Source organism: Chitinophaga ginsengisegetis (assembly GCF_900168065.1).
In the GTDB taxonomy this organism is placed as follows: Bacteria; Bacteroidota; Bacteroidia; order Chitinophagales; family Chitinophagaceae; genus Chitinophaga; species Chitinophaga ginsengisegetis.
This window is the reverse complement of record NZ_FUZZ01000001.1, coordinates 230,685-288,355: the sequence shown is the minus strand read 5'-3', so window position 1 is coordinate 288,355 and position 57,671 is coordinate 230,685. Positions and strand designations below refer to the sequence as shown.

The window sequence follows — 57,671 nt, the reverse complement described above, 5'->3', positions numbered from 1 at the left end:
ACAGCAGAAGACCTCGAGCCGGTTGTTGCGGCATTGCAGGATAGTATCTTACTGGCACATCCGGTGGCCGACAGCAGCCTCAATGGACTGTTGGAACACTTCCGTACAGCCAGTGCAGCCAGAAAATATATGGCGGGCGTTTTTGCGCTGAAGAAAGAAGTAGGAGAAGGCCTGCAGGCTAAATCCATTATCTCAGACGAACGGGTGGCGGGAGGAAAAATCAACGGGCAACTGGAAGAGGAGAGCAACAAAATCAGGAACATTAAAGAACTGTTGCCATTGAGCGGTCTGCAACGCCTGTTATTAAGTGCCAAACAACTCGACATCGGTAACATTGCGGCTTCCGGAAGTAAAGGTGGGGTACAGGACTTGTTTATGTCCGGTATACAAACCAGTTTCCTGAACAACAATAAATTCCTGATGCTGGGTGCCGGAAAGCGTATCGATGGCGGAACAATAAAAGACCTTGCTTTTAATTCATCGCTTGATCCGGGGGCTTATAGCATGCAGTTCCTGCAAATGGGCGCCGGTGATATTACGCAGCCACACAGCCATGCAGGGGTCGTGAACGCCAATACCAAAAGCGATTCCCGCCGCCAGTATACTACCCTGAATTTACCTAGAAATACTTTTGTAGGCGCTTTTTCGGAAGATATCAGCCTGGGTAGTTATGGCCGTATCGCCGCACAATTGTCAAAGTCCAATAACCAGTTTAAAAATTCGGCAGTAGGTAATGACCCGATGCTGGCCAGTAAGGCTGCTGCATTATCGCTGTTCAACGATTTCTGGGAAACCTTGTCTGTGGGGCTCGACTACAACGGGCAGGTAAGCGAGTGGAATATGAACCAGCGTGCCTATGTCAGCTATTCTGGCCTGGGATATAATAACCCGGCTTCTCCCGGAGCAGGAAGAGGAACGATACGTTACGGATTAAAACTGAAAAGAAACTGGTATAAAAATAAACTGGTGCTGGGAGTAAGATCCGATTTCCAGGATATCAGCTCTTCGGCCTTGACTTCCAGCAAATGGAAAAACAGGCAGTTTGCTATTGATGGTCGCTGGAAACTGAATAAGAAGATCGCCTTTGATGCGCGTTTTAACCAGTCGGCCATGAAAAGCACCGGTGAAAAGGCAGCATCCTTTCAGTATATGACCCGGCAGTTATCGCTCGCTTCACAGGTGCAGGGAAAAATGGCCGCGCTTCCATACAACAGCAATATTATGCTGGGATATCAGCAGATCGATATTTTGCCACAACACAGCACCTTACTGAATATTAATATTAACCACAACCTGGTGATCAGCTCACATGTCCTTTCGTTAAACCTGTTTTACAATAAAGATATTAAGGGTGAAGCGGTATATGCCAACCTCCTTACGGTTGAAACGGGATGGACCTACCAGGTGTGGAAGAAAATAAGCTGTAGCAGCGGTATGACCTACCTGGATAATAAGGCGGTGGTGCAGCAACTCGGTTTCAGGCAAACTGCCGGCACCAGTGTGTTGCCCCGGTTAAATGTGAATATGTATGTTGACTGCCGTAAAAACCTGTTGAATACGCCACAGAACTATCTGTTCGGCAACTTCAGAAGTGAACTGGCTATTTCTTACCAATTGAATTAAGTACCTATGTTAAAGTTTTATCAGGGAGTGATTTTTTTGATGCTGTTTTGTACTGTTCAAGTCCGTGCCCAGGTATCCTTTGTTTTTATCCCGGAACTGCATGGCCGCACATTGGATGGCCTGTTGCAGGTGAAGCTGGCGAATACCGGCAGCCAGTCGCAACTGGTAAGTCTTACCGTAAAAGTATCTGCTGCCGATGCTGGCAATATTGTCAGTATAAAAACACCTGCCTTTCAGTTAATGCCTGGCACGAACTCCTTACCGGGTGGATTGATTGCCAGATCTGCCATCCGCTTTGCGGAAAATAAGGTGGCCACTATCTGTCGCCAGTCCGGCTACTTTATGGAAGGGGATTACGAATACTGTTTTGAACTGAATGCCGGTGATCAGTCGCACCAGGGCGAAACCCTGGGCGACCAGTGCTTCGATTATTACCTCCAGCCGTTTTCTCCCTTGCTGCTATTGAACCCGGCAGAAGAAGACAAGATCTGTAACAAGCGACCCCCCTTTTTCTGGCAACCACTATTGCCGGCTGTTCCGGGTGTACAATACCGGCTTGTACTCACAGAAGTGAAACCCGGACAGGCAAAGGTAGAAGCACTTAATTACAATATGCCTTTGATTAACCAGCTGGGCATTAATTCCCCCATGCTTTTCTATCCTTCTCTGGCAAAAGATCTTATGCAGGGAAAAACGTACGTGTGGCAGGTAAGCGCCTACAAAAATGATATGCTGCTGGTGAACTCCGAGATATGGGAGTTTACTGTGTTCTGTGAAGAGGAAACCGCGGCAGTAGTGCCGGAAAGCTTCAGGGATATTACGGATCTGACAAAAGGTAATTTTTATGTGGCCCGCGGAAAAGTGCTGTTTGCGGTAGAAAATGTGTACGACAAAGCCCCGCTGAATTATAAGATCCGTTGTATCACCAGGCCCGAACTGGAAATGCGTAAACTACCAGCGATCAAACTGAATCGGGGAAATAACCATGTGGTCATACCCCTGGCAGAGAACAGGTCATTCGTGGATGGCTACTATTACCTGCTGGAGTTGAAGCTGCCTGACGGGGAAGAAAAACAATTAAGATTTCTTTATAAAAGTGAAACGGAATAGCGATGAAATACTTAATAATATCCGTGATGATAGGGTTGTTAATGTCTGCCTGTCATTCAGGAAAGAAAGAAATAAAAGCTTTTTATGCCAACAATGGCCAGGCGCTGGTTCAGGAACAGGATGCAGGAGGTATCGGGGTAAGGGCCAGTTACCTCCCGGTGCAGTGGGAACGGATGCTGGGAAGGGAAAATCCGGATGCAGCAGGGGAAATGACATTTAAGTTAAACATTGCCCTACCAGCTTCCTCCCGGGAAGAAAGCCGGAAAATGCAGGCGGTAAGCGTGGATACCCTGTTTTGGCTGGTAGTGGGAAGTGATACGCTGGCGGCACAGTTTACGCAGCGAATTTCGAATGGAAGTACCTCTTCAGCGGAATACCTGACCACGTTCAAAAGGGCCGTGCCGGCAGGAACAGCTGTATTGTATTTCGTGATGAATGATTGGATGTATACGCATCATAAGTTGGTGTTTCCCTTCCAGGTTACACATATCAATAGTATTGACTCATTAAGCAGCAGGTTATGATTCCAGGAAACATAATATTCAGAAAGTCCATTGCAGTTTTTTTTCTAGGCTTGCTTGCCTTCCAGATATTGGTACCCTGCGCTGCGTGGGCACTTACAACCGGTCCTTCTCAACCGGAAAGCAAACAGTTTGCGGAAGCAGGTACCAGTGAAACGGTCGACATGTTTACCGGTGCGTTTAAATACAATATTCCGATAATGGATATTGATGGTTATCCCATCAATTTAAATTACCAGTCCGGTGTAGGAATGGATGATGAGGCCAGCTGGGTAGGACTGGGCTGGAATCTCAATGTGGGCGCCATTAGCCGGAGCCTGAGAGGTATTCCGGATGATATGAACGGAGATAAGGTAATCACGGAACATTATACGGCGCCTAAAACAACGACCGGTGGGCGGGGAACTGTTAAAGCGGAGTTCTTTGGCGGGGCGAAACTGATTGGCCTGAAAGGCTCTTTGTCGCTCGGTATCTTCAGTGATACGTATACCGGTATAGGAGCGGAGTTCGGCATAAATGCCGGTATCTCTCTTACACGCGGGAGTGGTGCCTTAACACCCGGACTGGGCGTGGGCCTGATGTCCAATACCAGTAACGGTGTGGATGTATCGCCTAATATCACGCTGGCTTTATATGATAAGTCGAATGAAAATAAGACCACAAACGTAGGGCTGTCGGCCAATCTAGGTTATAACACCCGCCAGGGGCTGAAAAGCCTCACACTGAACGGGTCTTTTGGTGTAACCACGAGAGATTGGGATAATCAAGCGGGTTCTTCTAGTTTCGATGTAGGTGGCATCGGATTCACTTATAACACACCACCTTTTTATCCGCATATCGGGGTGCCCTATAGGTCTACCAACCGTAGCTACAGTATAGATGTAGGACCATCCGGCGCCGGTGCTTTTGCGGGTGTAGGACTTACCGGCTACCGGTATAAACGCGAAATACTGAACAGGATTAATACTAATCCGGCATACGGATACCTGTATGCTAACCAGGGTAAAGATGTGCCCAACGCAGTAATGGATTTCATGCGGGAGAAAGATAATGCAGTAATTCCCAACATGCCAAACATTGCGATTCCTATCGCTACGGCCGATATTTTTTCCTATTCCAGCCAGCTGGGAAGCGGGCAATTCCGCCTGCATCGCGGCGGTTCAGGAACGGTGTTTGACCCTGCTGTCAATGACGCGAATAACACCACTACCCTTGGAGTAGACCTGGGTTTTGGATTATACTTTCATGGTGGGGTCACGTTTTATAAGCAGGATGTATCCAACAAAACCGGGAAGTGGAAAAACAATAACCAATTCAATGAAGTAGCTGATTATAAGAACACCGATAATACCCTCGAAGAGCATGCCTATTTTAAGCAGATGGATGAGAAGAATGTGGGGAGCAATGACTATGAGACATTGATCAGAGGCGAAGACGTAGTGCATGTGTCTTTGGATGGACCCGGCAGCAAAAGTGAACTGAAAGACGGATATAATAATACTTATCCCATATCCGCACCTAACCGGCTGACAAAGAAAACAAGACAGGTAAGACGTAATGCCATTTCCTATCTCACCGCCTCAGAAACCTACAAGGGTGGCGTGATAAGAATGAAAGAAGATTACCGGGAGAACAAAGTAACTGGTTTTACACCCGCGCTACCTTCCGCAGTAACAGAGTCAAGATATGGTACTCATCTTTCTGAATTTACGATTACGGGAGACGATGGGAAAAGAATGGTATACAGCCTGCCCGTTTATAACAAGGTACAGGAGGAGTATTCATTTGCTACAGATCCGAATGCGGCGAAGGATGAGGACAGAAACCTGGTAGGATTTTCGCTGAAACCAGATGGAGGAATCCAGCATAATTACGGCATTGACAAATATTTTCATAAGGAAACGCAACCTGCGTATGCGTCGGCTTTCCTGTTGTCTGCGATATTGTCGCCCGATTATGTAGATGTAACAGGCGACGGTATTTCAGATGATGACATGGGTACTGCCATTAAGTTTAACTATACAAAAGTAAACGGTAATTACAAGTGGCGCTCTCCGATGAAGCCGAATAGGGCGCTGTATAACAAAGCATTGAATGCGGATCAGGATGATGATAAAAGTAGCATTGTATATGGGGAGAAGGAAATATGGTTGTTAAACTCCATCGAAACAAAAAACAAGGTCATGTTTTTCCTGTTGGACAGCAGGAATGATGCGTTAGGTGTTACCGGTATCACCGGCGCTATAGACAATACCGTCAATGGCAGACAGCGTTGTTTGAAGGAAGTCCGCCTGTATTCGAAGAAAGATCTTACGACACCCATAAAAACAGCGGTATTCAACTATGAATACTCGCTCTGTCAGAAAGTACCCAACCAGGCTGTTGCCGATAGTGGTAAACTTACCTTAACGGGTTTGCACTTTACCTATGGTGCTTCTACCAAAGGGAAACATTTTCCCTATACTTTCAAATATACGGGCAAGAATCCCGATTATGAGTATCTCTCTACCGACCGGTGGGGTAATTATAAAGCGGCCAAATCCGGTTTGAATAATTTAAATAATGACCGCTTCCCTTATAGTACACAGGATAAGGCGATCGCTGATCAGAATGCCAGTGCCTGGAATTTGACGGACATCAGTTTGCCAACAGGCGGAGAAATTCACGTAGATTATGAATCCGGCGATTACGCTTATGTACAGGATAAGCAGGCGATGCAGATGGTGGAACTGACGCAGTTGGTAGATAAAGACGGTAACCCGGAGCCGGACTTCTTTTTTGCCCGTGGATTTATGATCAATATTAAAGAAAGCCTGAACGGAGCCTCCGCAGAAGAGAAAAAAAATGATTTTATCAGGCGTTACCTGAATGGCGAAAGGGATTTTTACGCCAAGCTATTTGTGAATTTGACGGATAAACCCGACAATGGCACGGCTGAAAGTAGTTGCGATTATGTTCCGTGTTATGGAAAGGTGAAAGATGTGATAGAAAAATCCGGTGGAAATGTAGCGGTCATATTCGACACCATGGGCGAAGGGAATGTGACTTCGAATCCTTTCATTTTTGCCGCCTGGCAGAAAATGAGATTAGAGTATCCCAAGTATGCTTATCCTGGCTACAAGAACAGGATATCCGACGATATGCCTATACAGGCAGCATTAGGCGCCCTTGTGAACTCCATCAGTAACCTCAGTGAAATTACAGGTAACTTTTATAAAAGAGCGGAGCGGAAGAGGTTTGCACGAAGCGTGGATCTGAAAAAGAGTTTTGGACGTATTGCAAAGGTGGATGGAATAAAACTGGGCGGTGCAGCCCGGGTGAAGCGTGTCAGAATATCGGATATCTGGAACACGATCAGTGGAGAGCCTTTAACAGGGGCTACCTACGGTCAGGAATATACGTATACCACTACCTGGAATGGAAAAACAATCAGCAGTGGTGTGGCAAGCTATGAGCCGGGAGTAGGGGGCGATGAAAATCCCCTGCGTTTACCGGTACCTTATACCGAAGATGTAAAAGGTGGTCTCAATAACTATTACTACCTGGAGAAACCCTTTGGAGAAACCTTGTTCCCGGCACCGGTAGTGGGTTATAGCAAAGTGGTGGTAAAAGATCTGAATGCGGAGGGTGTGGTGGAAGCCGCACCTAAGACGGGATGGGTACAACATGAGTTCTATACTTCAAAGGATTTCCCGGTACAGGTAAGCTATGATCAAAGTCCGGACGCCTATAATTATGATTCCAAAGGTTGGTTTAGTTTTATTGGTTCCAATGTAGCACATGAACTGGTGTTATCCCAGGGGTATGTGGTGAAACTGAACGACATGCATGGCAAGCCAAAAGCAGAAAGAGTATTTAACCAGTCGGGCGCAGAGATTGCCAACACCAGTTACTACTTCAATGCAAAGCCACTGGGGGTAGGCACGCAAACGCTCGTGAATAACGTGGATGTAGTGAACGAAAAAGGAGAGATTACGCAGAACCAGGTTATCGGTAGAGAGATAGAAATGATGGTGGACATGCGGGAAGAAGAAACCAGTAACACAGGCCGGACCATCCGCGCGGGTTTTGACATGATACCCGGCTTCCCGATACCGTGGGTGATTCCACACTGGCCCATGAGTCAGAACGATGAGTACCGGTTGTTCCGTTCTGCATCGGTATTAAAAACCGTGCAATATTCCGGGGTACTGGACCGGGTCGTGAAAACCATTAATGGATCTACTGTTACCACCAAAAATACCTTGTACGATGCTATTACCGGCGATCCGGTAGTCACCACTACCAATAACGAATTTGATGATCCCGTATACCAGGTAAATATGCCGGCATACTGGATGAATAGCGGCATGTCTGGCGCTTATAAAAATAACAATGCCCTTATCCGGAATTTCGAGACAGATTTCAAAGGGAAAATTCTATCCACGTTTACCAGCTTTGTGACTACAGGAGATGAATTGATTGATCTGAAGGAGCAGAATTCAATTTACTGGGTGGTAAAAACACTGACCAAAGGAGACCAGGACCCATCCTATAAGCTTATCAACAAGGACGGGATTGTGGCGAAGAATTTTAAAAGCGACGTAAAGTTAGCCCGCTCCGGATACCGGAACCAACTGACGGCCCCCGGAGCTTCCGTGGTGTGTTTGAAAAACCCGGTACAAAATGGAGCTTTCCGCTTTACAACAGATACGGACGACGAACTGGCTTCCCTGGGTGTGCTGGATGCGAGCGTAACGCTATACGATCAATCCTGGGGCGCCCGGCTTAAAATGGAGGGCATTCCAGATCCGTATGTCTATGAGCGCCCCGACAGAGGCGTGTATATCAGAAATCCTAATGCAAACGACCGCATGTGGCCCTATTATGCGCTGTACAAAGATAGCCAGGATGGGAATGACGGAACGAGCTTTTACGCTCAGAATGGTGCGGAATATGGTAACAGAAAAGGATATTTCTGGGGAGGGAATGGTAACACCGGAAGATTAACGGCCATTGGGATGTATCCCAGGTATAAGAATCCAAATGGTAATGATTTGTGGTATGCTTACAACACTGATATAACACTGGAACCAGCTGCCAGCTATTCTCTGGGTCTGGGTGGTAATGATGAGGTGTATGTATATATCGATGGTGTGGAAGTGAGAAAGCTCACGGAAGAGAAGCTAAGCAATCATAGAAAATGGCATGTTTTTGAATTAGCGAACATGCTCCCCGGTAAACATAATTTCGAGGTCATGGGTCGTAATTCCATGGGTCAGGAAGCCGGTTTTGCTGCGGAGATCTATAATAAATCGGCTTATGAATTATATAACACCGGTAATTATACAAATATTATCGCTTATTCATCAGAAGATCTGATACATTATCCCGCCGATGTAGTGGAACGTCAGGGGGAGTTAGGTACGCTGATAAGTAAAGAGGATTATGTCACACCTATCATTTTTCAGATGAATCCTTTCTTGTATGGATTCCTCGGAAACTGGCGCCCAATAGAGCAGAAAGCTTTCCTGGTGAACAGGATCGGGCAGCAGCTGTCTATCCCTGATATCAGGAAGGGTGGAGTTTATCAGAACTTTACTCCTTACTGGTATTTCTCAGTGACCGATAATTTGTGGAAGCCCACTTATGTGAATAATGAAAAATGGGTCAGCACCGGTACTGCCACTCTTTTTGACGCCCAGGGAAATGGCCTGGAATCAAAAGATCCATTGGGGATTTTCAAAAGCGCACTGTTTAGTTTTAATAATACACTTACTGCTGCAGTGGCTTCCAATGCGATGCAGCGGGAAATATTTTATGATGGATTTGAGGATTATGCATATCGGGTGAAGGCCATTCCGGAAAATAGTAATCCGAAAGACAGCTTCAACATGTTCGTGATGATCCGCGACAAGGGACAGTATACAGACTGGCTGGATAACAAAATCGCTCACACCGGTAAATACAGCCTGAAACTAAACAGCCCACTGGTATTATACACGCGGCCGCATGAAAATGTGCACCATACCCTGCCTTACCTGGATTTTTCTGACCTGGGTGAATATATGCGTACGACCAGGCCTAATGTTTACCCGATGGGATTTGCGCCGAAGCCAGGTGCAGAGTACATTTTTTCTGCCTGGGTAAAAGATGCACAACCTGCTGGTAGTACCTCCGATCTGAAAGTGAGTATTAATGACGTTGACCGGCCCCTCACAGTAAAAGCTTCGGTAGAAGGATGGAAGCTGGTAGAGCTCAGATTTTATGCGGGTCCAACCGCATCTTCTACTGCCCTAACCCTGTCTGCAGGCAGTGCTACCAGGATAGACGACATACGTATTTTACCTGTTGCCGGCAATATTAAAACCTATGCATATGATCCTCAAAACCAGCGACTCATGGCGCAATTGGATGAAAATAACCTGGCCACACTGTATGAGTATGATGATGAAGGTACCCTGATCAGGTTAAAGAAGGAAACAGACCGGGGAATCATGACGATTAAAGAAAACCGCTCTTCTTACAGGGCGAAAAATTAACCGCTTTAATATTGAAAGATGAAGAAGTATCATATAAGTGGAAAGTTTATCATTTTATTCATGGCGGCAGTAATGGTGGTTGGATTTGCTATAGGCGCCAGGCCCTTGCTGAGCAGCTGGTGGCCTTCTTTGAAAGAACAGGCGCCGGTAGCGGAAGAAGCAACCCATTTTCAACGGGAGGATGCTGCGTTGCTCGGACAGATCATTGCTATTTACAGGCGTGTCGATACGTTGTCTGTGATTGATATGGGAGGCAGTATCCGGATCAGTGATCCGGCGGAGCCGACAGAAAATGTGAATGCCACATTTAATTATTGCAGGAGAAATGCAGAAATGTATTATCAGCTGGGCGATAATGAAATGATCCAGCTGAAAGACGTGTGTATTTCGGCTAACCGGGGAATTGAGAAACTATTTGTTTCACCTCCCAAAGAGGTAGTGGCGGCTCCCCAGTTAGCGGTGGATAGTATCATTGCACTCTGGGAGAGCGATAGCTATGCTATCAATTCCACGCACACCGATAATTTAACAACCGTGCAACTGCTTTGTGAACGCCATGTTACCTGTAAGGAATTGAAAATTACCTATGACCGTAGTGCGGGGAAATTGAACAGCATTTATATGCGTTTAACCAACCTGGAAGATCCGCTGAACAGGAAGATGGACAGGGAGATCACCACGGTTTTCAATAAATGGAATGAGGTGATTACAGATGGCCGCCGGCTTAGTTTGTCTACCTACCTGCAGAAGGAAGGAGCAGGCTGGAAACCTGCTGCGGCCTACAGTAATTTCAGATTAATATCAACGCTTTAAGTGTTAACCTATTCACCATTAATGCCCTTTACCTATGGGTTATAGAAAATTAAATATTCTCTGTTACAGTGTATGCTGTGCACTGTTGTTGCTGCTGGGAACGATTCATGTTGCCAGCGCGCAGGTAGAGTCCTACCAGAAACGGCTGCAGGGAAAGATAAAAAAAGGAGATACCCTTGTTATTAAGGATGAAAAATTCCGGAATGATGCCTTTGACTGGAAATCGATCAATAACAAGCTTGTAAATAATGTTGTTACTTTCGGATTGTACCGGGATTCTACCTACCGGATCGATAAGCCTTTCAAGTGTGAGCTTGATCTGAAAATAGAGTACTGGAGTCAGCCCGACCAGGACGACCCGATTACCATTGAGCATGCGCGGTTGAATATTAATTATGATACTGTGTGGTTGGCGCCCTACCAGGGAGAAAACATTTATTCCTTTACCAACGGCTATAAGGTAAAATTAACGGTCAATGATATCACGAGTAAAGAGCTGGGTACCGATCTGCCGGCAATTTTTTCGTTGAGGGGAGACGTGATAGTGGACCGGCAGTATACCTCCAACAAGGAAGAAGAATTGTCGATGACCGCATTTTTTAAATCCGGGGAAACGGCCACGGCTCCAAAGAAACAGGCGAAAGCAGCCATGGCGCCTATGGGCGCTACACCGAATACGCCGCCTTTAACGGGTATCATAAACGTTAACTGGAATGAGATTATACCCGGGCAGGAATATGATCTGGAGTGGACCTATATCGACGATGAATCCACCAATGGGCAGTTCATCACTGCAAACCGTTCTTCGATAACGGATGCGCAACTGGAAGCAATGTTCCGGAATAATTCCACCCGTATCACCACCGATCAGCATAACTACGATATCACGCTTTTGCATAGCAGCAAATACCTGTTGCTCCGTATCCGTTATGTGATCTATGTAAATGGTTTCCGGGAAGAACATCCCTGGGTTTACCAGACAAAGCTGGCAAGTGGGGAAGTAGCCAGGGTACTGGATCTGAGCTGGCATCAACCTGGGTTTAACTGGCAATTCAGCGCCAGTTATGCGGAAGGGGGTAAGAAAAAAGAAGTAGTCGCTTATTTTGATGGGATTTTAAAGAACCGGCAAACGGTTACCATCAACAACACGGATAAGAATGTAGTATTGCAGGAGAATGTGTACGACGAGTATGGAAGGGTAGCGGCTAATATTTTGCCTGCCCCTATTAACGCAACTGCTTTAACGTACTATGGGAGGCAAAATCTGAACGCCCTCAACAAAGTATATTCCTACAAGGACATTTACAACAACAGCACAGGTGTCTGTGTCGTAAAGCCAGCGCCATTGGGAACGACGGGGGGCGCCGGTATGTACTATTCATCCGCCAATCCTTTTAAAGCGACGGACGCATCGATGAACTATGTTCCTGATGCCAGCGGATATCCTTTTGCCATTACTGCCTATACCAATGATAATACCGGTCGTGTGCGGGTAAAGGGTGGAGTGGGAGATGTAATGCAGCCTAACCAGGACGAAGCATTGAATCATTCCACCAGGTACTTCTATGGAAAACCTGTGCAATGGGAACTGGACCGGCTTTTCGGTTCAAGCGCGGGAAAGGCTTCCCACTTTTTGAAGAATATGACCATTGACCCCAATGGACAGATCAGCATCAGCTATCTGAATTCTTCCGGTAAGCCGGTGGCCACTGCTTTAAGTGGGGGATCGCCCGATAATGTGTTGCCCCTGGCTTCGAAAGGCGTTTCAGAATTGGTGGATGTACCCGTGTTGGAACCGGAATCGTTTGTGTTTGATCCACAGGAACTGAAACTGAAGGGCGCCGCTACTTATCTCTGTGCGGTGCCGGATCATAATGCCAGCATCAGGTACCGGATAGATAAACTGATCAAGAAGTATAAAGAGAATGCGGTAGAGATCTGCAGTAATTGCTATTATGAACTGAAGATTGATGTATATGATGATTGTAATAACAAGGTAGACGCGAATATAACACCGATCAAGATTGGCAGTCTTACCCCCAACTGTGCGGACGATGGTAGTGTAGAAAACAGCTTTGTGGTAGACCTGGGAAAGGCCGGCGAGTATAGCATCCGCTTTGAATTGTCGCTGAATCCTGATGTCATTGCTGCCTATACTGACGACTTTATCAAGCGTAACACCAATTTGCAGCCGGAGTTCTATTTTATTATCAACCAACTGAGAACGACCGACTTCTCCGGCTGCGTGAGTGATTGTCATACTTGTGAAGTAGCGTTGGGTACTAAAGCGGAATTTCAACAGAAGGTATGGCAGAGAATCGCCGACAATCAGGTGAATGCGACCTTGTACACCAATGACATCAATAATTGGAGCGGCCCCTTGTACGACATATTGAAGATGAGGTGCACTATTGCCTTGTTGAACTGCGTACCTGATCCCTGTAAGGAGTTAAAAGAAACCCTGAAGCAGGATGTAAGTCCGGGTGGACAGTATGCGCAGTTCGACAGCTATGGCCGGCCGCTGGAACAGGCTGTGAATATACTGGCAATTTATTTCAGAACAATATTCCCGGTCGATACTGTTGGTGGTTCCAGTTATGAGTCAACCAGGATCATCAATGTTGATGGGATAAGTATATCGCCCTGTGATGCCAACTTTACATTGGAGGACCTGGTAAAGAACTGGAGACCGGAATGGGCAGATCTGTTTTTGCCATATCATTGGGAGTATTGTGCCCTGGAAAGCTGTGAAAGCTTGTCTGCTGTGAAGCGTTGGGATGAAAAGATCACTTCCTTGTGTTTAAAAGCATCGGACCTTCCTAAATATGTGGGTAGTAATTATGATCGTAATAATCCGACCTGGTTATTGAATGCCGATCCTTTTGCAACAAACACCGCGGCGCAGCCGTTCATTGGTAGTTTTGTGAACGATCTGAACAATTATTCCAGGAACCGGACGCCGTTTAAAAGCAGCACTTACAATAACAAGAATATCTGGCAGTATGTTGATTATCTGCTCTATTGTGCCGATAGCACAGGCAATACCAATGCTACTGCAGATGTAACTTTTGTATCCCGTTGGAATAATTGTGTACCACAAACGCAGTGCCGGGTACCTGACAGGGAATGGCTGGCTTATGCGGAGTATTATTTCCAGTTGAAGGAGATCTATTATCAACGTATCCGCGATGCCAGGTGCGGTGATATCTGTAAAATAGGTCGACCGCTGCCAATGCTGGGAGAAAGTTGTGCCACCGTGTCAGACTTTTCTTTTGCAGAAGATTCATTGGGCAATTGCAGTGCCGGAACAAAGCGGGTGCGGGTTAATTTTGAAGGAAACCGTTTTGCTACGGAAACGCGGGTGGCTGTCACATATTCCACAGGGACAACCAATACTTCAGAGATATTAATATTTGGTGCAGGAGATCGATATAAGACGATATGCATACCACAATATCTTCCTTTGAGTGTGTTAAAAGTAGATTCGGTTTATTGCAGGAACAGTGGGGCTGTGTCTTTCCCTCCGAAAGGGCCCGTTACGCTGCCATGCAGGACCGATTATACGGTGGAGGTGGATCAAATAATACATAGTACATTAGGTTATAAGATAACATTTTCGTCTCCGCTATCAACTGATGTTGAGTATGTATTTACTCTGAAAATTGGGACAAATCCAAACAATGTAGTTACTGTTAAGATGAACCCACCTGATCCGGTTTATTATGGGTCAGTCTATATTGGTACTGATAGTCCAACGCCGGCAGAACAGCAAATTACAGTACTTTCTTATACCTGTAACGACCCCACCGGCGGCTGTTCTCCTTTATTCAGGAATAAGATTTCCCGTATGGAGAGAATAGACTATGATCAGACTTTCTCCATGAATCCGGATTCTTTAAGGAACGATGGTTTTGCACAGATAGCGAACCTGGTGGCAGACAATTGTGCCAATAATGCAGATGTATGGATGTCGCAATTAGAGGAAGGACTGAGTGGCTATACTTCTATAAAAAGAGATGCGCTTCGTCAGAAATTGATTGAAGTGTGCAAACTGGGTGGGGATACTGCTCACTTAAACGGTGCGAGTGCGGCAGTGCCTACTGCTACTGCGGAGGGTTATCGTTCCTTTAAGGATGTGATGTTGGGTGTATTGGGCACGGGTAGTATTACAATGAAGAATAATCCCTGGATTCTTTCCGGGCCATATCCATTTAATGTGAAGGCACAAACAGCAGAAGCGGTTATCGGCAACACGAACCCGGCTATCTGCGCCCGTTTGAGTGCTTTGCAGGCAACCTATAACAGCAATGCTGCGGGACGCACATTCTTAAAATACCTTACAGATACGTATGGCAGTGCGATGAATCTCAAACAGGAGGAGTTGGATCAGCTGATAAAAAGTTGTGGTAACTGCCGGTATCTGCTGGCCAGCCAGCTTACACTGCCGGTATTCCTGGAAGTAAATACAAAAGGATGTATTACACCTGCTGAGTTCACTGCCGGAATGACGGCGCTTAACCAGGAGCCATGGTCAGGTGGACTGGATAACACGAAGGATAATTATGAAACCATTGTGGCCACTTATCTGAACCATCGCTGGGGCTTTTCACTCGGGTATTTGGATTATGATGACTACAGGCAGAAGGTAACGGCGGGTACTTCGGCGTTGCTCTGCAATGAGCCGGTGTTCAGGTCAGTAACCCCTGATCCTGCTGAGTGTTTGATGGGAATGATAGATGGAGCAATTGCGGGTGGTCGTCGTCGTTATGTTGTATATATTGATTCTGTACGACAGGATTTCCGTAGACAATACGTTACCGTATGTGCAGGTACAAAGGCTACCGCGAATCTGAAAACGCGACAACAGCTTTATCATTTCACGCTTTATTATTATGATCAGGCGGGTAACCTGGTGAGGACGGTACCTCCGGAAGGGGTGGATGTACTAAGTACGGAAAGATTGAATACCACCACCACGGAAGTTCCGGCTGACTTTACCTGTAACTACAATGGCGCTATCGTTAATACAAGTTTGCCATTGACATTGACAGAACTGACTAATTCATTGAATATTCAGACCGGTATATCGGTAGAAATGTGGATTAAAGGCCGGTCAACTGGAGCTACACAGGTGTTGACTCCTACCTCCAATAACAATTACTTCTTTACTACCTGCATTAGCAGCACCTATTGCTATGTCTCGATTTATAAGATGAATCCGGAGACTAATGCTATCAATATCGTGAACAGTAGTCATATAGCGGTGCCCATTACGGCTTTTAGAGGTGGCGACTGGCTGCACCTGGTAGTACAGGGAAGTAATTTGATGGATGGGGTACTGAGTACCTATGTAAATGGTCAATTACTGAATAGTGATACGAAAGCACCACCGGCGCCTTGCACCTGGGAGATTGTGGTTGGTACAGGTGGAGTATCTATCACCAGTGATCTCAGTGATCTGAAGCACTTAAGAACATATAACCGTCAGCTTACGGCTGATGAAATATGGACCAACTCCCAGGAGCCTTGTATGGCACAGATGGCGGGCCTGGACGCGAGGCGCTTCTGGGGGCGTTATAATGTACCGGCTAACGGTGCACCGGGAACAGTGGGCGGTCCGAACTCCAACATTGAAGTACGTCCTATGCCAGTGCAGCCTCAACACAGGCTTGCTACCGATTATGCCTATACTTCTTTAAACCAGGTATCGAAACAGAAGACTCCGGATGCCGGTGTCAGCGGTTTCTGGTACGATTACCTGGGGAGACTGATTGCCTCACGAAATGCAAAACAGTGGGCCCGAAATAACAATTATAACTATTCAGTATATGATGCACTTGGCCGTATTACAGAGAATGGCGAGGTTTTTAGTAATGTCAGTATTTTTGAACCCGGATTTATTACAGGCTATGGGGATTTATTGGTGAATCCGATTTCAAATCCTGAGCGCATTTATACCTTCTACGACAGCCCCATGCTGCCCTCCAGCTTGGGTACACAAGATAACCTTAGAAACAGGGTCTCCGCTCAGTACCGGTACGTTGCCGCCTCTACAGGAGGAACTACGACTGATAATTTTGTTTACAGCTATGATTTGCTTGGGAATGTGAAAACGTTCTGGCATGGGAATGGGTTGTACGACTACAAACAGACAGATTACAATTATGACCTGATCAGTGGAAAAGTGAATGCAGTTCGTTATCAGCCCGGAAAAGATGATCAGTTCTATTATGCCTATACATATGATGCGGAAAACAGGTTAGTAGAGGCAAAATCCGGTATCAACAGCGTATCTGTTGACAAGTGGGAGATTAGTGGTGCAGTTACAGATGCCTTCTATCGCTACTATAAACATGGCCCACTCAGCCGCATGGAGTATCTTCGTAATGCCATACAGGGTATCGATTACGCCTATACGTTGCAAGGTTGGTTGAAAGGTATTAACGGCAACTATCTCTCGCCAGCATCCGATATGGGAAGGGATGGTGACCCTTCGGGAACGAAGGCGCATTTTGCCAAAGACGTAGCCTCGTATACCCTGGATTACTTCCAGGGTGACTATACCCCTATTGGCAAGCCTCCCACTGTTACGAATCCGTTCGCATTGAAATGGGAGGGTAAGGCCGCTGATATTGCAGGGCAGGATTTGTATAATGGCAACATCGCCCGTTCAGAGCTTGCCCTGAAAGGCATAAACGGAGGAAATCCGATAGGCTATAGCTACCGCTACGACCAGTTGAACCGGTTACGAACCATGCGTCAGCATACACTAGCGGGAGGGGCCACCACCTGGGAAATGGGTACTACTCCTCCAACACCCTATGCAGAAGATATTACTTATGATGCCAGTGGTAATATTCTCACGTATAACCGTAATAATATGAGCGGTGCGCCGATGGACCGGCTCACTTATAACTATCCGCGGAATGGTGGTGGGCAGCTTACCCGTAACCGGTTGAGATATGTCAGGGATGGGATCACATTGCCACTTTATCCAGGTGTCGATATTGGAAATCAGGCTCCAGCTGTAGAAACAGCAAGTGAGATTGGGAATGTAGCGGGTGACGCCTACCAGTATGACGAAATTGGTAACCTGATAAAGGATGGAAACGACGTATCTGAAATAGAATGGAATATTATTGGAAAAATCAAGAGTTTTAAGAAAGGAACGCTTAAAACAGAGTATTTTTACGATCCGGCAGGTAACAGGTCCAGGAAAGTGGTGGAAACGTCTGCGCAAAACTTTACCACCACCGTCTATGAACGGGACGTAGCCGGTAATGTGTTGGCTACTTACGAATACAAAACAGGGTCAGCAGATATTACATGGAAAGAGCAGTATCTTTATGGTAGCAGCCGTCTGGGTGTGTGGAAGCCTAATATGAAATTGGGCTCTACCGCTACAAAGGATGCCCTGTGGACCGCAGTTAATAACCGGGAATACGAGATTACGAATCACCTGGGAAATGTGCTGACCACGATTACGGATAACAAGACACCAACCGGTAGCGTGTATGATGTGACGCTTAGCAGTGCCGTGGATTATTCGCCGTTTGGAATGCAGCTGGTTGGAAGGAAGATGAATGGAGGTGGGTATCGTTATGGGTTTAATGGGAAGGAGAATGATAATGAGGTGAAGGGAGAGGGGAATCAGTATGACTATGGATTTAGAATTTACAATCCTCAAATTGGTAGATTTTTATCTACAGATCCTTTAGCAAAAAAGTTTGCCTTTTATACGCCGTATCAATTTTCCGGAAATAAACCAACAGTAGCTGTTGATTTGGATGGTCAGGAAGATCATATATATACGATTTCATTTTTCAATAAACAAGGCCAGGCTGTATTTACAAGCTCTCATAATGAGGGTCAGGTAGTTGGGATGGATAGGAATGGCTATGAGGTGTATGATAGACCAGAGAAATTTGTTGCAGCTTATAATATCGCATTCATAGATGGAACGAGTTATAGCTTGATGCAATCATTTAACTCCTATAAAGAAATGCAAGGAGTTAAGCAATCTGGTTTTTATTCTCAAGCGGTTTCTTTATCACTATGGAAGGGGGTAGGTCTCGGTTCTGAATCATATTATGGTTCTGAAGCAGGCTACGCAATATATGGACTTTCCAAGATGGCGCTTTCCAAATTTGCTGTTCGCGAAGCAGCAAATGCGGCGACAAAAGCAGCTGTTGATAATACAATTGTAAAGAAATATGACCCAGAATTAATTGAACGAATACATTTAAGTGATGAGGTGCATTATAATTATGATGGTTATGAATTAGGATGGATTGTTAAAAAACCAGGTGGAGCAGTGTCGATAGAGCTATTGATACAGAAGCCGGTTCAGAAGATGGGGCTTGGAACAATGGTATTCAATGAAGCAGTAAAAGATGCTACACGGTTCGAAGGACTTTGGGTGGAAAGTGATATATATGGCGCTAAGGGTATGTCAGATAATTTAATTCAGTATAATAAAGCATTAGCTGATGGCTTAAGCCCAGAAAAAGCTGCGTTTAGTACTTGGTCTGGAGATCTTGCGAAAAAAGCGGGCTTTAATCATGTAAAAGTGACCCCATTGACAGGGGATGTTAAAGGAGTATCAGCTATTTTTACTAAATAGAATAATATGAACTATAGTATATTACTTTGTAGCGACGTAGTTCGGGCAAAGTGCCAAGTTGATCTTGAATACTTAAGCGGTTTAATTGTAGTTGAGGAAGGGAAGCTTTTCAAATTTTTAAGTGGTCTAGAACTTTCAACGTTAAGAACCTCCTTAGAGCAGAGTCTTAGTATGGAAATTTCTGATGTTGATTTAGATTTAAATCGCAAAGGAGTTTACGGGAAGTATGTTTTTGAGAATATAGAGATTAAGCTAAATTTGAGAGTGGATGCGCATCTAAGGATTGCAGTATTGATTTCTGTATATGACTATTTAAATAGAATTATACAATTGCATGGAAGACTATATATTCTAAATAGGACGTATTTGATGAAGAATGCTACTGAAGAAATCTTTATTGCCATAAATAAACTTGGGGGTGCATCACTTTTAGAAATAAAGTCCGCAATAGAGAAACTGTCTCTCGACTATCCTGGATTATTATCAATTGGTGAGTCTGAAATATATCGAAGCATTGAATTTTTCAAGCAGGAAGGATTGCTTGTTGAACTGAGAGCTGGTGAGTATGCATTAACCCCTCTTGGACTTATTTTTGCCAATTAACCTTGATTCTAGAATTGAGAACAAATAATGTTGATCGTATTTGATGCAAATTGCTGATTATAAATGCACCAAATAGCCGGAAATAGATTTTCCACCTGTTCTTTATTTTGTTGACGGCATCGTTATGGGTTTAACGGGAAGGAGAATGATAATGAGGTGAAGGGAGAGGGGAATGAAATTGATTTTGGAGCAAGGGTATATGATCCACGAATTGGTAGATTCCTGAGTGTAGATCCATTAATTAAAGATCAGCCATCATATTCATCATATCTTTTTGCTGGTAATCGGCCAATTAATCATGTTGATATTAATGGAGCCGTTGAAGGGGAGCCTGTACCGGAGGAGGGACGTCCCCATCTTCGAGCAATAATGGGCGGTTTAATATTGCCAATGAATATGGCTCCATATACCAGATACGGTATAAGTCGTGCGGGATATGAGTATGAGACTAATCCTTTAAGTACAGCGGAACAAATTAGGCAAGAGGAGGCGTTTAGGAGGGAAGAGTATATCAGAAACTCTTTAATGATAGGCGGAAAATGGGTGCCAAGATCGGAAGATGAAATACGTGATTTAAGATTTCAGGCTACTATGTCTGCTGTTAATAAGTTTAATGAAAGTTTGAAGCCACCTTTATATGGGACAAATATTTCATTACCTACTCAGTATATTAGGGAAACGAGAACTGATAGGCAAATATCGGGTGATTATTATGCCATTCCCAGTACTATTGTAAATGGTAGGTTCCAATCAAGAGGAAAGGGAATGACTGGGGAATATGATATAATAGTAACATTAGATGGTACTGTGAAGTTAGGAAGAGGACATTACTATCTTTCAATGTCTGCCAAGTATGTTCAGCTTGCAGGTACTGTTCAAATGTATGATGGTAAAGTAAAATCAATTACAAATCTTTCCGGACATTATCTTCCAAGTGAAGAAGAAACAAAAAATTTTGGGAAAATATTAAAGCGTTATGGTGTGAAAGTATCCGGGGCTTCACTTCATACATATAAAGTAGAGAACGAAAGAACAGTAAAAGTGGGTAAAACAAAAATTGATTAACTAATATGATGGATGATAGAATTAAGCAATTGTCAGATTATATTTCTTATCACTCAGCGAGAGAAGCAGCCAGTTTTCCTATTGACAGATATTTTTTAGAGCCTTATATAAATGAAATACTTGGATTTAATAGAAATGATTACATACTTTATAATTTTGAAAAGGGGGATATTACTTATTCTAAGGTTTTAATGTTATGTCTTCCCGATTTGTGGGAAAATATAACAGTAGACGATTTAATTTTGATTATTGATCGATTTACCAATGATTTTTCTTATTACGCGTTACTGGTATTTACATCTGCGTATTTAGAAATTGACCTCATACCATTGATTTTGGGGCTGGATACAGTTTCTTCTGAAAGACGGAAAGAGATTAAGAGATTTTTATTAAGCCAGTACCCCAATTTATTACGCTCCGAGGAGGATATATTTTGGAATCATGAAGAAATATTAGGCATTCATATTAGCGATTGGGAGTATAATAAGCAGAAGTTTTTATTAGATACTCGTATTCTTCCTGCTAAAAGGACAATGGATGAGTTAAGAGAGTATATATTTAATTTAGACATTTAGAAGAATTTAGTTCTTTAAATGCCCAGTCGCAAGGCTGGGCATTTATTTATAGACGTTCTTTGAGCGGGCGATCAGGTAGGGTTGGGAAATGAGATTTGGTAAAAGGATATCGTTATGGGTTTAATGGGAAGGAGAATGATAATGAGGTGAAGGGAGAGGGAAATCAGCAGGATTATGGGATGAGGATTTATGATCCGAGGATAGGTAAGTTCTTAAGTGTGGATCCATTGACGTCTACTTATCCAGCAATTACTCCATATCAGTTTGCGCTAAATAGTCCAATTGCACGGCAGCATCTCATCACGTTCATACTTACCCACGACAGGATAAGAAGTCTTCATTTGCTTTGCTAATTCTTGCTGGGAAAGGCTTTTAGCTTCCCTGCACTCTCTAACTCTTTTACCGAAAGTAGCCATTTTTAAACTGATCTATAGCATATTGATACCCAGATATAGTTAGATTCCAGTTCTGGGCACAAGAGGCTTGTAAGTAATTGACTTACAAGCCTTTTTTGTTAAATGCTGATACAATTTCTTTGATTACTATCAGCAGTATACCTGACGAGCATCATTAAAAAGTCGCGTTTTTGATTCTACTTTAGAGCAGGAATTGCGCTAAAGTAATTAAAGAAAAATGAAAAAGCTATTCGCCATATTTCTGGTAGTAGTATACACGAATGTTGCACTTGGCGTGGCTATCAATTTTCATTACTGTTGCGGACACCTGGCAAAAATTTCGATTTTAAATTTTGGGGATAAGAAAGGCTGTGGATGCAATCCTGAAGGTACACTAAAAGGTTGTTGTAAAGACAAAATGCATATTGCAAAGACCGATAACCATAAAATCAGTGTTCTGCAGCTTTCTTTTGTGGAAAAGCCAATTTTGTATACTGCTGAATTACCTCCAGTTAATAACTATAGCTGTCATCTAGTCCCCGAACGCACTATCCCATATCATATCTTCTGTTTCGTCAAGCGAAGCTCTCCTCAACCTATCTTCCTCCTTGTGCAGGTTTTCCGGATCTGATACTTCTCTGTTAAGATGATGCCGAAAATCAGATCACTGGTATTGGTCATTAATGACATTAACAGTATAACTAAAATTTAAATATTTAGAAAATGAAAAATTTACTTCTCCTGCTGGCAAGTAGCCTTTTTACAATTTCCACAGCCATGGCGCAAAAAGACAGTAGCGGTATTTATCAAACTGCCACTGACTTTCAGCATAAGAAACTGACTTATGCTATTAATTACAAAACAGAAAAGCACAAAATCAGCACTAATATTCTATTTGATGGCAATGAAATAAAGATCAAACACGATGGTCGATCTTATACAATGGATAAAGATGCGACTTATGGATTTAAAGATACAAAGGGAAATGTATTCAGATTTGTTGATAGGAAGGAATACAGAGTCCTCAATCCCGAAGAAACTATATTGATATATGAATTTAAGCATCTGGCACACTCACCAAAAGAATCAGAAAAGTACCAGCCGGAATATTTCTTCAGCAAGGATGCTGCTTCTGCACCACAGCCTTTGACAAAAGCGAACCTGAAAGCTGCTTCCCCTAATAATCATAAGTTTCATCACGCGTTAGATCTTCAATTCAGGAAAGATGAAGAGCTGATTGAATATGATAGCTATCATAAAATATATAAGTTAAACCAGGTTTATACAGATAATCAGTGACAACATAAGAAGTTGCTCAGGGTGGGAATAGGAAAAATTAAGCAATGGGATTAAGCAAAGCCGGCCCAGGTGGAAAGTAAACGTACTAACCCATGACGGGTGTCGTGAAATAAACAATCGAAAGATTGCGCAGGTAGCAAAGCTTGCCGGCGCTCCGGAGACACCGGAGGCCGGCGTTGATCTCCGTGTTCAGTTAAAGGAAAAGGTAGAAAGTGGTTAATCTAGCCCAATTCACTGGTGAAACGATATTATGTTGCCCCTCAAAAAAGCGGTGATACCACTATTTTCGTAGCTATCGATTCCATTTCTATTCAAAAGTTCGATAATATTACTATTTAAGCCTCTTATCACGGCATCGACTCTGCTAAAGTACGGCTGTGTGGCTTTCGTTGGGGAAACAGCCCCGACTCATCCATGATGTATAATATCCTGGAAGTAACATCACCAGATTCGTTTTATGCTTCTTTAAAAGGTATAGGACAAGGTAGGACCATTTATTGTAGAGCCTTTATTGTAGCTGATAGTGGGCAAATTATCTATGAAAGTAAAACAGAGAAAATCACAGCAGGAGGACTAACAAAACTTTGGGAAAAGGAATACACGGATGGAAGGATCAAGGAGATCTTACAGGTATTGCCGACAACCGATAATGCATTTATTATACTGGCGAAAATGTATGATAACACTATAGCCTGGCCAAGGCTCGTTAAAATCGACACATCCGGTAATGTACAATGGGACATGCAATACCATGAACATGAACAGTGGACACCTACACAGCTAATGAAAGTAAAGGATGGCTACATTTTGGCAGCCACATACCAATACCTGTATACGCCATGAGTGGCTATTGTTAAACTTGATGTCAACGGGAACCGGATGTGGGAAAAGAATATCGATATCAATGCCATGCAGCGATTTGTCCGTTTTCAGTTATTAAAGGAAGATGTTTTTAAAGTGACCGTAAGAACTATTACAGGTTACTCACCTAATCCCCTGAATCCGACTTTAACAGACTGTTGGTATGATCTGCAGGGTAATATGCTTTTAGAGTGGAGTACACCTAATTACAATAAATTCAATGAGGGATTATACATTTATAAAATGGCTACTGCTCCAGACTCATCTTTTATGGCTGCTAACCCTTACTATTATTATAACCCTCCCGGCTCCACGAATATGACAGGAGACGCGATTCTTCATTATTTCGATAAAAAAAATCAACTGCGCTGGGAGAGAATCTACGGTAAAACCGGCTATGATACGCCTGTCAGTCTGGAAATTACTTCGGAAGGTAATTTCTCCATTTTAGGATATACTAATTCTTACAATAACCAAACAAGCCTTTGGCTATTTCAGGTTGATAAAACAAATGGTGACGTGTTATGGGAGCAAACTTACTTTAACTCCAAATATGGCATTAATGGGAAGGTATATCCAACCAGTATTTATATGGGAAATCATGATCAACACTACATTACAGGCTATGTATCCGATAATGATTATGGTTCCTCTTCTGCTTATATACTAAAGGTAGACGAACGAGGACATTACATATGGGATTATACGTTTGAAGACTCCGAGATGCGGTACAGTCAGGGAGAGTACATATTCGTGAACACTTCCAGGGAAATATATGTATTCGGTACAAGGAAATTTGATAGAGATGCACCACGCTCTATTTATTTGACAAAATGGAAAGAGTTTTAAGATGAAATTCTTTGGACAGAACTACCTCCCTCTGTCACGTTCTCCTATTTCCCCTTTTTTCTCTGAATTTTTAGTAACTTCCCCACAGATGAACCCCAAAATCCATTAACATTTAATCTACCCCAAAATGTTTTCTAAAGTACCCAATCAATCACCAGGGACTGTACACCCACAGCCTACCCCTTTTTTCAGTGCTAAAAACGATCACCTGCAATCTGTGAAACCCGCCTTTTTTCAGCCCCGGCTAAAGGTCGGACAACCGGATACCCCGCTGGAAAAAGAGGCGGACGCCGTAGCTGATGCCGTTACCCAGCCTGCCGCTATGGACCTTAAAATAAATAATGGCCACAGCACATCCCTGCAACGAAAATGTAAAGCATGCGAACATGAAGACGAGCTGAGCCGCAAAGAGATCGGCGGCGCGGAAGCCGCTGCTCCATCCACAGACATGATAAATGAAGTGATTTCCACTGGCGGGCAGCCACTGAATAACACCATCCAGCGGCAAATGTCACAGAAAATAGGCTACGACTTTAGCAATGTAGTGCTGCATACAGATAATAAAGCTGCGCAGTCGGCGGAAGCTGTCAACGCCCGGGCCTACACGCTGGGCAATCATGTTGTATTCAATGAACAGGAATACAATCCTCATTCCCGGGAAGGACAACATCTACTGGCGCATGAGCTTACGCATGTAGTGCAGCAAAACGTTACAGCGCCGGCCACGGTACAACGCCAGATCGCCGGTACGCCGGGAGGGCCGGATCCCTGCTTTAATTTGCTCCAGGAGATCATTGCTTTGCTGGATGAAGTTGCACACCGTATTATGGACGCTGAAAACGACCCTCATGGCCTCTTTGGCAGGAGTACCCCACATCCCGATTATGGAAGCTGGGATGGGCACCGCGACCGTTTTAATTATGACCGTGGCCGCCTGCGCACCAAACTGGGAGAATGGGATATCAACGACAGGTGCCGGGGCTACCAGTTAACCAGGGAGCAAGCGCAGGATCTTGCTGAAGCAAGGGAATTTGCTGAAAGAGAGTTTCCCTCAAGGCCGCTCCCTGCTATGCGCCGGGAAGGAGCGCCCGTAACGGCTTCACCAAGCCCCGACACAAGCCCGGAATTACGGCAACGGGTAGAGCGATTCCTGATCAATATCGGCATCCCGGCTTTCGCTCTTGGAGGAATGGTTGTATTAGTGATGGCTGCTTTAGCAGACCCCGAGCCTGTATCCAAATTAGGACTGATTATAGGCACCGCAAGCGCCGCGGCTTTATTAATATTCCTGGGTGGAGATTCATCCTCCTCCACATCCGGAGGCCCTGTTGCCAGCGAAGATCATGCAACCACAGACGATAGCGCCGCTGCATAAATATACCCACGAAATTACAGCGGGTGTATCTGAACATTGATACACCCGCTTCTTCCTTTAGTACTGATTTTTATGTAAATTAGTAATCAGCGACAGGCTTATACCCCGATATTTTCCATTACCCCAAAGTATGTTTACAATTTAATCCCTTTATGAAAAATTTATATGTAGTATCTGTTATTTCAGGCTGCCTGATGGCCTGCAATTACGGACGCCCGATCAAAGAGGTAAAAAGCATGGCGAATACCATTGCTTGCGTAGTTCCTGCCACCACTGACAAAGAATGGTATACATCCGGAAAGAAAGCGCCGCTGTTTGATGGTTTGCAAGGGATTCATTTCACGATTTCAACATCCGTGAAAGCAGCACAGGTTTATTTTAACCAGGGAATGATGCTGTCCTATGGATTTAACCATGCAGAAGCAGCCCGTTCTTTCTTTGAAGCTACCCGGCTGGATTCAACGTGTGCCATGGCGTACTGGGGCCTTGCATATGTACTGGGACCCAATTACAATGCCGGCATGGAATCCGATAATTTTCAGCGCGCTTACGAAGCAGTTGTGAAGGCACAAGCGCTTTCCCATCAAAGCAGCGCAAAAGAGCAGGCCCTCATTGCCGCTTTGACCACCAGGTACGTTAAAGAGCCACCGGCTGATCGCAGCGCCCTGGACAGTGCCTATGCAACAGCCATGAAAAAAGTGTATACGCGATTTCCCGATGATCCGGATATCGGTGCTTTATACGCAGAGGCGATGATGAACCTGCATCCCTGGGATTTGTATGAAAAAAGAACACAAGCGCCCAAAGCATGGACCCCCGCGATAGTAGCGGTACTGGAACACCTGATGAAACTTCACCCCACTCATCCCGGCGCGCATCACTTTTATATTCATGTAATGGAAGCCTCTTCGCAGCCGGAAAAAGCTTTGCATAGTGCAAAATTACTGGATACGCTGGTGCCCGGCGCCGGGCATTTGTTACACATGCCTTCACATGTCTATATCCGTACCGGCGATTATCATGAAGGTTCACTGTCAAATATCCGCGCTTTGGCAACAGATAGTGTGTATACAATTGCATGTCATGCACAGGGCGCTTACCCTTTGGCGTACTACCCGCATAATTATCACTTTCTGGCGGCTACTGCCACACTGGAAGGCCATTCCACACTGGCCTGGCAAACCGCTGTCAGGTTGCAGCAACATACCTCCAAAGAGATTATGAGCATGCCTGGCTGGGGCACTTTGCAGCACTACTATACCATCCCGTTTTATATTGCCGCGAAGTTATCGATGTGGGATACCATACTGGCGCTTCCATCACCGGAAAATAACCTGGTGTATCCCCGGGCCATCTGGCATTACGCAAAAGGACTGGCTTTTTTGGGCAGGCATGAGGTAACAAAGGCCCAAAAAGAACTGGATAGCCTGCATGTACTTGCTGCTGATACCATCCTGCGAAGTCTGACGATCTGGAATATCAATACTTCGGCCGACCTGGTACAAATTGCCGGAAAGGTGTTAGCTGCGGGCATCGCAGTTCAGCAACAGTCATTCGACACAGCTATTTCATTGTTAAAGGAGGCCGTGGCTATGGAAGACCACCTCAACTACAACGAGCCGCCAGATTGGTTCTTCTCCGTGCGGCATCATTTAGGCGCTGTGCTGCTCAAAGCAGGACAATACCGGCAGGCAGAGATAGTTTACCGGAAAGACCTGGAAATTTGGAGGAAAAATGGATGGGCATTGATCGGTTTACATAATGCGCTGGTTTTGCAGAAGAAAAATAAGGAGGCGAAAGAAGTATTAGCTGCATTTGAATCCGCCTGGCAATATGCAGATGTAAAAATTAATTCATCGTCGAATATAGCCCCGTAGGAACCTTTCATCTCCTGCCTGATTGTTACGGTGTCCATTTTCAGACACCCGTGTTCGTATCCGGACAGATACATGAAAACAAAATACTCATAGAACGTCTACCAGTAAGTATTACAGGAATGGCAGCATTATTGTTTTTCAACGGTAAATCAGTTAGCCATGTTAAGAAATCATACCAAGGTTGCCTGGAGAAACCTTTTGAAGAACAAAACGTTTTCGTTCATCAATATCGTGGGACTATCTACCGGTATGGCGGTGGCCCTGCTGATCGGTTTGTGGATACATGACGAGCTGACATTCAGTAAAAATCACGCGAATTACGACCGTATTGTGGCGGTAATGCAGCATCAGACCTTTAATGGGGTGGTAGGTACCCAAACGGCTAACCCTTATCTGCTGGGTGAAGAGATCCGGGATAAGTACGGCAGCGATTTCAAGTATGTTGTAATGGCTTCGTGGGAAAATAAGCATGTACTGGCTTATAATAACAATGCTGTTTCCAAAACAGGGAATTATTTTGAGCCGGATTTTCCGGAGATGCTTACGCTTAAAATGCTGAAGGGCACCCGTGGCGGGTTGAAGGATCCGGCTTCTATCCTGTTGTCTGCGTCTACAGCAAAGGCATTGTTCGGGGAGATGGATCCAATCGATAAGCTGGTGAAAATGGATAACGGAACAGCCGTGAAAGTGACCGGGGTATATGAAGATCTTCCGTACAACTCTGCCTTCAGGAACCTGGATTTTATGGCGCCGTGGGCCTTATACCTGAGCAACCAGCCCTGGATCAGGGAAATGGAAAACCCCTGGCGGTCTAATTTCACGCAAACCTATGCACAGCTTGCTGATCATGCGGACCTCGAAAAAGTATCCGCTAAAATAAAAGATGTGAAACTGCGCAAAGTACGTGCAGCAGACGCTGCTTTTAAACCGGAGGTTTTTCTTCATCCCATGAGCAAGTGGCATTTATATGCCGATTGGGAGAACGGAAAGAATATTGGTGGCAGGATCCAGTTTGTATGGCTTTTCGGGATTATTGGCGTATTTGTGCTGTTGCTGGCGTGTATCAACTTTATGAACCTGAGCACCGCCCGCTCTGAAAAGAGGGCCAAAGAAGTGGGCATCCGCAAGGCGGTAGGTTCCCTTCGTGGTCAGCTGATCATGCAGTTTTTCAGTGAATCCCTTCTGCTGGCTGCGATCGGTTTTGTAGGAGCGCTGGTGCTGGTACAGGCCGGATTACACGCATTTAACGACGTAGCCGATAAAAAGGTAAGCATACCCTTTGGCAGCCCGGTATTCTGGCTGGTTGGTCTTGCTGTTACGCTCTTCACCGGTTTAATTGCGGGCAGTTACCCGGCGTTATATCTTTCTTCCTTTGAACCGGTAAAAGTACTGAAAGGTACTTTCCGCGCCGGACGTTATGCTGCCATTCCGCGGAAAGCCCTTGTGGTGACACAGTTTACCGTATCGGTGATCCTTATTATCGGGACAATTGTAGTATTCAGGCAGATCCATTTCGCTAAAAACCGGCCCACCGCCTATAGCCGGGAGGGATTGCTCCTTATCCCGGTGTCTACATCGGCATTGAAAGATCATTTCGAGCTTATCAGGAATGAGCTGGTGGCTTCAGGTGCTATTACGGAGATGTCTTATTCTTCCGCGCCTACAACAGATGTGGACGCAATCAACAATGGATATACCTGGAAAGGCATGGCGCCAGGAGCGCAGGGAAATTTTGGAGCGGTAAGCGTTACACATGATTTCGGAAAAACGATTAACTGGCAGATCATTTCAGGGCGCGACTTTTCAAGGGATTTTGCTTCTGATACCACGGCTATGATCCTGAATGAATCGGCTGTTAAGTTCATGGGCCTTAAAAATCCCATAGGAGAAATTGTAAAAAAAGATGGCCAACCTTTTACGGTGATTGGCGTGATAAAAGACATGGTGATGCAGTCGCCATATAAGCCGGTTTTCCGTACTGTTTTTACATTGGATTACAACGCGGCCAATATCATCAATGCCAGGATAAATCCGGCTAAACAAACGGCTGATGCGCTTGCCCGGATCGAGGACGTTTTTAAAAAGTATAACCCGGGTATTCCTTTCGTTTACAGGTTTGTGGACGATGAGTATGCCACTAAGTTTGATGCGGAACAACGCATCGCTAAATTGTCGAGCTTCTTCGCAGTGCTGGCAATATTTATCAGTTGCCTGGGGCTTTTTGGCATGGCGTCTTTCATGGCAGAGCAACGGGTAAAAGAGATAGGGGTGCGGAAAGTGATGGGGGCCTCCGTTTTCAATTTATGGCGTTTAATGACAAAGGACTTTGTTCTGCTGGTTGTTATTGCTTTGGTGATAGCGGTGCCGGTGGCTTGTTATTTTATGAATAGTTGGCTGCAGCGTTACGAATACCGCACGGAAATATCCTGGTGGATCATTGTGGCAGCTTCTGTGGGAGCGCTGTTAATCGCCTTGCTGACGGTGAGCTACCAGTCGGTGAAGGCGGCGCTGATGAACCCTGTGAAGTCGCTGAGATCAGAATAGCGAACATTGTTTATCTCTCTGTATAAAAAAAGGAGAAAATGAAGTTGATTCATTTTCTCCTTTTTTATGTTAGTTTATTTTCCATTCGGGCCGCACAAAGTGACAGGTGTACCCATGCGGGTGCTTTTGGAGATAGTCCTGGTGTTCTTCCTCGGCGTTCCAGAAGGCAGTTGCGGGTACCACTTCCGTTACAATTGGTCCGGGCCATTTACCGGAGGCATTCAGTTCCGCAATTAGCTCATTGGCAGTTTCGTGCTGTGCTTCGTTCCGGTAAAAGATGGCGGAGCGGTAAGAAGTACCTATATCGTTGCCCTGCCTGTTCCGGGTGGTAGGATCATGGATCTGGAAGAAAAATTCCAGAAGGGAACGGTATGATAGTACTGCTGAATTAAAGGTAACTTCAATGCCTTCCGCGTGTGTGCCATGATTCCGGTAGGTGGCGTTTTGAACATCGCCGCCGGTGTATCCCACTACTGTAGAGATCACGCCCGGAAGCTGGCGGATCAGTTCTTCCACACCCCAGAAACAGCCACCGGCAAGAATCGCTTTTTCAATATTCATATGTCTTTCCTCTTTTAATTACGTGAAGTTAAGTTAAGCTGCTGAATCCTTTGTGAGAAGCGCCACATTTTTATGGGCGGTGCTTTTCCGTTTGTTCAGTACACGTTGCCGGAGCTGCAGGAATGGCGCTTCTACTGCTTTATTTAGTATGAGCGCGGCCAGCACGGCTACGAGCAGGCATAATACCAGCATCAGGTTGCCCTTTGGAGCAATACCTGTTTGAGTCAGCAGGGGTTGCATCAGGTGTATCACGCCTTTGTGCGATAGATAAAGTGCAAACGACAGTTTGGCTATTAACGCGGTAACGCGGCTGTTGTACCGGTACAGTATACACGACGGACTTACCGCTGCCATCACCATCAATCCATAACCGGCTGCCACCAGCGGGTAGCCGAATATGGATGCATGAAAGCTCTGCTGGTCGTCGCACAGGAACCAGGCGCCCGTAAGAACAACCAGGGATAGTAACAGGATTATATTACCACGTTGGGTAACCCATGCTTTTGCAGCCGGTTTAAATGCAAACAGTGCAGCAATGGAAACGCCCGCCAGCAGGCCATCCAGCCGGGTATAAGTGGGGTAGTACATGTGTCGGTACCAGATGATCCAAATGTTGTCCTCGCCTGCGTGAGGAGCAATCAGCGCATACCAGCAGTACAGCCGGATGCCGATGCCAAACAGAAATAATGCCGCCAGCAGGATACCCGCTTTTCTCCATGCGTTGAAATGAATCAGGGTAGCCAGTACCAGCGGGAAAAGCAGGTAAAAATGTTCCTCCACGCACAGTGACCACACATGAGAGAACGTACCATAGTTTTTTATGTCGAAGTTGAAATTCTGTGTAAACGTTAAGAATTTCCAGAGCGGTGGCAGCGCTTCCCTTTCATGGAATGCCGGGAAAAGGAAATAGATGGCAAGTACCACCAGGTAGGCGGGAATGATCCGGAAGAAACGTTTGATAAAGAACTCCGGGAGAGAAATGCTTTTCCCGGATGCTATGTTTAAAAAGAGGGGATAGGATATCAGGTAGCCGCTTAATACAAAGAAGAGGTCTACGCCCGTCCACCCGAAGCCCATTATGTTATCCAGCCACTCCGGATGTTGGAACATGCGGTAGTGATAGAACAACACCATCAGTATTGCCAGCGACCTTAAATGATCCAGTCCGTAGAGCTTTTTAGTGTATGTCATGAAAAATGCCTGTCTGTTGATCCTTGTAAAATAATGCCTTTAAAAGAGAATAGCAATGGGTGGGGGAGCATCTGCCCCGGAATGCCCTGGCACAGGGCGAAAGGTAGGGGATGACCCGGAGTAGAGGTGGACTTGATCCGGAGTTGAATTGGTGGTGACCTGCACGTTGTTACCTGTATGCAGGTGGTAAGGTGACACCTGTTTTACACCAGCCAGGCGGTTTCCTTTGCGGGATTTCTGTTTGATTGCCGGCAGGACGACCGCTATTATATCCGCGGCCATGAACCGGCGGTTTAGTGTAGGGATGGTACCATTAAATATTCTTGCCTGGAGTGTAACCAGCAGGGTGCCTTTTCCAGGGGTAGTGGCTTCCAGTGCGGTGCCATTAAATGGCTGGTCCAGATCCGCGAGCAAGGTGGCGGTGTGGCTGCCGGTTATCTGCCGTGTGACCGGATTGATACGAACGGCGATGACACTGATCTCCAGTTTGTCGCCGGCTGTTGACGGCGGCCAGGTTTGGGCGGGGATCATCAGTGCGCCACCGGAAGATAAGACGGGGAGCCGGGAGAAGAACTTATCCACGCCGGTATGACGATTGAACCGGAACCCTTCCAGCTGTTGCAGGCGGCCCTGTATCAGCGCTTTGTTGAGGCGGTTTACGAGTGTGCCATCGCGGCCAATACTTAATTGGGGAGTAATGGCCTGCCGGATCAGTTTACCAGTTCTGCTGGCGATACCGAAATTCCTTGACGACTGCCGTGTAGCAGTGGTTTGTCTTACTTCTTCGGGCATGGAACGGACGAAGTAACTTCCGTTCCTCCGGTAACCGATCAGGTTACCTAATTTCCCAGTGAATGGGAGTATTCCTGTTTGTTTTGCCATTGGGTTAACATTTTTCTTAAAAATACGAAAAAAAGGAAGTCAAATTTACAACCAGGCTGCATAGGAGGTTTATACTTATATTTACAGGTAAGGCCCTGGATAAAAATGAAAACTATTTATAAACGGTTCTGGTTTGAGTTTAAGATTGATACTGCATTTAATAACACCTGTGTATCGTGGTGTTTGGTTCCCACTCGGGTATGATTAAAGATGAAGATTAGGTAAGAATGAATGATAAAGTAATTATTGATTATAAATGTCTGATAGGAGTGAGTGCATGCCTGCGGCAGGTGGATTTGTCTATTGACAGATGTAGATGGACCAGCTGGAACGAACTGCGTACTTTTTATAAAGAAAGAACTGAAGTAGAATATTATTTTTATTTTTTTATTGAGATGTGCCAAAAACTGATGTTATATCCTCAATACCATGAATTGAGTGGCAACGCAGGTAGATTCAATTACCTTTTATCTTCGGTCTTTGGGCAGAAAAGCTTTATAACTACTGCAGAACTTGAAACAGGTTACTATTTATTAGATGAATTTAATGGTTTGTTAAGAAACGAGTTTCCCGATCCTAAATACGTTGAAATAATACGCTTAAGGATGGCCGGCTATTACACTGGTATTTTATTCCCTAAGCTAAGGAGGAAGGATATTAATAAAGTTCTTAAGATTGAGCATTATCTGCAAAATGAAAGTTTAGCAACGCTTCCATTAAGCAAAATTATAGCAGGGTAAGTGTTTTATAAGATAAAAACCGCCAGGCACACTAATAATGAGGTGAAAACAATAGCAGCTTACAATGAAAAATAAGACAATAGTTGTTCCTAAAAACAAGGATGCAGAAATTGCTTTGGATTATGATAGGGCAACGCCAGAACAATTAATAGAAATGACATTAGATGAAACAATGTTTAATGAGCTATGGGAAGCAGGCATCTTTGATCGTATAAATAATATCGCTGGTGTTAATATTGATATTTATGAAGACGAATATATAGCAGAGATAGATAAACTGGAGAAGGTGTTGGCCAGTGATATCTTCACTACAAACCTTATAGATAGCGTGAAAAGAATTAAATCCCTTTTTGAAGAGGCTGTAAAGCGGGAAACGGGGATTTACTTTTATTTTTAACGTCTGGATTTTAGTAACAGGAATGGGAATAGCATGGTTATGTTATTATTGTGAGCTTAGTTCCATTTAAAGAATATATATAATGATAGAAGAATTTCCGGTTTTAGAAGATGGGGAGATAGCCTTGCTTAGAGCCAAACGAGCCACAGGTCATGTAATTGACGACAACTTTCAGTTAGCAATAAATGTTTCACAGAAAGTTTTCACCGTGTTTAATGATATAAATGCAGCCCTTCATTCCGCAAGGGAAATCGTAAAACGGAATAGCGATATTGAGGTATGTCTATATGGGAAGGAAAATGTCATGTTACACCTTATAACCGCAGACAATTTGGAGTCTCCGAACCAGTAAAATTAAAAGATAGTCTTTCTTTACAGCCATCCAACAGGATGGCTATTTTCATTTTCACCGGTTTAAGTTTAGATGTGGCAACAAATTACTGCTTTATAATATTATCGTGAGAATATTCTCTGTTACCCTTCGTATATTGCGGTTGTAAATAAGTGAATTACAGGATATGCAGGCTCCTTACTTAATAGGACAGATAAAACCATTGACCACAGCTGAGTTTCAGCAAATAACAGCTACGGTAACATTCCCTTTGCCGGTGAGCTACCGGGATTTTCTTTATACTTACGGATTGGGAGCGTTCAATGAACTACTGATGATCCACCAGCCCGATGAGGCGTATATCCGGTCTAATTTCGGGGAGTATATGGATTTGTGGGAGCTGCCGGAAAGTGAAGAACCGGTGGTGTTGAACGGGTTAACGATTGCTACTACTATCGACGGGGATATCATTGCAGCCATTGACAATACCCAGTTTCCTTTTATCATCCTGCCGAGGCATTCCGATAAGATCTTACGGTTCGGGACCTTTGAAGAGGTTATTGATTATTACGATCACACGTATCATTTTTCGGGAGATTTGTATTTTGATAGTTACTATAACTACGAGCAGGAGAACATTACCTTCGTTAACGGACCGGCTATCGATAAAGCGTTGTTTGAAAAAGTACACCGCGATTTTCTTGCAAACATACCCACCGACAAAGTTTATAATGAAGATAAACAGCCAAAGTATATTATCCAGGAGATGGGCGGCTGGGTGTACTTTGATAACATCTATAAAAGTTCGGTGAGGATTAAGTACCAGTCGCAGTACCGGCCTGTGGCCGATAAGATTATACAGTTCGTCAGGGACCGGATGGCATAGTGATATTACTTATTCTTCAGCAACCGGTTATTGACTATCTTCTCCAGTAATTCTTCTTTCTGATATTTACTGATGGGTACTTCATGACTCCCCATGTGCAGCACGTTGCCTTCGATAGCACTGATGTGATTGATGTTGATGAGATAGGATTTATGTGGTTGCAGGAACTGCCGGGCAGGCAGGCTTTCCTGTACGGATTTCAGGGTGGCATGTGTTATTATTTTTTTATCTGCCGTATAGATAGCTACATAATTGCCTAATGCTTCTGCAAATAAAATATCGTTGAATATTACTTTCTCCAGTTTATTATCTGTTTTAATAAAGAAGTAAGGTTGTTCTTTGCTGGCGTGTTGTGAGGAGAAATAATCAAACGCTTTGTTGGCAGCTTTGAGGAAGCGGTCGAATGAAATTGGTTTTACGAGATAGTCCAGTACGTCCAGCTCGAAACCCTGTATGGCATATTGCTCGTATGCGGTAGTAAAGATCACCTTGGGCGGATTGGGATAGCTTTTCAGGAATTCTATGCCGGTGATGTAAGGCATCTCGATATCCAGGAACAATAGATCAACAGGCTGTTGCTTCAGCAGAGTATTCAGTTGTATGGCATCTTCACAAACAGCCACTACATGCAGGAAAGGCGTTTTTTCAGCATAGCGTTGTAATCCTTCCCCGGCGAGCGGTTCATCGTCCGTGATAATGCAGCGTATCGTTAATGGATCCATTATTGGGTAATGAGTTTTAATTCAGCCAAAAAACTATCTTCTTTAATTTGCGCGGTAAATGTGTGTTTACCGGGATACAACAGTTCCAGTCGTCTCTTCAGGTTATCCAATCCAATGCCTCCTTTTTCCTCGAAACTGATTTTATCGGGTATTGAATTTTCTACACAAAAAGATATTTCATGATCCTGTTTTTTCAGATGGATATCGATATAAAAATTTCCTCCTACGTATTTAAAGGCATTTTCCACCAGCGGCAAAAACAGCAGTGGATATACCTGTTCATGGTGCAGGGCTTCATCAAAAAATACGTTGAGCTGCAACCTGCGCGACGACCTGATCTTCTGCAACGCAATAAAGTTCTGCAGGTATTGTATTTCATTCATCACGCTTACCATTTGTTGCTGGTCGTACAATTGGTAACGAAGCAGCTCTGAAAAACGTTCCACTGTTTTTTTTGCTGCGTTTACATCCATATCCATCTGGAAATATATGGTGTTTAGTGCATTAAACAAAAAATGAGGATGGTATTGCGCCCGCAAAAATTTGAGTTCCGTTTGCAGCTGGTCGTTGGTGATTTTCTCCAGCTGCAAACGGTTATTGATATATGCCTGCAGGAACGAGTTGCTTCTGCGTACCCCATAATAAATAAAGCAATATAATAGAGGAATCACATTGATGTCGATGAGGTCGAACGATTGCAGGCCGTTGTCAGTGAAGGCGGCCATTGGCGTAAACACGGCATTCTGTATAAGTTGATTGATGATGAAGACATACAGCAATTCCTTCAGGATGATTTTATAGGAGAAGCCGGCCTGATTCTTTTTATCGAAATAGCGGAACAGGTGATTGAAGATCCATACAAAAAGGTAGCCCATCAGTATGCTGGATGTTATTTCAATGATGTTCAGCAGTAGTGGCCGGTGCCAGAATTTCATTTCTGTAACGCTGTCCGTAAGCAGGCGGATGGTAAAATATACCAGCAGGCCATACAACGGGGGAAAGAAATATTTCCAGAATATTTTCATTATAACAAGTTAATTATATCACTTCGGGTTGTGCTGGTATCAATTTCGCTCCTTTGGACCTGCGGTCTTTTTCTTCCCGTGCCGGTGGTTTCATACCAAACAGGAAACGCATGATGGCAAAGGGTCTGATAAACAAATGGAAGATGAATATACTGATTAAAAAAGTAATAAGAACGGTAAAAGTATATTTCAGCCCAACACCATCCGGTGCCTGCACAAGGTAATAAGTAAGTATCACAATAACGGTTTGATGCAGGATATAGAAGGGGTATACGGCCTGGTTGGCATATGACAGTATGGGCAGGGGTTTATTGAGATATTTTTTCGCATAGCCTACAATCGCCAATACCCACATCCAGGCAACGACACCACCCAGGGCCAGAAATGCGTAGGTGAAGAGGTCATGTTTAACATGGTTGCCAAAGGTCCAGGGTTCCAGTTTATTCCAGCGGATGTAGTTGATGATCATAAGGCCGGCGAAGGCGATGGCCAGTGAAAACCGGCGGTTCCTTTCCAGGCTGTCCATGAACAGCGGATTGGCGATGCAGATAAATCCTGCCAGCACATAAAACAGCCAGTAGAAGAAGTAGCCGTAGTCATGTACCAGGTCGCCGGTTTGCGGGAACCAGATGAGCAGGAACGTATGTACCAATGTTCCGGGGATGATGAGTAAGTAGATATACCGTTTGCTGCCCATCCAGCTTAATTTTTGAAGCAGTTTTTTCCCGTTGCCGGAAATCAGCCATACAAAGAGCGGCGCAAAAAGGATATCATATACAAGCAGGTAAGCGATAAACCAGAGATGGTGCCAGCTCATATTACCATGCGGATAAGCCCCGGTGGTAAACATACCGGTGTAGAAGTCGAAGAAGTTACCTTTGAAGCCCTGGGTGAGGCGTTCCATGTATACCTGTGGGGGAACAATGATAAGTACGCCCACCAGCAGCGGAATAAACAGCCGTTTGAACCGGAGACCGATAAAGCCGCCGCCGGAATTGCGTTGCAGCATAAAATAGCTTACGGTGCCGGAAATAAAGAACAACAGGGGCATCCGGAACCGGTGGAGGAAGTCGTTCATTTCAAGCAGCACATTGCTGGTTTCTTTGTTTTTTATATGCCATCCCCATTCAGAGATATAGGGCATGGCGGAATGGAAAAACAGGACGCCTACGATGGCGATGATGCGGAGCCAGTCTAAATAAGCTTGCCGGGAAGAAGATATTGGTTGCATAATTAATTGTTTACTGCAAACCTATCTGACCGGCCTTTTTTAAGAAAAGATTTTTGACATGTGGACGTTTTCCGGTGTCGAAAAGATCATTTATGTTAAAATACAATTCATTATTGGCGGGAAAAGACCAGCAAGATTGCCTTTACCCGCTTATTTTTATTGCCGTTATGAAGAAAGTATATCTATCTGTTTTACTGGTACTGGCATATCATTGCGGGATGGCCCAGCTGCAGCAGCCTTCCACTAAACCCAACCTGGCCCAGCAGGCCATGATAAAGCGTGGCTACGGCATGTTTATCCATTTTGGTATCAACACCTTTGCGGATGTGGAATGGTCGGATGGCACCATTCCCGTTGAAAAGTATAACCCTACCCACCTGGACCCCGATCAATGGGTGAAAACCGCCAGGGATGCAGGCTTCCGGTACGTGCTGCTGATCACCAAGCACCACGACGGCTTTTGCCTGTGGGATAGTAAGTATACGACCTATGATGTGGCGGCATCGCCGGTGAAAACCGATGTAGTGAAGGCGGTGTCGGACGCCTGCAAAAAATACGGGATTCAGTTTGCTGTATACTATTCTTTGTGGGACCGCCATGAGCCGTCTTACAAGAACCAGGATAAGCAGCTGTACGTGAAATATATGCTGAACCAGCTCACCGAGCTGTTTACCAACTACGGCAACATCTGCGAACTATGGCTGGATGGCGGCTGGGACCGCAAGCCGGAAGAGTGGGGTATTGACCAGGTATATAAACTGGTAAAACAATTTAACCCCGCCTGCGCGGTAAGCGTGAACCATACGATTGTAAATGAAGAAGGGAAACGTAATTTCACCGTTCCCGCTGACATGACCGCCGACAATAAATACTTCTTTCAATACTTCCCTTCAGACTTCCGTTTGTGGGACCCAAAGATCATTACCCGGTATGATAAGAAGCAGTACCTGCATGCGGGCAAGTCTTACTACTTGCCTTTTGAACATACCCTTTGTATCAGCGACCGCTGGAACTGGTTTGAGAAATCGGCACAGCTGCCGGTGCGTGACCTGGACGAACTCGAAGAACTGTTTTACTGGTGTACGGACAACGACAACTGCCTCGTGATGAATGTACCTCCCGACCAAACCGGCCGTATCAGGGAATACACGGCGCTGGCGGCTATCGGCCTGGGGAAAAGACTGGGCTTGTCGCTCACCAAACCACTGCCAAAGAATGGCACTTTTATTTCCGCCTTAAAACCGGTGAAGGCGTCGAGTGTATATGAGGATACTGCACATCGTTATGAAGGCACTTCCGTTAACGATGGAAGCCTGGAAAGCCGCTGGGCCGCTGCAGATACACTGGCCAGCCTGGAAATTACGTTGAATCCTTCAGACGCGTTTAATAAGATCAGCATCTTTGAGTACAAAGATATAAAGCAGTTGCCCGATGGTTTCTCGCAGGTAAGACTGCCACGCATCCAGGAGTATGCCGTGGATATTATGACCAATGGGGAATGGCAAACGATTTACCTGGGCTCAGCGCCAATGGGCGATTGTAAAGTGATCCGGCTGCCGCGGAGTTACCGGGCATCGGCCTTGCGGTTTAGGGTAACGAAAGCGAGTGCGCCGCCATCGTTATATGAGTTGTGTGTGATAAATAAAGTTATTGGCGACTAAGATGGGCTAGTATAAAATCCGTCCAGCCGGTATTATTTTCTTCAATAATAATCGTCTTAAAATGATATCGCCCGCCTTCCATTGCTACTCCGGGGGAGTCGTCGATATGAATATCGATGGAGAAGGCGGGCGGGTATTTAGAGATGATACCCGCTCTTTCGCGCAGCGTTTCATCATGAATACGCTTATTAATGATTTTGTTCACCCTGATTCCATAGCTAAGGAATAACCGTCGTATGTACAGGGGCGACCTGTATGAAGTAGTATAGATATATACGCTGTGCCCCTTTCCCTGTAAGGCTTTCATCAGGCGGATAGTACCGGATCTTAACTTTTCCCGGCTGAAAAGTTTATGCCATAGTGTTTGGGGTTCGGTAGGGAATGTTTTAATGCCGGGAATGAGGGTATCATCGAGATCGAATGAAATGATCATTGATTTTTTTGTGAAGATAGATATTCATGTTTGATTGAAATACGAAAGAATTTCAGCAGATGCTGCCTACTTGGAAATGAAAAAATCTTTTGTATATTGCCCATGTGAACCACATCTCAGCCCGCATTTTGAAACCATTGAAAAATCGACGGTGGAATGGGCGCAACAGTTTAATCTTTTAACATCCGCCGCCGCGCTGGAGCGATTCAAAAAAGGAAAATTTGCGCTGTTAACGGCACGGGCTTTCCCGGTAGACAATCTCGAGGCTTTACTGCCCATTGCCGACCTGAATACCTGGCTTTTTTTGTTTGACGATCAGTGTGATGAAACCCTGGAAGGGAAAACAGCTGCGCACCTGCACGCCACTACCTGTTTGTTGATGGATGCCATGATCAATGGCGTGAGCCTGGGCGCCGACAGTACGCCGCCGCTGGTGGCCGGTTTCAGCGAAGTATGGCAGCGGCTGCAGAAGTTGGGCAGCGATGCCTGGCAGCAACGCTTTAACCTTGCAGCAGGCGCTGCTGGAGGCGGCAGACATCCACAATAGCATGATGCGTATGTTTGAAACACTGGAAGGCTGGCTCCCGTCTTTCGATGCAGCTACTGACTATGAGCTGCAACGGTACATACTGGGGTTGCGTTACTGGATACGTGCAAATTTCGACTGGAGCCTGAAAGATACCCGTCGCTACGGCCTCGTACACGATGAAACACGCGATGGATACTGGTCGTTTAAATAAAGTTCGATAACTTTATGACTTGTTCCATCAGTAATATTTATGGCTGTTAAACCAATCGTTGATCAATCGTATCGCCTTGAAAAATTCCACGGGAAAGGTGGATGGACTTTCGCGCGTATTCCTGAAATTACCCCCGATAAAGTGAAAGCCTTTGGGTTGGTAAAAGTGAAAGGATTTATTGACGACTACGAAATAAAAAAATGCCACCTGATGCCTATGGGGAACAGCATACTATTTCTCCCGGTAAAAGCAGATATCAGGAAGAAGATAAAAAAGAAGGAAGGCGACTGGGTGAAAATCACTTTGTTCCGTGACGATGATCCGCTCGAAATACCCGAAGAGCTGAAGGTTTGCCTGGAAGATGAACCCAATGCCCACCTGTTCTTTAAGTCCCTGTCTGAAAGTGAGCAGAAGTTTTATATCGACTGGATTTATTCCGCTAAAAGATTGGAAACAAGAGTAAGCCGTATGACTAAATCCATCATCCGGTTATCGAGAGGATTAAAACTATACGAAAGAACGGAAGCTCAGGAATAAAAGGTAGCTCCTGAAAAGGCCGACATAAAGGATAAAAGCGTTTCTTTGGTAAAACCTTCCCGGCTGTCTATCACGTACTTTGTTTTTTTGTTGATAACAACTGCCAGCTGGTAGTAAGATGGGAAACGGGCATCATCATGATAGTTACGCAGTTCAAGGGTAGTGCCGGCTATCGGAAAGCTTTTCTCCCTGGGTTTAAAAAATTTCATGTAGTTAATAGTCAGCTGGTCGCCATCAATCTTCATACTATTCGTAAAAGTGCAGATTATTTTGGAGCGGATAATGTACGCCAGGAAAGGAATGGATAACATCCATACGCCTCCTTTGAAAAAAAAACTAAGCAGCGGGGCATAAAAAAAAAACTTTTCATCGTGTATCAGGTACCGGTAGTAATCGCCGGAGGCATTAATCTCCATATATTATTTCATTAGGCAATACAAATGTAAGTAAAATGGTCCGGTGTATAAGGGCTGAATGGTCAGAAAACCAAATGCTTAAAGTATCTTTGACAACCGGCGCCGCTAAAGGAAACCGGCCAGTTTTATGAGTATTATCCTGTCGCCAGGTAATTATTTTGGGAAAGAACAACAGGTCAGCGAGAATGCGTCTTTCCGGCTGAACATTACGGCATACCAGCCGGATGTACAGATCCGTGAGCACTATCATGAAAATCCGTACCTGAGTTTACTGATCAGCGGCAGCTATGAAGAGATAAATAAAAAAACAGACAGCGCAGTGATGCCCGGTGAAGTGCTTTTCCGTCCGGCGGGATACAGCCACGCCAACCACTTCCAGGAGGTGGGCGGCAGATGCCTGAATATAGAATTTAAACCGGGAGGATTACAGGAGCTGGAACTGGATCATTTACTGCCCCGCGCAGCGGCGATCTATAAAACCGGAACGTTCGACTACCTGTACCGGCTGTTGTATGCCTTTGTTCAGGACCCCGACAGTTCGCTGCCGGAAGAACATATCATCAGCTGGCTGTGTGAATATACCGGCGATAAGCTCCCTGAGCGCCTGCCCTGGCTGCCAAAGGCAAAGGAGATCCTGGAAAATGAATTTGATACCCATCATACTATTCAGTCGTTAGCCGCGCGGGTGTTTGTACACCCCGTTTACCTGGCCCGCGCCTTTAAGGAAAGAGAAGGCATTACGCCCGGCGAGTACCAGTTAAAGATGCGGGTACGAAAAGCGATGACATTACTGTTCACTACCAAATTACCGGTAACAGATATCGCCTTTGCAGCCGGATTTTCAGATGCTTCCCACCTGGTAAAGTGTTTCCGGATGTTTTACCGCGCTACTCCCCATAAATTCCGGGCATTACTAAAAAGTTAATCCGGTACCATTTTTTTCGTGACGCCGGCCGTTACTTTGTTTAAAAAAGAGTATGCGTCGATTGATCGTCCTTTTATATTTGTTAGCACCGGCATTATTATCAGCACAACGTAAACTGGATTACCAGCTGCAGGTGAAAGCAGACCTGGCAAAGAAATCTTTTTTTGTGCAGGGTGGATTTAGTTTTGAAACCGACACCGCTGCTGCCGACTCTATAGACATTGTGATCAGCAAAGGCGTAGGGCCGGTAACGCTTCAGTTACAGGGCGCTGCTGCTGTAATGGATACGAGCCTGAAAGCGTCCGGCGATATTATATACCGCTGGCATTTCCGTTCCCCGCTGCCGGTGGGAACGCCGCTACACTTTACCTGCGCCTATGAGCGGGGCGGCGCGCCGGCGTTCCAGTTTTATCTCGACAGTACCTTCTGTATGGCAGGCGGCTATGGCCTTGCCTGGTATCCGCAGGTGACCGATGGCGCAGGTAACCATACCCGTGGTACCGGTACCATTGCGGTTACCACCTCCGGCAACCTGATGCCTGCAATGGCGGCGGGCACGGTTTCGGTGAAGAATCATACTTATACTTTCCACTATGCACAACCAGATATCTTCTCACTTTATATTGGTCATTACACCCGGCAGGAATATAAAGGGCAGCTGTCTTTTTATACTTACAGTTTGAGCAGCGGTATTGATGGCAAGGATTTAAGCCGTAAATCCGCTGCAGTACTGGATTACCTGTCGTCGCAATTTGGTCCGCTGGACATTCCCAACTTTTCCATTATTGAATACCCCGACTATGTGGCTGAAATCACCGGTATTGGCGGCGCCAGTATTTTAGGTGGTGTGGTGATGCCTACCGGCGCGTTGCGCGAATTTAACTATGCACTCTTTGGTCATGAAATTGGCCACCAGTGGTGGGGAAATAAAGTATTGGCCGCAGGCACGAAAGGAGAGGAAATGCTTTCCGAAGGACTGGCACAATACGGCTCTTTACAGGTGGTGAGTCATTTCGACAGCGCCCATGCAATGGAATACCGTAGAACCGGTTACCCCGGCTATATCAACGATCAGTGCGGATTGGGCTATCTCAAAAATGTAGCTGCCGGTAACGATGAACCGTTAATTTCACTGACAGGCAGCAATGGTCATACCATTGGCGACAGTAAAGGATTTCTTGCCCTGGAGCTCTTATCCAATACGGTTGGCAAAGCTGTATTCCACAAAGCGCTGCGCACTATCGGGGATCAATACAGCCGGGGTGGTATCACGTGGGATGGTTTCCAGATGGAAGTGGAGAAAGCATATGGCAGCAGCTTACAGTGGTTTTACAGCCAGTGGTTTGAGCGGCTGGGAGCGCCCGCGTGGCAGAGCAGCTGGCAGCAACAGCAAAATAAATTGCAACTTAACATTACGCAAAAGGACAGTATCTATCAGCTCCCGTTGGAAGTATTGATTACTTATAACAACGGAACGTCTTCGCTGCAACGCATCACTATCCGCGACCGCAACAGCCAGTTGCAATTGCCCGTTGATGGCCTGGTAAAAGAGGTGCAGATAGATCCTTATTTTAAAGTACTTCACTGGGACGAGGCGTTAACACCGGAGGCGCTTGCCCAGGCAAAAGTGGTGCGGGTGCTGAACCTGCGGCGGGAACAAAAAAATGAGGAAGCCATGAAGCTGGCGCAATCCTATATCAAAGAAGGTTTCCCGGACGATCAGTATGGCGTGGAGTATACGTTGCTATACCACATGGGACGCATTGCCGCCATGCAAAATAAACCGGCGGAGGCATTGGCGTATTACCAGCGTTCTTTGCAATGCGTATCGCGCGCGCCCGACTTACTGGCGTACACTTATTACCGGATTGCCCAGCTGGCGGCGGCCGGGAATGATGATGACCTGATGCGGTGGGCCGCAGCCAACGCGGTGAAGGCCGATGCGGCTCATAATAAATCAGGCGGCATGGAAGCAAAGGTGGCGGGGCTGCTGGCCTCAACGGTAGCGAAAACAAAATGATTAAATACCATCGGGCCCGCTATCATAGCGGGCCTGATCATTATCAGTGAGCAGGATGATTACTGCTGAAAGAGTCGCGGTACATCTTCCAGCCGATAGCCGTCTTTTTCCAGAGTACCAGAAATTTCCCATCGTCAAACATTACATTATTCGCGTCAAACGACTGCCAGATCCCTTCTTCTGTTACATACCCATTGCCGCCGCCATATACCCGGGTAGTGATAAATTTACCATTGCGCAATCCTATCTGCCGGTAGGCTATCCGGAAAAAGGTCAGCGGGGCATCTTTACCGCAAAGTGCCGGCGTACCGGGAGCCATGATGCAGGCGTCGGGCGCATACCGGTCTATAAAGATGCTGGAGTCTCCTTTGGCAAATGACTGGAAATAGATGGCATTGCTTTCGGCAATGGCTTTTTTGGCTTCAGCCAGTTCGTCATTGGCGGTAGTGCTGCATCCTGATATAGCCGTTGCGAGTAGGAGTGAAAGGGTGAAGAAAATATTTGCGCTCATCGGTTAAAAGTATTTAATGAGTGCAAATTAGCACCGGCAGCGCTTTCAGCATTGTACAAAACGGAACAAATCAGATCAGCGTAACGGGATAGGGGGAAACTTTATAGGAGGCAGGGGAAACGCCGGTAAAGGATTTAAATTCCCGGATGAAATGGGATTGGTCGAAATACCCGCATTCATAGGCAATAGCAGTGAGGGAAAGCTTATTTTTCTGAACCAGCTCCAGGCTTTTCTGGAACCGGTGCAGCTTTGCATAAAATTTTGGCGGAACGCCGGTATATTGTAAGAAGAGTTTATGGAGATACCGGGAAGATATAAGATGTTGCCGGGCGATGCTTTCAATTTTTGCATCGGCATCCGGTTGTTTCATCTGGTGGATGATATTGCCCACCATAGCGATGTTCAGCGGTTTCCTGTTTACTTCCTGTAACCTGTTTAACAGGAATTGTGAAATCAGTTTAATCTGTTGGTCCAGGTTTTCTTCTTCCAGCAGTTTCATATGCAATTGCCGGATGGGGGTACCAAGCATATCTGCAGGGTCATTCACCTGGTTATTCAGCAGCATGATATCTTCCTGCATAAAAAAAGCGGCGGTATGCGGGTAAAATCTTACGCCCAGCATTTTATTATAACTACCCACCGCCTTCACGGGAAGGGGACGGGTAATTTGACCCCATAGCTCAATTTTAGGTGTGTTTTGAAAGACGTTATTGCTGCCCGTTTTCCAGGTAGCTGATCCCATGTTGAAGATGATTTCCATATGCCCGCCGGGAAATACCACATCGTCGATAGCAGTGTCTGCCTCGGATTCAAAATGATAATAACATTTTACATATGGCTTTAACAGTTGTTCCGGAAGGATTTCCCTGTATTTCATTTTGGTTGAAAATTGCGGTAACTGCAATTTAAGTAAAATCCGGTTTATAAAAAACGCTGTTGGATCAGTTCCATAAATGCAGGCCGGAATTTCTCGCTTAGCGGAATCCGTTTGCCGGAGATGAACAGGTGATTATCCTGGATTTTATCAATCCGGCTGGTGTTTACGATGTAGGAGTTGTGTACCCTGATAAAAGGCGGCGACAGCTGTCCGGCGATATCCTTCAGGCGTTTGTATACCAGTACTTCTTCCCGGAGGGTAACAATCCGCACGTATTCCTTTTCTCCTTCAAAATATAATAGTTCGGAGAGCTTAATCTGTTGAAGGGTTTTACCGCTTTTTACAAAATAGTAATCGGCCGAAGGCTGAGGAACGGCAACTTCCGGCATACGGGTATGCATAAACGCTGTTTCTATTTTTTGCTGTGCAGCCAGGAAACGTTTGAGGGTAATGGGTTTGAGGAGATAGTCGACGGTCTGGAAATTATAACTGGCCGCAGCATGCTCCGTATAAGCGGTGGTGAATACAATTTTCATTTCCGGTGGCAGCAGGGCGGCCAGTTCCATACCATCGAGCCGGGGCATATTGATATCAAGGAAGATCAGGTCTGCCTTATTGTTTTTCAGAAATGCCAGCGCTTCCAGTGCGTCGTAGCATTTGGCCACCAGCTGCCAGCCGGTGGTTTGCTGAATATGCAGTTCCAGCAGGTTTACGGCGTTGGGTTCATCATCAACAATCATACATTTCAGGCTCATAACGGAACGGATAAAAAGGCGGTGAAGTAATTTCCGGAGTTGCCGGTTTGCAGGATGAATCCGGCGCCGTACAGCAGGGTAAGGCGTTTCCGGAGATTGTCGATGCCGGACCCGCGCGGGTTGTTATGTACCGGTTGTTGCGGCAAACTATTGCGGGTGGTAAAGAGCAACCTGTTTTCCTGTTTCACGAGGGAGATATCAATATGGTTTTGTAAACTGGTTTTGTCGATCCCATGTTTAAAAATATTTTCTACAAAAGTCATTAGCAACATCGGCGGAATGCTGCATCCACCGGGTACATCGCTGGTGAATTGCAGGTTAATACCGTGCCGGATGCGGATGCGTTCCAAAGCTATGTAATTTTCCAGGAAATTTATTTCTGTGGAGATGTCTACCTGGTCCTTCGGACTTTCATCTACAAAATACCGCATGATATCCGACAGCCGCTCGATGAGCGTGGCGGTTCGCGGCGCTTCCAGGTAGGCTTCATAATAAATGTTGTTGAGGGTATTAAAAAGAAAATGCGGCTGCACCTGTGATTTCAGGAGGTTGAGTTCCGTTTTGGTGTTTTGCAAAACCAGTGCGGCGGCCTGTGCTTTCAGTTCAAAATAAACGATGGCCATCCGGAATACAAAGCTCAGTAAAAATAACAATGGAATGCCGGTCAGGTACCGGAGCATTATTTGCACCGTAACGGGTTCCGGGTGTGTAGTGAACCAGGTGTTGTAGATCCAGCTGAGAAGGAAGCCCCTGGCTAATCCTGCCGCCGGTAGAAACAGCAGCACCGCTATAACGTATACCGCTATACGCCCTTTTAAATAAAGCCGTGGATAAAGCCAGCTGATATTGCCATAAATGACCAGCGCATAAAAGAGGGCGTTGAGCAGCGAAAAAATAACAGCCTGCCAGAAGCCATCTTCCGGCAGCATCGAAAAAAACATCATTAAAAAAACAACCAGCCAGAGTATCCATTGCACTTTAACGGCTGCCGGCATACGACTTATTAATTGCATGCCCCAATTTACGAAGCTTTTGCACTCGTTTACCGGGTGTTGTTTGCGATTCAACAAATACGGGTAATATTTCAACCAGTTGGCGGAAAGTTTCAACGGTGGCCGGTTATGGAGGAAAGTTGCCAGGGTATTAAAAATACCGGGGTTGTTGTTGAAATTATTTTAAGATAGCCGGGAAACAGGGAATCTTTGAAAATAATTACACCTCCGTATGCAGCGGATATTGAAAACTTAAATTTCCTGATAAATATGCAACCCAAACGTTCCCTGATTATTTCTGTTCTGTTAGCAACCATTGCCGTGCTTCCCGCTTTTGCGCAAACCGATACGGTTGATCAGCAGCATCTCCGGCTGAATACCGCTTTCCTGAAGCCTGGCGTGAAACAATACCTTGTGTACTACCAGGTGCCATCCCGCAGCAACTGGCTGGACCTGAGCCTGTGGGTGCGGGAAATTGAAAAAACGAATCGTAATAACGAACCGGTATTCCGGATCACCCAGCACTGGTATGGGAGCGACACCGCCCGGTATCTTGAAAGCCTTTCCTATAACAGCGTGTCAGATTTTTCTCCATTGTTTCATGCACAAACCAGGGGCGGCGAACAGCAGGCTTACCGCTGGACGGCTAATGGGATCAGCGGCGACACCGCCACCATGAACAATAAAGCAGCGGATTTTAAGCTGGGTTTTGACCGCCCCAATTATAACTGGAACCTCGATATTGAAACGTTTGAGATGCTGCCTTTAAAAGCAGGCAAAACCTTTGCTATCCGGTTTTACGATGCCGGGCTGGAACCTCCGGCGTATGTAACGTATAAAGTTACCGGCAGTGAAGTGCTGCAGACGCTGAATAATCAACCGGTGGACTGCTGGAAGTTGTTTACCGAAGGCGATTCGCCCCGGGGGCATTACTCGCAGACATTCTGGATCAGTAAAGCAGGACATGAGTTATTGAAAGAAGAAGATTCCTTTGGCGGTTTTTACCGGTACAAGGTAAAGCTGCCGGGCCTGGCCCCTTATCTGCAGCCACGTTTTGTAAAGTAACTACTGTGAATAATCTGGCGCCCCGGGGGAATCCCCGGGGCGTTTTGCATCTCCCAAAAACAAACAAATTACGGTACCGGGTGATAATGCTGATTGTTGTAACTTGTATGTTTCATTCCGGACGTATGGAAATTATCTCATTAAAAATAAACAGTAATGGATATCCAACAGTTTGAAGACAAGGGATTGGCGCAGTATTCTTATGCTATCTACAGCGAAAAATCGCATGAAGTGATCGTGATAGACCCGGCGAGAGACATTACACCTTACATCGCGTACGCAAAGACTTTGAATGCAAAGATCACCGGCGTTATTGAAACCCATCCGCATGCTGATTTTGTGAGTGGTCACCTGGAGCTGCACCGGGTTACGGGCGCTACAATTTATTGTTCAAAGTATACGGGTGCAACTTATCCGCATGTAACCTTTGACGAGGGGATGCGGATGATGTTGGGGGATATTGTTCTCAAAGCGTTGAATACGCCGGGGCATTCGCCGGACAGCATCAGCGTGGTGCTGCTGCATGGAGGCGAGCCCAGGGCGGTATTTACAGGAGATACCTTGTTTGTTGGCGATTGCGGCCGCCCGGATCTCCGGGAGAACACCGGTAATATTACTGCCGGCCGTATGGCGCTGGCAAAGCAGATGTATCATTCCCTTCATGAAAAGCTCATGGTGCTGGAAGATGATGTGCTGGTGTATCCGGGGCATGGGGCAGGTACGTTATGCGGTAAGTCGCTCGGTGATGCCGACAGCACCACCATTGCGGCAGAGAAAGTGAGCAACTGGAGCCTGCAGCCGGTTACAGAAGACGAGTTTGTGGTGGCGTTGCTGTCGCAGCAACCGTTTATTCCCAAATACTTTCCATATGATGTAGGTATAAACCGCCAGGGAGCGCCGGATTTGCAGGCATCACTGGATAAGGTGGAGATAGTAAAAGGAGAACCGGTGTTTGAAGAAAATATAGTTATCATAGACAGCCGGCCACAGTCCGGTTTTAAGCACGGGCATTTACCCAATGCTATCAACCTGCAGAATGGCGGGAAATTTGAGACATGGCTGGGAAGTATCGTGGCACCGGGAGAACCTTATTACCTGCTGGCAGAGAACGGAACGGAACTGGAGGAATTGATACGGAAGACCGCCAAAATTGGGTACGAGCAGCATATCAAAGCAGCCGCTGTTTACACAAAAGGAGCCGAAACGATGGCGCCCTTGCCACTGGCAGATTTCAGGGAGCATCCGGAGCATTACACGATTGTAGATATACGGATGGAATCTGAAGTAAAAGACGAACCGGTTTTTGAAAATGCGATAGCCATTCCACTGGATCAGCTACGGGAACGGATATCCGAAATCCCGGCAGATAAGCCGGTGGTAGTGCATTGTGCCGGTGGCTACAGAAGTGCCGCAGGTAGCAGCATTGTGGCAGGCGCATTAAAGGCGCAAACACCGGTATATGATCTTGGAGAAGCAGTGAAAGAATTTATGTCGTAATACACCCGTTATTTGCCCTGTTTACCCCCCGTAACTGTGATAGGCTGATGTTATATTTACATCAGCATATTTCAATGGAGCAGGCCGCTGTGCAAGGTTTCATTGGAATTATTCTTCACCTGAAAAATCAGTTATTATGTTTGGGAAAACAAAAGCATTCAGCAGTTTTTCAGTCAATGACCTGCAACAGGCAAAGAATTTTTATCAGCAAACACTGGGAATAGAAGTGGAGTCGGGCGAAAAAGAGCCGGTGATCACACTTAAAATTGCGGGTATGCCATCGGTTTTAATTTATGAAAAACCCAATCATACGCCGGCCACGTTTACGGTGCTTAACTTCCCGGTAAGTAATGTGGAAGAAGCCGTAGACCAGCTGACGGCAAAGGGCATAAAGTTCCAGCAATATGAAGGGGAACTTAAAACAGACAAGAAAGGAATATTCCGTGGAGGTGGCCCTGTGATTGCCTGGTTTACGGATCCTGCCGGAAATATTCTTTCGGTGATGGAGCAGGCCTAACAGGGTGTTAACGTAATAGCCATTTGTTTTTCCTACTTTTGCCGCTTAAATAAGGAACATTTATGGCTACTAAGATTACTGTTAACAACAATGGTTCACTGAAAATAGAAGGTGAATTTGAGATCGTGGATAAAAACGGCAACAATTACGACCTGGGCGGCCGGGAAGCGGTAAGCATCTGCCGTTGCGGACTTTCTGCCAATAAGCCATTTTGTGATGGCTCTCACAAAGGTCATTTTGAGCATGAAGCCGTGGCTTTTGCCCTTCCTCCTAAAAAGTAAGGTCATTAAGATAACGTATTAAAGGCTCCGTGCAGGTGTTTGCACGGAGCCTTTTTACATCTGATATGGTCGAAATGAGCAGAATTGCATCTGTTTTCGGAAAATAAATCGCTGCATTTTTGTGTTACAAATTGCAGTAACGTATGGAAGTAAGATTTTTTCAGGTAGATGCCTTTACCAGGCAGCCTTTTAAAGGAAATCAGGCAGGCGTATGCCTCCTGGGGCAAATGCCGGATGATGAAGTACTGAAAGCCATTGCCGCGGAAAACAACCTCGCGGAAACGGCCTTTTTATTGCCGGTGGACAATGGTTACCGCCTGCGGTGGTTTACGCCGCTGGTGGAAATGGTGCTTTGCGGGCATGCCACGCTGGCCAGTGCGCATGTATTATGGGAAACCGGGCTGGTGGCCCCGGATGAAACCATTTCTTTTACTACGCTGAGCGGTTTACTCACCGCCAGCCGGCAAAACGGATGGATAACGCTCGACTTTCCGGCGAGGGCTTGTGAGCCCGCCACGCTGCCGGAAGAACTGCGCCCATTGTTTAAAGGGGAAGTGACCAATGTGGAATTTAGTGTGGACCGTTACATCGTGGAGTTGAAATCGGGAGCCGCGGTAGCTGATTTTGTGCCCGACAGGAACCTGCTGGCGCCTCACCGCCTGGTAGTTACCGGAAGGGGCGGAGAAGGATCGCCTTACGATTTTATTTCCCGTTATTTTGCCACGCCGGTGGGCATTGATGAAGATCCGGTAACGGGTTCTGCACATTGCAGCTTAGCGTCGTATTGGGCACCGCGTTTGCATAAAAAAGAATTCTTTGCTTACCAGGCATCACAGCGGGGCGGCGAACTGAAAGTAATACTGCAGGGTAACCGGGTATTGTTGAAGGGAGAGGCGGTAACAGTGATAGAGGGGGTGTTCCGTTTTTAACGGAACAAAGAAGCGCCCCAGTAGCCCAGGGCCAGCCATAATAATCCTTTTATCAGAAAGAAAAGAAAGCCCCAGAAGCCGAGCTTTTTTATCCATTTGATGATCTTTGCTTTCCTGTTATTATCTGGTAACATAGCACTACAAAATTAAAGATTTTTTGTGTAGATAAATGTATCTTACCGGGGTTAATATATTTCACGTGATGAAATTATTTTTGGCTGACAATTACGTGTATGCGTCAGCGTAATCCCTTAATCCCTGTATATGATTTTCAGAGAAGCAACTATTGCAGATATTCCCGGTTTGCAGCGGGTACGTGCCGCCGTAAAAGAAAATGTGCTCAATAATCCGGACCTGGTTACTACCGCAGATTACATACAATATCTCACCACCGATGGCAGGGGATGGCTATGTGAATCCGCCGGGGTTATTGTGGGCTTTGCCATTGTGGATACGCACCGGCATAACATCTGGGCGTTGTTTGTGGACCCGCAAACGGAAGCGGCGGGGATTGGCCGGGAGTTGCAGCGGCTGATGCTCGACTGGTACTTTGCGGTATATCAAACTTCGTTGTGGCTGGGAACGGCGCCTGGTACAAGGGCTGAACGGTTTTACACCCGCAGCGGCTGGAAGAATGCAGGGCTGATGAAAAACGGCGAGGTGAGGTTTGAGATGGACCGGGACACCTGGCTGAGCTCCCGGAAAGCCGTTTCATGATTGGATAAATGATTTAATACGTACTTTTGCGCTCTTTTAGCAACGATTTTTAAAAGATGCGTGTAGCAGTGCCGAATAACAAATTACTGATATCCCTGTTCCTGGGCCTCTGTGGCAGCGCCACGGCGCAACAGCGGGCAGACTCCGCCCTTACCACTCATCACCTCGATGAGGTGATTGTACAGGAAAACAGGCTGGTAGCGCCTGTAAAGGCGGTGAACCGTAACATTACCATCATCACCCGCCGGCAGATAGAAGCCATGCCGGTGTCGTCCATTACAGAGGTGTTGGCTTATGTACCGGGACTGGATGTGCGGCAACGCGGCCCGGGCGGCATCCAGGCGGATATCGGGATCGACGGCGGTACTTTTGATCAGACCCTGGTATTGCTGAACGGCGTAAAAATAACTGATCCGCAAACGGGGCATAACATCATGAACCTGCCGGTATCCCTGGCGGATGTGGACCATATAGAGGTGCTGAGAGGCGCTGCCGCCCGTATTTACGGGATCAACGCACTGAACGGCGCTATCAATATCGTAACCCGCAAAGCCGCCCAAAGCGGCGCTACCGTTAGCGGCAGCGCAGGCAGCAGCTTTAAAAAGAACGAAAACAACAACCCTTACGGCGCTTACAGCGTTGGAGCTACCGGCGCACTGGTAAAGAACGGCGTGAGCCAGTCGCTCTCCGCCAGCCGCAACCAGGGCAATGGATACCGCTATAATACTGCGTACGAAAACTACCGCGCATTTTACCAGGCGGCCTTTAACCGTGATACCCTGCACCAGTACAACGTAATGGCTGGTTTTGTAAATAATGGCTACGGCGCTAATGGCTTTTATGCATCGCCCGGCGATCTGAATTCAGAAGAAACGGTAAAAACCCTCTTTGCCGCCGTAAGCAATACTTCCCGGATCAATCCCAACTGGGTAATGACGCCCAGGGTGAGCTACCGGTACACCAAAGATGATTACATCTACATAAAACCTGATAAATACCGTAATCTTCATAATACGCACGTATTTGATGCAGAGCTGAATAATACGTTCCGCACCGCTATCGGTACCTTTGGCGCCGGTGTGGAAGGGCGTTATGAGCATATTAAAAGCTCTAATCTTGGTAACCACGACAGAACCAACCTGGGTCTGTTCGGCGAGTACAAGTCGGTGGCCGACCGCCGCTTTAGTTTTACCGTAGGCGGTTATCTCAATTATAACACGGTTTATGGCTGGCAGTTTTTCCCCGGAGCAGATGTAGGCTTTAATATTACGCCCGACATAAAACTGTTTGCCAATGCAGGCACGGCCCAACGACTGCCCACTTACACCGATCTTTATTACAAAGGCGGCGGTATTATCGGTAATGAAAAGCTGGGACCGGAGAAAGCATCCTTTGCAGAAGCGGGTATACGGAAGTTCAGTGGTAAGTTCTCATTTTCGGGATCCGTGTTTTACAGGCAGGTCAGCAATTTTATTGACTTTGTAAAAGATACCGCCGGTGGCGCCGACCCGGCAAAGGTTCCCTGGCAACCGCAGAATTTCCAGCGGGCAGATATGACAGGTTTTTCGCTTAACAGTGGCTACAACACTATTTTCGCCGGCGGTTCGCTGTTTAACAGCTTTGGCGTAAATGCCGGTTACAATTATCTTTCCCCATCCTTCAAGGGGGATGCCATCACGACTAAGATTTCGCGGTATGTGATTGAAAGCCTGCGGCACCAGTTTACCGCCAATGTACGTACGGATATTGCGCGTCACTTCAGCGTTTCCGCCGCCGTGCGTTACTGCATGCGGGTAAATTATAAAGACTATACCCTGGTGGATGCGCGTATTGCGTATAGGCAACCCCGTTACCAGATCTATGCAGATGCCAATAACCTGCTGGACGTAACGTATGTGGAAGCCGGCGCAGTGCCTATGCCCGGCCGCTGGATAACGGTAGGTGGCAAGGTGAGCTTCTGATATTATTATTTAGCGGACAAATACTGTTGCCTGCTTTGTTGAATACCACTCATATTAGCAACAGCCCATTGTTCAAGGCCTGTAATATGCGGTAAAAGGCTTTCGCCCATAGCCGTTAGTGTGTATTCAACCCTGGGAGGGATTTCCTGGTACATTTTACGGGATACCAATCCATCTTCCTGCAGCTTTTTAAGCGTTACGGTCAACATCTTTTGTGAGATGTCTCCAATCATTTCATGCAATTGGTTAAAACGCATGGTTCCTTTCTCTCCAAGGGTACTGATTACGAGTACCACCCATTTGTCACCAATGCGATCCATCAATGTTCTGACAGGACAAGGGATGGATTTATCAAATTTTTTATAATCTTCTATCATGTCAACAGATTGATTTTTAATATTACTTACCCGGAGGTAATTGGCACACCTGTGAGTGCCTTATTGTTTGATAATCAATTGTTTAATACTTTTGACTTACCAAAGGTAACTAACATACGATTAGTACGTAAAGGTAGTTATACATGGGTATTATTAAAAATTAAATAACTCATCATTATGATTCTTGTAACAGGAGCCACAGGCCATTTCGGAGGAGCAGTTATCGATTTTCTGCTGCAGAAAGTTCCCGCTAACCAGGTTGCGGCATTGGTAAGAGACGAAGCAAAAGCCAGTGGATTAAAAGAAAAAGGCATTAGCATCAGAGTGGGCAACTATCACGATTATCCGTCTTTAGTACCGGCTTTTAAGGGCGTTGATAAGGTGTTACTGGTATCTTCCAGTGATCACAGTGATCGTGCCGGACAGCAGATCAATGTGATCAATGCCGCTAAGGAAGCAGGTGTGAAACATATTATTTATACCAGCGTTGCGACCAATGCCGCCACTACCAGCGTTATTCCCCTGATAGTAGACTCACACATCGCTACCGCCAATTACCTTAAAACATCCGGATTAACATATACTCTTCTAAACAACAATCTGTACGCAGATGTATTGCCTATGTTTCTTGGAGAAAAGGTAGTGGAAACCGGTGTTTTCATTCCGGGTGGAGAGGGCAGGGTACCCTATGCCTCCAGGTTAGACATGGCAGAAGCTGCGGCTAATGTGCTTACCGGAACAGGACACGATAATAAAGAATATACTATTGCGTCCGATATTACTTATTCGTTTGCTGATATTGCGCAATTATTATCTAAACTGGCTGATAAGCAGGTAGCTTATATTGACGCTCCGAAAGATGCGTATACAGACACCTTAACGAAAGCAGGCGTGCCACAGGAGTATATTGGTGTTATGTCTGGTTTTGCAGAGGCGATTAAGAAGAATGAGTTTAATCTGCCAGGCAGCGAATTGGAAAAGTTATTGGGCAGGAAACCGGCTTCATTGGAAAGTTATCTGCAAAAAACTTTTTTTTCCAGGAACTAAAAGGGTATGTTTCAATAACAAAAAAGCTGTCTCAAAAGGAATTTTGAGGCAGCTTTTTTATTGCAGGTTACAAACTTGTAGTGGAGAGTATGCCTGCACTCACTATGCCTTTACTGTCGGCCCGGATAAACACGGTGTAAATTTTTCCTGCTTCCAGCGTGATATTGGAGAGTGCCTGCTGATCAATAGCAACAGGCGCCGCATTTTCGCCGGCGCTGACAATCAATGAAATCGTACCTGCGTTTACGTTAGTGAACGGCGCGCTGTCGTATGCAGCGCCCTGGAGATTGCTACCGCCGGCACTTCCATAAGGGATAGTGGTAAAGAGCGGCGTTTCCGTATCATTTTGTTTTAACCGTACGCTTACGCCGGCTATGCCCTGCGCGAGGTGAACAAAGCGGAGCTTTGCCTTGCCTGCAGCCGGAGCAGAGAGATCGTCGTAGAAAAGGAGCAGGGTATCTTTTCCTGCATTGTACTTAGTGGATGCAGCAAATACAGTATGATAGTATCCGGCAATAGGACCGTTAGGACCGCCGGTGGCAGAATACGTAGCGCTGTTGCCAAACTGCCGGGAGGCTTTATAGGCAGTGCCGCTGCCTTCGGTGAAATTGATCTGTACATTTCCGAAAGTAGTAGACACATAAGAGGATGCTGCGCCGGGAAGCACCGCATCCGTTGTTACTTTTTGTGTAAACGTCCAGAACTGGATGCCGGTAGCAGGGATGCGGGCGTTTACAAAACGGACATTAGCTGAAAGAGGAGGCCGCTCGCCGGCGTTTACATCAAGGTAATC

At 45.7% G+C, this 57,671-nt stretch carries 48 protein-coding genes and 2 pseudogenes (2 of these 50 cut by a window edge); 34 read left to right on the top strand and 16 right to left on the bottom strand.

Translation table 11 applies throughout. The features are described from left to right. The 10 genes and pseudogenes from B5Z18_RS01150 to B5Z18_RS33020 all read left to right on the top strand — a co-directional run. Nucleotides 1-1,623, top strand: partial view of a hypothetical protein gene (locus B5Z18_RS01150; RefSeq protein WP_079467581.1) — the 3' portion only. It extends 915 nt beyond the left edge of the window; only the last 1,623 of its 2,538 coding nucleotides appear in the window; its start codon lies off the left edge, out of view; the stop codon is at nucleotides 1,621-1,623. A 6-nt stretch (nucleotides 1,624-1,629) separates the two neighbouring features. Next, nucleotides 1,630-2,733 carry a hypothetical protein gene (locus B5Z18_RS01145; RefSeq protein ID WP_079467580.1) on the top strand — a complete coding sequence of 368 codons (1,104 nt, stop codon included), beginning with the start codon at nucleotides 1,630-1,632 and terminating at the stop codon, nucleotides 2,731-2,733. A 2-nt stretch (nucleotides 2,734-2,735) separates the two neighbouring features. After that, nucleotides 2,736-3,257 (top strand): hypothetical protein, encoded by a 522-nt coding sequence (locus B5Z18_RS01140; RefSeq protein ID WP_079467579.1) that lies wholly within the window; start codon nucleotides 2,736-2,738, stop codon nucleotides 3,255-3,257. Continuing rightward, nucleotides 3,254-9,775 carry a hypothetical protein gene (locus B5Z18_RS01135; RefSeq protein WP_079467578.1) on the top strand — a complete coding sequence of 2,174 codons (6,522 nt, stop codon included), beginning with the start codon at nucleotides 3,254-3,256 and terminating at the stop codon, nucleotides 9,773-9,775. Before B5Z18_RS01140 ends, B5Z18_RS01135 begins: the two co-directional genes overlap by 4 nt. Before the next feature lie 18 nt (nucleotides 9,776-9,793). Then, nucleotides 9,794-10,588: a hypothetical protein gene (locus B5Z18_RS01130; RefSeq protein WP_079467577.1), complete on the top strand. Its 795-nt coding sequence runs from the start codon at nucleotides 9,794-9,796 to the stop codon at nucleotides 10,586-10,588. A gap of 34 nt (nucleotides 10,589-10,622) precedes the next feature. Beyond that, a complete protein-coding gene (locus tag B5Z18_RS01125) occupies nucleotides 10,623-19,211 on the top strand; it encodes an RHS repeat domain-containing protein (RefSeq protein WP_143313459.1) in 8,589 nt (2,862 codons plus the stop codon). A 6-nt stretch (nucleotides 19,212-19,217) separates the two neighbouring features. Then, on the top strand, nucleotides 19,218-19,814 hold the full coding sequence (locus B5Z18_RS01120; RefSeq protein WP_079467575.1) for a hypothetical protein: 597 nt from the start codon (nucleotides 19,218-19,220) through the stop codon (nucleotides 19,812-19,814). A gap of 132 nt (nucleotides 19,815-19,946) precedes the next feature. After that, a pseudogene (locus B5Z18_RS01115) lies at nucleotides 19,947-20,879 on the top strand (RHS repeat domain-containing protein); the annotation flags it as partial. Nucleotides 20,880-20,884: 5 nt separating this feature from the next. Next, nucleotides 20,885-21,454 carry a hypothetical protein gene (locus B5Z18_RS01110; protein ID WP_079467573.1) on the top strand — a complete coding sequence of 190 codons (570 nt, stop codon included), beginning with the start codon at nucleotides 20,885-20,887 and terminating at the stop codon, nucleotides 21,452-21,454. Nucleotides 21,455-21,549: 95 nt separating this feature from the next. Then, a pseudogene (locus tag B5Z18_RS33020) lies at nucleotides 21,550-21,729 on the top strand (RHS repeat-associated core domain-containing protein); the annotation flags it as partial. Here the strand turns inward: B5Z18_RS33020 and B5Z18_RS33015 are convergent. Beyond that, a complete protein-coding gene (locus B5Z18_RS33015; protein WP_079467571.1) occupies nucleotides 21,724-21,870 on the bottom strand; it encodes a helix-turn-helix domain-containing protein in 147 nt (48 codons plus the stop codon). The pseudogene B5Z18_RS33020 and the gene B5Z18_RS33015 sit on opposite strands and share 6 nt — an antisense overlap. A gap of 217 nt (nucleotides 21,871-22,087) precedes the next feature. Here B5Z18_RS33015 and B5Z18_RS33075 point away from each other — a divergent pair, with 217 nt between their 5' ends. The 7 genes from B5Z18_RS33075 (at nucleotide 22,088) to B5Z18_RS01065 (ending at nucleotide 30,654) form a co-directional block, all read left to right on the top strand. Next, nucleotides 22,088-22,480 (top strand): HYC_CC_PP family protein, encoded by a 393-nt coding sequence (locus B5Z18_RS33075; RefSeq protein WP_079467570.1) that lies wholly within the window; start codon nucleotides 22,088-22,090, stop codon nucleotides 22,478-22,480. Nucleotides 22,481-22,572: 92 nt separating this feature from the next. Further along, a complete protein-coding gene (locus B5Z18_RS01090) occupies nucleotides 22,573-23,148 on the top strand; it encodes a hypothetical protein (RefSeq protein ID WP_079467569.1) in 576 nt (191 codons plus the stop codon). A gap of 414 nt (nucleotides 23,149-23,562) precedes the next feature. Beyond that, entirely contained in the window at nucleotides 23,563-23,991 is a 429-nt protein-coding gene (locus tag B5Z18_RS01085; RefSeq protein ID WP_079467568.1) for a hypothetical protein, read from the top strand. Then, a complete protein-coding gene (locus B5Z18_RS01080) occupies nucleotides 23,992-24,858 on the top strand; it encodes a hypothetical protein (RefSeq protein WP_143313458.1) in 867 nt (288 codons plus the stop codon). A gap of 127 nt (nucleotides 24,859-24,985) precedes the next feature. After that, the gene (locus B5Z18_RS01075) at nucleotides 24,986-26,233 is read left to right on the top strand and encodes an eCIS core domain-containing protein (RefSeq protein WP_079467566.1); all 1,248 of its coding nucleotides are present in this window, start codon (nucleotides 24,986-24,988) and stop codon (nucleotides 26,231-26,233) included. 152 nt (nucleotides 26,234-26,385) lie between these two features. Then, nucleotides 26,386-28,110, top strand: a complete 1,725-nt coding sequence (locus tag B5Z18_RS01070; RefSeq protein ID WP_079467565.1) for a tetratricopeptide repeat protein — start codon at nucleotides 26,386-26,388, stop codon at nucleotides 28,108-28,110. Nucleotides 28,111-28,269: 159 nt separating this feature from the next. Further along, nucleotides 28,270-30,654 (top strand): ABC transporter permease, encoded by a 2,385-nt coding sequence (locus B5Z18_RS01065; protein WP_079467564.1) that lies wholly within the window; start codon nucleotides 28,270-28,272, stop codon nucleotides 30,652-30,654. A 69-nt stretch (nucleotides 30,655-30,723) separates the two neighbouring features. Here the strand turns inward: B5Z18_RS01065 and msrA are convergent, their stop codons facing one another. Genes msrA through B5Z18_RS01050 form a run of 3 tightly spaced genes read right to left on the bottom strand, consistent with a single transcriptional unit; the run spans nucleotide 30,724 to nucleotide 33,288 of the window. After that, nucleotides 30,724-31,215 carry a peptide-methionine (S)-S-oxide reductase MsrA gene (gene msrA, locus B5Z18_RS01060; protein ID WP_079467563.1) on the bottom strand — a complete coding sequence of 164 codons (492 nt, stop codon included), beginning with the start codon at nucleotides 31,213-31,215 and terminating at the stop codon, nucleotides 30,724-30,726. A gap of 33 nt (nucleotides 31,216-31,248) precedes the next feature. Continuing rightward, nucleotides 31,249-32,406, bottom strand: a complete 1,158-nt coding sequence (locus tag B5Z18_RS01055) for an acyltransferase family protein (protein ID WP_079467562.1) — start codon at nucleotides 32,404-32,406, stop codon at nucleotides 31,249-31,251. Nucleotides 32,407-32,445: 39 nt separating this feature from the next. Beyond that, on the bottom strand, nucleotides 32,446-33,288 hold the full coding sequence (locus B5Z18_RS01050) for a hypothetical protein (protein WP_079467561.1): 843 nt from the start codon (nucleotides 33,286-33,288) through the stop codon (nucleotides 32,446-32,448). Between the two features lie 227 nt (nucleotides 33,289-33,515). On the opposite strand from B5Z18_RS01050, the gene B5Z18_RS01045 reads away from it, so the two are divergent. The 3 genes from B5Z18_RS01045 (at nucleotide 33,516) to B5Z18_RS01030 (ending at nucleotide 35,642) form a co-directional block, all read left to right on the top strand. Next, the gene (locus B5Z18_RS01045; protein WP_079467560.1) at nucleotides 33,516-34,028 is read left to right on the top strand and encodes a hypothetical protein; all 513 of its coding nucleotides are present in this window, start codon (nucleotides 33,516-33,518) and stop codon (nucleotides 34,026-34,028) included. 64 nt (nucleotides 34,029-34,092) lie between these two features. After that, nucleotides 34,093-34,425: a hypothetical protein gene (locus B5Z18_RS01040; RefSeq protein WP_079467559.1), complete on the top strand. Its 333-nt coding sequence runs from the start codon at nucleotides 34,093-34,095 to the stop codon at nucleotides 34,423-34,425. A 518-nt stretch (nucleotides 34,426-34,943) separates the two neighbouring features. Continuing rightward, nucleotides 34,944-35,642, top strand: a complete 699-nt coding sequence (locus tag B5Z18_RS01030) for a hypothetical protein (RefSeq protein WP_079467557.1) — start codon at nucleotides 34,944-34,946, stop codon at nucleotides 35,640-35,642. A gap of 5 nt (nucleotides 35,643-35,647) precedes the next feature. On the opposite strand, the gene B5Z18_RS01025 is transcribed toward B5Z18_RS01030, so the two are convergent. From B5Z18_RS01025 to B5Z18_RS01015, 3 genes are read right to left on the bottom strand one after another with little or no spacing between them, the layout of a single operon-like run. Further along, nucleotides 35,648-36,364 carry a LytR/AlgR family response regulator transcription factor gene (locus B5Z18_RS01025; protein ID WP_079467556.1) on the bottom strand — a complete coding sequence of 239 codons (717 nt, stop codon included), beginning with the start codon at nucleotides 36,362-36,364 and terminating at the stop codon, nucleotides 35,648-35,650. Beyond that, the gene (locus B5Z18_RS01020; RefSeq protein WP_079467555.1) at nucleotides 36,364-37,389 is read right to left on the bottom strand and encodes a sensor histidine kinase; all 1,026 of its coding nucleotides are present in this window, start codon (nucleotides 37,387-37,389) and stop codon (nucleotides 36,364-36,366) included. The genes B5Z18_RS01025 and B5Z18_RS01020 overlap by 1 nt, the downstream gene beginning before the upstream one ends. Before the next feature lie 13 nt (nucleotides 37,390-37,402). Further along, nucleotides 37,403-38,620, bottom strand: coding sequence for an acyltransferase family protein (locus tag B5Z18_RS01015; RefSeq protein WP_079467554.1), 1,218 nt, complete (start codon nucleotides 38,618-38,620; stop codon nucleotides 37,403-37,405). Nucleotides 38,621-38,787: 167 nt separating this feature from the next. On the opposite strand from B5Z18_RS01015, the gene B5Z18_RS01010 reads away from it, so the two are divergent. Continuing rightward, nucleotides 38,788-40,281: an alpha-L-fucosidase gene (locus B5Z18_RS01010; protein ID WP_079469933.1), complete on the top strand. Its 1,494-nt coding sequence runs from the start codon at nucleotides 38,788-38,790 to the stop codon at nucleotides 40,279-40,281. Here the strand turns inward: B5Z18_RS01010 and B5Z18_RS01005 are convergent. Next, nucleotides 40,268-40,714, bottom strand: coding sequence for a hypothetical protein (locus B5Z18_RS01005; RefSeq protein ID WP_079467553.1), 447 nt, complete (start codon nucleotides 40,712-40,714; stop codon nucleotides 40,268-40,270). The two genes, B5Z18_RS01010 and B5Z18_RS01005, sit on opposite strands and share 14 nt — an antisense overlap. A gap of 76 nt (nucleotides 40,715-40,790) precedes the next feature. Between B5Z18_RS01005 and B5Z18_RS01000 the strand changes: the two genes are divergently transcribed. Genes B5Z18_RS01000 through B5Z18_RS00990 form a run of 3 tightly spaced genes read left to right on the top strand, consistent with a single transcriptional unit; the run spans nucleotide 40,791 to nucleotide 41,991 of the window. Beyond that, on the top strand, nucleotides 40,791-41,261 hold the full coding sequence (locus B5Z18_RS01000; protein ID WP_079467552.1) for a terpene synthase family protein: 471 nt from the start codon (nucleotides 40,791-40,793) through the stop codon (nucleotides 41,259-41,261). Continuing rightward, nucleotides 41,197-41,454 carry a hypothetical protein gene (locus B5Z18_RS00995; protein ID WP_143313457.1) on the top strand — a complete coding sequence of 86 codons (258 nt, stop codon included), beginning with the start codon at nucleotides 41,197-41,199 and terminating at the stop codon, nucleotides 41,452-41,454. Before B5Z18_RS01000 ends, B5Z18_RS00995 begins: the two co-directional genes overlap by 65 nt. Nucleotides 41,455-41,493: 39 nt before the next feature. Further along, entirely contained in the window at nucleotides 41,494-41,991 is a 498-nt protein-coding gene (locus B5Z18_RS00990) for a YdeI/OmpD-associated family protein (protein ID WP_079467550.1), read from the top strand. On the opposite strand, the gene B5Z18_RS00985 is transcribed toward B5Z18_RS00990, so the two are convergent. Beyond that, nucleotides 41,982-42,407: a hypothetical protein gene (locus B5Z18_RS00985; RefSeq protein ID WP_079467549.1), complete on the bottom strand. Its 426-nt coding sequence runs from the start codon at nucleotides 42,405-42,407 to the stop codon at nucleotides 41,982-41,984. The two genes, B5Z18_RS00990 and B5Z18_RS00985, sit on opposite strands and share 10 nt — an antisense overlap. 127 nt (nucleotides 42,408-42,534) lie before the next feature. On the opposite strand from B5Z18_RS00985, the gene B5Z18_RS00980 reads away from it, so the two are divergent. Then, on the top strand, nucleotides 42,535-43,332 hold the full coding sequence (locus B5Z18_RS00980; RefSeq protein ID WP_079467548.1) for a helix-turn-helix domain-containing protein: 798 nt from the start codon (nucleotides 42,535-42,537) through the stop codon (nucleotides 43,330-43,332). Nucleotides 43,333-43,384: 52 nt separating this feature from the next. After that, nucleotides 43,385-45,352 carry a M1 family aminopeptidase gene (locus B5Z18_RS00975; RefSeq protein ID WP_143313456.1) on the top strand — a complete coding sequence of 656 codons (1,968 nt, stop codon included), beginning with the start codon at nucleotides 43,385-43,387 and terminating at the stop codon, nucleotides 45,350-45,352. 43 nt (nucleotides 45,353-45,395) lie between these two features. Here the strand turns inward: B5Z18_RS00975 and B5Z18_RS00970 are convergent, their stop codons facing one another. The 4 genes from B5Z18_RS00970 to B5Z18_RS00955 form a co-directional block, all read right to left on the bottom strand. Next, on the bottom strand, nucleotides 45,396-45,863 hold the full coding sequence (locus B5Z18_RS00970; protein WP_079467546.1) for a YybH family protein: 468 nt from the start codon (nucleotides 45,861-45,863) through the stop codon (nucleotides 45,396-45,398). A gap of 70 nt (nucleotides 45,864-45,933) precedes the next feature. Continuing rightward, nucleotides 45,934-46,740, bottom strand: a complete 807-nt coding sequence (locus B5Z18_RS00965; protein ID WP_079467545.1) for a helix-turn-helix transcriptional regulator — start codon at nucleotides 46,738-46,740, stop codon at nucleotides 45,934-45,936. A gap of 44 nt (nucleotides 46,741-46,784) precedes the next feature. Next, nucleotides 46,785-47,495: a LytR/AlgR family response regulator transcription factor gene (locus tag B5Z18_RS00960; RefSeq protein ID WP_079467544.1), complete on the bottom strand. Its 711-nt coding sequence runs from the start codon at nucleotides 47,493-47,495 to the stop codon at nucleotides 46,785-46,787. Then, nucleotides 47,492-48,508 (bottom strand): sensor histidine kinase, encoded by a 1,017-nt coding sequence (locus B5Z18_RS00955; protein ID WP_079467543.1) that lies wholly within the window; start codon nucleotides 48,506-48,508, stop codon nucleotides 47,492-47,494. Before B5Z18_RS00955 ends, B5Z18_RS00960 begins: the two co-directional genes overlap by 4 nt. Before the next feature lie 249 nt (nucleotides 48,509-48,757). On the opposite strand from B5Z18_RS00955, the gene B5Z18_RS00950 reads away from it, so the two are divergent. The 5 genes from B5Z18_RS00950 (at nucleotide 48,758) to B5Z18_RS00930 (ending at nucleotide 52,776) form a co-directional block, all read left to right on the top strand. Beyond that, a complete protein-coding gene (locus B5Z18_RS00950) occupies nucleotides 48,758-49,552 on the top strand; it encodes a DUF3108 domain-containing protein (protein ID WP_143313455.1) in 795 nt (264 codons plus the stop codon). A 156-nt stretch (nucleotides 49,553-49,708) separates the two neighbouring features. Further along, nucleotides 49,709-51,049, top strand: a complete 1,341-nt coding sequence (locus B5Z18_RS00945) for an MBL fold metallo-hydrolase (RefSeq protein ID WP_079467541.1) — start codon at nucleotides 49,709-49,711, stop codon at nucleotides 51,047-51,049. Between the two features lie 136 nt (nucleotides 51,050-51,185). Then, complete coding sequence (locus B5Z18_RS00940) at nucleotides 51,186-51,566, top strand: VOC family protein (RefSeq protein WP_079467540.1); 381 nt, start codon at nucleotides 51,186-51,188, stop codon at nucleotides 51,564-51,566. Between the two features lie 62 nt (nucleotides 51,567-51,628). Next, entirely contained in the window at nucleotides 51,629-51,847 is a 219-nt protein-coding gene (locus B5Z18_RS00935) for a CDGSH iron-sulfur domain-containing protein (protein WP_079467539.1), read from the top strand. A gap of 143 nt (nucleotides 51,848-51,990) precedes the next feature. Next, entirely contained in the window at nucleotides 51,991-52,776 is a 786-nt protein-coding gene (locus B5Z18_RS00930; protein WP_079467538.1) for a PhzF family phenazine biosynthesis protein, read from the top strand. Here the strand turns inward: B5Z18_RS00930 and B5Z18_RS00925 are convergent. Further along, nucleotides 52,773-52,910, bottom strand: coding sequence for an alanyl-tRNA synthetase (locus tag B5Z18_RS00925; protein ID WP_079467537.1), 138 nt, complete (start codon nucleotides 52,908-52,910; stop codon nucleotides 52,773-52,775). The genes B5Z18_RS00930 and B5Z18_RS00925 overlap by 4 nt on opposite strands. 130 nt (nucleotides 52,911-53,040) lie before the next feature. On the opposite strand from B5Z18_RS00925, the gene B5Z18_RS00920 reads away from it, so the two are divergent. Both B5Z18_RS00920 and B5Z18_RS00915 read left to right on the top strand, forming a co-directional pair. Further along, nucleotides 53,041-53,493, top strand: coding sequence for a GNAT family N-acetyltransferase (locus tag B5Z18_RS00920; RefSeq protein ID WP_079467536.1), 453 nt, complete (start codon nucleotides 53,041-53,043; stop codon nucleotides 53,491-53,493). Nucleotides 53,494-53,549: 56 nt separating this feature from the next. Next, the gene (locus tag B5Z18_RS00915; protein ID WP_079467535.1) at nucleotides 53,550-55,454 is read left to right on the top strand and encodes a TonB-dependent receptor plug domain-containing protein; all 1,905 of its coding nucleotides are present in this window, start codon (nucleotides 53,550-53,552) and stop codon (nucleotides 55,452-55,454) included. A gap of 5 nt (nucleotides 55,455-55,459) precedes the next feature. Here B5Z18_RS00915 and B5Z18_RS00910 read toward each other — a convergent pair whose 3' ends face one another. Beyond that, nucleotides 55,460-55,831, bottom strand: coding sequence for a winged helix-turn-helix transcriptional regulator (locus B5Z18_RS00910; RefSeq protein ID WP_079467534.1), 372 nt, complete (start codon nucleotides 55,829-55,831; stop codon nucleotides 55,460-55,462). A gap of 177 nt (nucleotides 55,832-56,008) precedes the next feature. Here B5Z18_RS00910 and B5Z18_RS00905 point away from each other — a divergent pair, with 177 nt between their 5' ends. Beyond that, nucleotides 56,009-56,878, top strand: a complete 870-nt coding sequence (locus B5Z18_RS00905; RefSeq protein WP_079467533.1) for an SDR family oxidoreductase — start codon at nucleotides 56,009-56,011, stop codon at nucleotides 56,876-56,878. A gap of 67 nt (nucleotides 56,879-56,945) precedes the next feature. On the opposite strand, the gene B5Z18_RS00900 is transcribed toward B5Z18_RS00905, so the two are convergent. Then, nucleotides 56,946-57,671 carry the 3' portion of a DUF4397 domain-containing protein gene (locus B5Z18_RS00900; protein WP_079467532.1) on the bottom strand. It continues 69 nt past the right edge of the window, so only the last 726 of its 795 coding nucleotides appear in the window; its start codon lies off the right edge, out of view; it ends in the stop codon at nucleotides 56,946-56,948.

What these genes read in the sequence shown, in the direction of transcription:
- B5Z18_RS00990 (WP_079467550.1), top strand. Translation starts at nt 41,494, where the DNA reads ATGGCTGTTAAACCAATCGTTGATCAATCGTATCGCCTTGAAAAATTC.
- B5Z18_RS01020 (WP_079467555.1), bottom strand. Translation starts at nt 37,389, where the DNA reads ATGAAAATATTCTGGAAATATTTCTTTCCCCCGTTGTATGGCCTGCTG.
- B5Z18_RS01125 (WP_143313459.1), top strand. Translation starts at nt 10,623, where the DNA reads ATGGGTTATAGAAAATTAAATATTCTCTGTTACAGTGTATGCTGTGCA.
- B5Z18_RS01010 (WP_079469933.1), top strand. Translation starts at nt 38,788, where the DNA reads ATGAAGAAAGTATATCTATCTGTTTTACTGGTACTGGCATATCATTGC.
- msrA (WP_079467563.1), bottom strand. Translation starts at nt 31,215, where the DNA reads ATGAATATTGAAAAAGCGATTCTTGCCGGTGGCTGTTTCTGGGGTGTG.
- B5Z18_RS00920 (WP_079467536.1), top strand. Translation starts at nt 53,041, where the DNA reads ATGATTTTCAGAGAAGCAACTATTGCAGATATTCCCGGTTTGCAGCGG.
- B5Z18_RS00995 (WP_143313457.1), top strand. Translation starts at nt 41,197, where the DNA reads ATGCCTGGCAGCAACGCTTTAACCTTGCAGCAGGCGCTGCTGGAGGCG.
- B5Z18_RS01130 (WP_079467577.1), top strand. Translation starts at nt 9,794, where the DNA reads ATGAAGAAGTATCATATAAGTGGAAAGTTTATCATTTTATTCATGGCG.
- B5Z18_RS00910 (WP_079467534.1), bottom strand. Translation starts at nt 55,831, where the DNA reads ATGATAGAAGATTATAAAAAATTTGATAAATCCATCCCTTGTCCTGTC.
- B5Z18_RS01085 (WP_079467568.1), top strand. Translation starts at nt 23,563, where the DNA reads ATGATGTATAATATCCTGGAAGTAACATCACCAGATTCGTTTTATGCT.
- B5Z18_RS01070 (WP_079467565.1), top strand. Translation starts at nt 26,386, where the DNA reads ATGAAAAATTTATATGTAGTATCTGTTATTTCAGGCTGCCTGATGGCC.
- B5Z18_RS33075 (WP_079467570.1), top strand. Translation starts at nt 22,088, where the DNA reads ATGAAAAAGCTATTCGCCATATTTCTGGTAGTAGTATACACGAATGTT.
- B5Z18_RS01090 (WP_079467569.1), top strand. Translation starts at nt 22,573, where the DNA reads ATGAAAAATTTACTTCTCCTGCTGGCAAGTAGCCTTTTTACAATTTCC.
- B5Z18_RS01015 (WP_079467554.1), bottom strand. Translation starts at nt 38,620, where the DNA reads ATGCAACCAATATCTTCTTCCCGGCAAGCTTATTTAGACTGGCTCCGC.
- B5Z18_RS01110 (WP_079467573.1), top strand. Translation starts at nt 20,885, where the DNA reads ATGATGGATGATAGAATTAAGCAATTGTCAGATTATATTTCTTATCAC.
- B5Z18_RS01140 (WP_079467579.1), top strand. Translation starts at nt 2,736, where the DNA reads ATGAAATACTTAATAATATCCGTGATGATAGGGTTGTTAATGTCTGCC.
- B5Z18_RS00905 (WP_079467533.1), top strand. Translation starts at nt 56,009, where the DNA reads ATGATTCTTGTAACAGGAGCCACAGGCCATTTCGGAGGAGCAGTTATC.
- B5Z18_RS01135 (WP_079467578.1), top strand. Translation starts at nt 3,254, where the DNA reads ATGATTCCAGGAAACATAATATTCAGAAAGTCCATTGCAGTTTTTTTT.
- B5Z18_RS01005 (WP_079467553.1), bottom strand. Translation starts at nt 40,714, where the DNA reads ATGATCATTTCATTCGATCTCGATGATACCCTCATTCCCGGCATTAAA.
- B5Z18_RS00950 (WP_143313455.1), top strand. Translation starts at nt 48,758, where the DNA reads ATGCAACCCAAACGTTCCCTGATTATTTCTGTTCTGTTAGCAACCATT.
- B5Z18_RS01055 (WP_079467562.1), bottom strand. Translation starts at nt 32,406, where the DNA reads ATGACATACACTAAAAAGCTCTACGGACTGGATCATTTAAGGTCGCTG.
- B5Z18_RS01045 (WP_079467560.1), top strand. Translation starts at nt 33,516, where the DNA reads ATGAATGATAAAGTAATTATTGATTATAAATGTCTGATAGGAGTGAGT.
- B5Z18_RS00965 (WP_079467545.1), bottom strand. Translation starts at nt 46,740, where the DNA reads ATGAAATACAGGGAAATCCTTCCGGAACAACTGTTAAAGCCATATGTA.
- B5Z18_RS01120 (WP_079467575.1), top strand. Translation starts at nt 19,218, where the DNA reads ATGAACTATAGTATATTACTTTGTAGCGACGTAGTTCGGGCAAAGTGC.
- B5Z18_RS00945 (WP_079467541.1), top strand. Translation starts at nt 49,709, where the DNA reads ATGGATATCCAACAGTTTGAAGACAAGGGATTGGCGCAGTATTCTTAT.
- B5Z18_RS00985 (WP_079467549.1), bottom strand. Translation starts at nt 42,407, where the DNA reads ATGGAGATTAATGCCTCCGGCGATTACTACCGGTACCTGATACACGAT.
- B5Z18_RS00955 (WP_079467543.1), bottom strand. Translation starts at nt 48,508, where the DNA reads ATGCAATTAATAAGTCGTATGCCGGCAGCCGTTAAAGTGCAATGGATA.
- B5Z18_RS01040 (WP_079467559.1), top strand. Translation starts at nt 34,093, where the DNA reads ATGAAAAATAAGACAATAGTTGTTCCTAAAAACAAGGATGCAGAAATT.
- B5Z18_RS01030 (WP_079467557.1), top strand. Translation starts at nt 34,944, where the DNA reads ATGCAGGCTCCTTACTTAATAGGACAGATAAAACCATTGACCACAGCT.
- B5Z18_RS00980 (WP_079467548.1), top strand. Translation starts at nt 42,535, where the DNA reads ATGAGTATTATCCTGTCGCCAGGTAATTATTTTGGGAAAGAACAACAG.
- B5Z18_RS01145 (WP_079467580.1), top strand. Translation starts at nt 1,630, where the DNA reads ATGTTAAAGTTTTATCAGGGAGTGATTTTTTTGATGCTGTTTTGTACT.
- B5Z18_RS01065 (WP_079467564.1), top strand. Translation starts at nt 28,270, where the DNA reads ATGTTAAGAAATCATACCAAGGTTGCCTGGAGAAACCTTTTGAAGAAC.
- B5Z18_RS00925 (WP_079467537.1), bottom strand. Translation starts at nt 52,910, where the DNA reads ATGTTACCAGATAATAACAGGAAAGCAAAGATCATCAAATGGATAAAA.
- B5Z18_RS01075 (WP_079467566.1), top strand. Translation starts at nt 24,986, where the DNA reads ATGTTTTCTAAAGTACCCAATCAATCACCAGGGACTGTACACCCACAG.
- B5Z18_RS00930 (WP_079467538.1), top strand. Translation starts at nt 51,991, where the DNA reads ATGGAAGTAAGATTTTTTCAGGTAGATGCCTTTACCAGGCAGCCTTTT.
- B5Z18_RS01050 (WP_079467561.1), bottom strand. Translation starts at nt 33,288, where the DNA reads ATGGCAAAACAAACAGGAATACTCCCATTCACTGGGAAATTAGGTAAC.
- B5Z18_RS33015 (WP_079467571.1), bottom strand. Translation starts at nt 21,870, where the DNA reads ATGGCTACTTTCGGTAAAAGAGTTAGAGAGTGCAGGGAAGCTAAAAGC.
- B5Z18_RS00960 (WP_079467544.1), bottom strand. Translation starts at nt 47,495, where the DNA reads ATGAGCCTGAAATGTATGATTGTTGATGATGAACCCAACGCCGTAAAC.
- B5Z18_RS01025 (WP_079467556.1), bottom strand. Translation starts at nt 36,364, where the DNA reads ATGGATCCATTAACGATACGCTGCATTATCACGGACGATGAACCGCTC.
- B5Z18_RS00940 (WP_079467540.1), top strand. Translation starts at nt 51,186, where the DNA reads ATGTTTGGGAAAACAAAAGCATTCAGCAGTTTTTCAGTCAATGACCTG.
- B5Z18_RS00970 (WP_079467546.1), bottom strand. Translation starts at nt 45,863, where the DNA reads ATGAGCGCAAATATTTTCTTCACCCTTTCACTCCTACTCGCAACGGCT.
- B5Z18_RS00975 (WP_143313456.1), top strand. Translation starts at nt 43,385, where the DNA reads ATGCGTCGATTGATCGTCCTTTTATATTTGTTAGCACCGGCATTATTA.
- B5Z18_RS00935 (WP_079467539.1), top strand. Translation starts at nt 51,629, where the DNA reads ATGGCTACTAAGATTACTGTTAACAACAATGGTTCACTGAAAATAGAA.
- B5Z18_RS00915 (WP_079467535.1), top strand. Translation starts at nt 53,550, where the DNA reads ATGCGTGTAGCAGTGCCGAATAACAAATTACTGATATCCCTGTTCCTG.
- B5Z18_RS01000 (WP_079467552.1), top strand. Translation starts at nt 40,791, where the DNA reads ATGAAAAAATCTTTTGTATATTGCCCATGTGAACCACATCTCAGCCCG.